The organism is Streptomyces sp. ISL-99 (assembly GCF_018614005.1).
Taxonomy (GTDB): domain Bacteria; phylum Actinomycetota; class Actinomycetes; order Streptomycetales; family Streptomycetaceae; genus Streptomyces; species Streptomyces flavidovirens.
Map to the genome: position 1 here is coordinate 228577 of NZ_JAGGPC010000038.1, position 57370 is coordinate 285946.

Genomic DNA, 57370 nt, shown 5'->3' on the forward strand with positions numbered 1-57370 from the left:
CGTCTCCAGCGCCGGCGCGGCACCCGAGGATTGGCCCCACAGCAGGATCCCGGTCAGGCCGAGGCGGGTGATCTCGGCGCTCACCTCCTCCACCACGTGCGCCAGTGAAGCGAAGGTTCTGCCCTCGGCGCTCACGTCGTGGCTCGGCGGCTCGACGGCGTACACCGCCGGTCCGATGCCCCGCAGGGCCCTGGCCATCGGCTCGAAGCTCACCGCGCCGCCGCCGGCGGGCGGGAAGCAGATGAGGGCGCCGGTCCGAGCACCGTCCGGTTCCGACAGGGGCTGCAGCAGTCCGGCGGACTGCTCGGGTACGCCGTCGAGCAGCCGGGCCAGGTCGGCGAGCACCGGGTGACGTGCGACGTCCTTGACGGACACCGCGCGGTCCAGGGCGACCGCCAGCTTCACCGCCGACAACGATGTGCCGCCCCGGTCGAAGAAGTGGTCCAGCCGCCCGATCCGGTGCTGCGGGATGCCGAGCACCTCCGCCCAGGCGGCCGCCAGCCGCTGTTCGGCCGGCGTCATCGGCGCGCCACGCTCCTCGCCTGCCGCGCCGAGTTCGCCGGCCAGCGCGGTCAGCGTCTTCCGGTCGGTCTTGCCGTTGGCGGTCACCGGCAGACTTTCCCGCCAGTGGACGGCCGACGGGACCATGTACTCGGGCAGCGACGCGCCCAGCCGGTCCAGCAGGACGCCGACATCGAGCGGCCGCGGGCCGGTGCAGAAGGCGACCAGGTGCGCGCTCCGGTCGGGCCGCTCGGCGACGACCACCGCGCCGTCGCGGACACCGGGCACCCGCAGCAGCGTGTTCTCGACCTCGCCGATCTCGATCCGGAAGCCACGGATCTTGACCTGGCTGTCCCGGCGGCCGAGGAAGTCCAGCTTGCCACCGGGCAGCCAGCGGCCGTAGTCGCCGCCTCGGTAGAGGCGCCGCCCGGCGCTGTGCGGATCGGTCATGAAGGCCTGGCGGGTGCGCTCGGGGTCGTTGACGTACCCGCGGCCGACACAGACGCCGGAGAAGGCGATCACGCCGGGGGCCCCGAGCGGCACCGGTGCCAGCTGCTCGTCGACGACGTGGACACGCACGTTGTTGACGCACCGGCCGAGCGGCACCCGCTCGGTGTCCGGAACGCGGTCCATGACCTCGTGGTTGGTGTCGTCCGAGGTCTCCGTCAGCCCGTAGGCGTTGACCAGCCGGATGCCCGGCGCGGCCGCGAACCAGCGCTGTACGAGCTCCTTCTTCAGTGCCTCGCCGGTGGCCGACACGTACCGCAGGTCCGGCAGCTCACGGGGGTGCTGCTCCAGGCGGGACACCACGACGTCGAGGTAGGACGGCACGACCTGCAGCACCGTCACCCGACCGTCGACGATCCTGTCCACGAACCGCTGGACGTCCAGGATCACCTCCTGCTCGACCAGCAGGGTCCGCCCTCCCACCACAAGCGCGGAGAGCAGCTGCCACAGCGATATGTCGAAGCACTGGGGTGCGGTCTGGGCCACCACCTGCCCCTCGCCGATCTCCAGGTCGTCGATCTTGGCGTAGAGGTGGTTGAGCATGCCCGCGTGTTCACACATCGCACCCTTGGGCTCGCCGGTGGAGCCGGAGGTGAAGTAGATGTACGCCGCCTGGTCCGGTGCCACACGGACGCCGAGATCGGCGCCGGTGCGGTCCTCGGCGTAAGCCTCGTGTACGTGGAGCTTTCGCACTCCGGGTGACGAGCCGGGGGACGGAGTGCCGGGGGAGGTCGAAGCGAGGGCCTGGTCGAGCGTGGCGGTGCTGCCGCGTTCGGTCAGCACGAGCCCGCACCCGGCGCGGGACAGGGTGGCCGCGATGCGCTCGGCGGGGAAGTGCGGCTCGATGGGCAGGTACACCCCGCCGGCCTTGAAGACGGCGAGAACGGCGGCCATCCAGTCCAGGTTGCGCTCGGTCACCACGGCGACGACACCTTCGCGCCGCAGGCCCCGGGCCAGCAGGGCCCGTCCGAGCCGGTTGGCTCGTTCGTTGAGCTCCCGGTACGTCCACTGCCGGTCGCCGTGCACGGCCGCGACGGCCTCGGGGTGGGCCCGTACCCGCTCCTCGAACAGCTCGTGGACCCTGCGGTCCGGCAGGTCCCGGTGCGGCCCGGCCAGTCCTTCGGTCTGGAACCGGAGTTCCCCGGCGGAGAGCAGGCTCTGCCGCCGGTGCTCCGCGTCCGGGTCGGCGGCGATCAGCGCGAGCGCGGTGAGGTGGTAGCCGGCGATCCTGCCGGCGGCGTCCGCGTCCAGCGCGTCGGAGCGGTACCGCAACCGCAGCGAGAGACTCCCGTCGTCCCGCGACACGCCCAGCCCGAAGACGACATGTCCGGGGAGGTCGCCGTCGCCGCCGGCCGGGTCGAACGCCGCCTCGGTCGACGGCCCGGCCAGGTGCAGTTCGTGCCTGAGCTTGTCGACCGGGAAGTCCTTGTGCGCCAGCAGTTCCGACTCGGACCGGCGGGTTCGCACCAGCAGTTCCCGCCACGATTCCGATGCGGCCGTCAGCCGGCAGGGCAGCGGCGGGCCGCCCCCGGCGGCGACGTAGCCCGTGCTGACCTCCAGGTCGCCGGACAGCGCCGCGAGCACCTTGGTGTGCGCGGCGAGCACCACCGAGGTCAACGGCATCGCCAGGTCCTCGGCGAGCCGGTGCAGCACTGCCACGACGTCGTCCGGGACGGCCGCCTTGTACGTGGCGATCCCCGGCGCCGGGTCCGGCGCCCAGCGGGGGAGCGCGGTGGATCCACCGGCGGTGAGCACACCGCTCCAGAACTTCCGGCCGGCTTCGGTCCGCATGCCCGTTCTCCCTCCGCTCACCGTCGCCGCGTCGCGGGATCGTTGTGGCCGTCGCGCGACGCGGCGGCGGGATTTCCGCCCCACCGGGCGTGCCGCGGCATGTCCTCGCCCTTCATCAGGAAGGAGTCGGCGGCGAGCACCGCGCCGTCGCCCATGGTTACGCCGTAGTGGACGAGGGCACCGACACCGATGGTGCAACCGGTGCCGATCGCGCTGTGGTCGGACTTGAAGGTGCCGTCCTCCTGCGAATGGCACTGGATTTTGCTCCCGGCATTGAGGGTGCAGTCGCTTCCGATGGTGGTGAGCGTCCGCTCCGTCACATAGCAGCCGTCGTCGAACACCCTGCTGCCGAGCCGGACTCCGAGCGACCGCCAGACCATGTTCTTGAAGGGAGTGCCGTTGAATACGTTCAGGTAGTGGTCGGGCACCTTCCACAGGCGTTCGTGCCACCAGAAATACGGGTCGTAGATCGAGCACAACCGGGGCTTCAGCGGGCGGAATCCGGTGAAGGAGCGCTCCAGCAGGACGAAATAGGCCGCGGTGGACAGGAGACCGAGGACCAGCGACACGGCTATCGCCAGCTGTCCGACTACGCCGTGCAGGTCGACGGCGGCGAGGCCGAGCACCGTGAGGAAGAAGAAATGAAACCACCGCACGACGAGGCAGCAGCCCATGGTGCGGATGTTGTAGCGGTTCTTCGCGGCGAGGTTCCGGCGCAGGTTTTCTCCGGTCCGCAGATGGTCGAACCGGGAATCGCGTTCCACCGAGCGGGGAATTTCGAAACACGGGGAGCCGAGCAGCCCGACGCCTTCCCGTACTTCGCCATCAAGAGGGATCATCACCTTCGTCCCGAGCAGACAGTTGTCGCCGGTCTTCCCGCCCGAGGGATAGGCGATGTGGTTTCCCAGGAAGTTGTGCGGCCCGATCGACGCCCGGGACACACGGAATGACGTGCTGGAAAATTCCGCGTTCATGAGGGAAAGCCCGTCGGCGACCATCGTTCCGCTGCCCACGGAGGCCAGATACGGGGTCTCGTGCTGTACGTCCGAGCCGAAGTTCGACCCGGTCTGCTCCACCCGCGACAGGTCGTATCCGAGACCGCGCAGATAGTCGACGATGTAGGAGCTGTCACCGCAGAGCCAGAGGAAGAACTTCACGTTCGTCAGGCGCGCGATCGCCCTGTGCGCCGAGTAGTGGAGACCGTACAGCGGGTAGATCCTGTCGGGCCTCATCACCAGGTTCAGCAGGCGCGGAACGGTGAGCAGCGTGGCGAGACCGACGACGACGAAGCCGAAGAACAGCACGAGGGACACGATCAGCGCGTCGAGGTAGAGCTTCGACGACGTGAAGCCCACGGTGCCGGGGGCCAGCGCGTCGCCCAGCGCCGGGACCTCGGTCAGCAGCATGTACATGCCCCCCACGGTCAGTGGCACATACAGCAGGAACAGCTGGAGCAGGGTGAGCACGCCGTACCAGGCGCGGCGCAGTGTGCCGCAGTGCGCCGGAGCGACCCTCACGTAGTCGACTTCGGTGCGCTGGGCGGGCGATCCGTGCCAGCGCTCACCGTCCGGGACCCGCTGGCCGCTGTACAGCGCCGACGTATGGCCCAGCTGGGCGCCGTCCCCCATCGACGTGCCGATGTCGAGGACGGTCTTCTCGCCGACGAACACGTCCCGGCCCAGGGTGACCCGGCCGGTCTCGATACGTCCGGCGTGCGCCCGGTAGCACAGGAAGTGCGAGTCCTTGCGGATCACCGTACCGGTGCCGATTCTGAGCAGGTCGGTGCAGACCGGAACGGTGCGGGAGAGGACCGTGACGCGCTTGCCGATCCGGGCGCCGAGTGCCCGCAGGTACAGCACGTACAGGGGATTGCCGACGAAGAAGACCATCGGGTTGGCGTGGAGCAGAACCTTGACGGTCCAGAAGCGCAGATACGTCAGCCCCCATACCGGGAATTCACGGGCCCTCCACCGGCCGATCAGAATCCATTTGGCGACGACCGGGAAGGTGCACAGGCCCACGAATCCGGCACCGCCGAAGACAAGCGAACGCAGGTAGATGTCGGCGAGCCCCGAGCCGTCGGAGACCCACACGTACCCCCGGCCGGTGACGACTGCCGCCAGGAACGAATAGCCGAGGAACAGCAGCAACTGGGCCGTTCCGCAGAGGACATAACGCGGCGTGCCGGCCGGTTCCACTTCCTGGGTCTGCACCGGAATCGACGGCTCAGCAGGAGCGGGGGCGGTTTCCTCAAGTGCCACCGCAAGACTTCGGATCGTCGGATTGCGGTAAATGTCCTTCATCGAGACCGACGGGAGGTCCGCGCGTTTCCTGACCTTCGCGCAGAAGTGAGCCATGACGAGGGAATTAGCACCCAGGTCGTCGAAGAAGTGGCTGTCGGCCGACACCCGCTCGACGCAGACGACCTCGGCCAGTACTGCGGCAAAGTTCTTTTCGGTGTCGGTCACCGGGCCGGCGTATCCGCGCTCGACGAATGCGGATTCATCCGGCGCGGGCGGCAGAACCTCGACAGATTCTTCTTCCATGCGAACCCCTGAAGAGAATTCCTCCGGTCGCGAATCGTCCTCACCCAGTCTCCGTCGTCCACCGCCTGGTTGCCACTCGACCGGGACCCGATCGCCGGTCAAACTCGTTTGAACACGGAGAGTTGACGAGTGGTCAGAAAAGAGTTACGCCGTCAGGGGCCGGTCCGCCGGGGAGACCGGGGCCGGGAGCACCGTGGAGCCGGTCAGGTAACGGTCGGTGGCCGCGGCGGCGGCTCGTCCCTCCGCGATGGCCCACACCACCAGCGACTGGCCGCGTCCCGCGTCGCCCGCGATGAACACGCCCTCCGCCCCGCTGCGCCCGGTCTGCCTCCGCTGTTCCGCCGACACGGCGGCGAAGGCGGTGTCCCGGGCGAAGTTCCCCCGGCCGTCCAGTGTGAGCCCGAGCTGCTCCATCAGACCGCTGTCCCGCTCGGGGCCGCAGAAGCCGAGGGCGAGCAGCACCAGCTCGGCCGGGATCGTCCGCTCGGTGCCCGGCAGCGGGCTCCTGGACGCCGGCTCCACCTCCGTCAGGTGCACAGCGCGTACGTGGCCCGCCGGTTCCCCCTCGAAGCGGAATGTGGCGCAGGAGAAGACCCTCGGATCCGTGCCGTGGCGTTCCCGGGCCTCGTGATGGGCGTGGGAGATCCGGTAGACCTTCGGGTACACGGGCCACGGCTCGGTCTCCGCCCGGGTGTCGCCCGGCACGGCATTGATGTCCAGCTGCGTCACGGAGGCCGCACCCTGGCGCAGCGCGGTGCCCAGGCAGTCCGATCCGGTGTCTCCGCCGCCGACGATCACCACGTGCTTGCCCTCTGCGGTGAGGGGCGGCGAGGGACGGTCGCCCTCCCTGGTGCGGTTGGACTCGGTCAGGTAGTCCATCGCTTGGTGGATGCCGTTCAGTTCGCGGCCGGGAACAGGCAGTTCCCGCCGTTCCGTGGCGCCGACGGCCACGACCACCGCGTCGTGGCGCCTCCGCAGCGCGGTGGCGTCCAGGGCGCTGCCGACCCACACCCCGGTGCGGAACTTCGTGCCCTCGGCCCGCATCTGCTCGATCCGGCGGTCCAGGTGCCGCTTCTCCATCTTGAACTCGGGAATGCCGTAGCGCAGCAGCCCGCCGATGCGGTCGGCGCGCTCGTACACGGCGACGGTGTGACCGGCCCGGGTGAGCTGCTGGGCCGCCGCCAGCCCGGCCGGCCCCGACCCGATGACGGCGACGGTCTTCCCGCTCAGCCGCTGCGGCGGCTGCGGTGGCACGTACTCCCGCTCCCAGGCGTGGTCGGCGATGGCCTGTTCGACGTTCTTGATCGTGACCGGATCGGCGTTGACGGCCAGTACACAGGCGTCCTCGCACGGTGCCGGGCACAGCCGCCCGGTGAACTCGGGGAAGTTGTTGGTCGCGTGCAGCCGCTCGGCCGCGGCGCGCCAGTCGCCGCGCGCCGCGTACGCGTTCCACTCGGGGATGAGATTTCCCAGCGGGCAGCCGCTGTGGCAGAACGGTATGCCGCAGTCCATGCAGCGCGCTGCCTGCTCGGACACGAGAGGAAGCAGCGGCTGTCCCGCGTGGACCTCGTTCCAGTCGCTCAGCCGTTCCTCGACGGGGCGTGCCCCGCTGGGCCTGCGGGGTGTCCTGAGGAAGCCGTAGGGATCTGTCATACGCGCCGCCTCCAGCGCCCGTCCGCAGTGCATTACGGCACTTTCACTACACTACGCCCCTTTTGCGCATATTTCACTCGGAGGGCGCTGTGCGCCGGCCGCTCCCGTCGCGAAGGTGGCGCCGCTCGGCCGAACACGCCCTGGCGTCCGAGCGGTTGTGTCCTGAGCACACCATCTGCGCATGTCGCAGCAGCTACCGTTGGGGCCTGATAGCGGATGCGGTACACGGTGCACGCGTGGCACAGAGGGCCGCGACTTCGGGAGGACGGGGGTGGAAACGCAATGCTGGATCCCATGTCGCTGGCGGCCATTACGGCCGTGTTGGGCGCGGTCGGGTCGGGGATGGCGAACGAGGCGGGGAAGCGCGCCTGGGAGTCCGCGGGCGGGCTGGTGCGGCGGATCGCCGGACGAGACGTGGCCGCACCCACCAGCGGCGTGGAAAGAGAGGCCGTGGCACGTGTGGTCTTCGAGGGGGTACACCGTGACCCTCAGCTGGCCCTGAGGTGGGAGGCGTTCACACAGGGCATGCCATCGACGCGTGGCGCCGCTGGGCGTCCCCAGCTTCCGCCCTCGGTACGGTTCTTCACCGACAGGCGGGAGGCGATGAAGCTCCTCGACGAGGAGGCGTCGCGCCCCGCCGACGGCCGGCCCCGGGTGGCACTCCTGCACGGCGCCGAGGCCATGGGCACCAGCACCCTCGCTGTGCACTGGGGAAACAAAGAGGCACAGCGCTATCCGGACGGTCAGCTCTACGTCGACCTGCACGGCGGGTCCAGCCGCACCGCGCTCGACGCCTTCTCGGCGTTGCGCCGTCTGCTGCGGCAGCTCGGTGTGCCCGAGGAAGAGATTCCGCCTTCGGCCGAGGGGCGGATCGAGCATTTCCGGCGCCTAGTCTCCGGCCGGCAACTGCTGGTCGTTGTCGACCATGCCCATTCAGCCGCTCAGCTCCGACCACTCATCACCGCGGCACCCGGCCTGTTCACCCTCGTGGTCTCCCGCCACCCACTGCCCGGCCTTGACGCGCTGCGCATCCCTGTCGGCCCCCTGGCGGACAAGGACGCGAGAAGACTGCTGACCGAGATCGCCGGCAAGCCGGCGGTCGCCGCGGCGCGTGCCGTGCTGCCGCCGCTCCTCGCCCGGTGCGGTGGCTCGCCCTACGCTCTGCGGGCTGCCGCGCTCCGGCTCTCTCAGCCGCTGCCGGCGCCCCACGTGCGGGAGGAATCCGCGATGCACGAGGACGAGCCTGTCCGTACCGCCGTCGAGGACGCCTATCGCTCGCTGGACGCGGATGTGGCCCGCGTGTACCGACTGGTGAGCCTGCGTGCGTGGCCCGCCATCACCCCTGCCGCGGCAGCGCACGCCGCGCAGACCGACGAACGAGACGCCGCCCGCATCCTCGCTGAACTCGCCGACCGGCAGCTGCTGGAGCACACGGACGACGGCCGCTTCCGCTACCGCCCAGCCGTACGGCGGCACGCCGAGCAGGCTGCTGTACGCGACGACGGCATCCCGGCATGCGCGGGCGCCGTGTCCCGGGTCGTCGACGGGTACCGGCATCTCGCCCTGAGCGCGGCCCGGGGCGCCCTGCCGGAAAGCTGGCGCGTCCCGTCACTCCCCGTACAGCCGGACCCGAGGGATTACACCGACCGTGGACAAGCGCTGTCGGTTCTCGCCGCCGAGTCGGGCAACATCGTCGAGGCGATGCGAGCGGCCGAGGAGTTCGGAAACCATGACACCGTCATGGCCCTCGGCCAGGCTCTCTGGCCGCTGCAGCTCAAAGCAGGCCACCACGACGAGCTGCTGCCCGCGCTGCGGCTCGCGTCCAGCACAGCTGCCGCGCACCATCTGGGCTCCCGCGCCGCGGGAGCGCTGAAGGCGCAACTCGCCCACACCCTGACGGAGTTGCAGCGCTACGAAGAGGCGGAGGCGCTGGCGGTAGCGGCCGCCGCGGACGAGCGCGCGGCCGGCCACCTCCGAGGCCATGCCTCATCGGTCGAGTTCCTCGGGCTGCTGCGGCTGCGACAGTGGCGCTTCGCCGAGGCGTACGCCTGCTTCGACGAAGCGGGAGAGATCTACGACGGGATCGGCCCCGACGACGAAGGCGCGGCCGACCTCCCGCGCGCCCGCGCCCTGCTCGAACGCCACCGCGGCCGGGCACTGCGGGGCTTGGGAAGGCACCAGGCGGCGCGCGAGCACCTGGAGGGCGCTCTGCAGTTCTTCCGGGAACGCGGGGAGGCGTACAACACGGCACGTGTGCTCACCGACCTCGCTGAGACCCGTCTCGACGCACCGGACCACGCCGCCGCCCTGCCGCTCGTCGAGGAGGCGATCGCGAAACTCGCGGGTGAACGGGCTGAGTACCACCTCGCCTACCTGAGGGCCATGCGCGAGCGGTGCCTCAGCCGGTCGCAGGGGTGACAGCGACGGGATGACTGACGGTGCCGGTCCGGACGATCAGCCCCCGGGCGACGAGCGTGTCCAGTGGGTTGCCTGCGGCCAGCCACGCATGCAGCGCGGAGGCGCAGGCCGCGGGATCGACGTCCGCCGATGGCTGGGAAGCCAGCCGCAGGACGCGGCCGTCGCGCAAACGGACGGTGCAGGCGCCGGGCCCGGTGATGTAGGCGGCGAGGGCGCAGTCCGGGTGCAGTTCCAGTACCTCGGCCGTCCACTGCGCGGGCGAGCCGAGGCGCGGGTCCTCAGGGGCGCCGTACCGGAGGATGACATCGGCGAGGTCGAGAGCGTCCACATCGCGAGTGTCCTCATGGACAGCCGTATGCACCTCGCCGTCGCCTGCCGGCTCGTACGCCGCACCGGCATAGCGCTCCACCACGACCTCTCGGGCCCCCGGCAACCGCGTCAGAACACGCAAGGGTGCCGTACGGGAGACAGGCTCGTACGGGGGGAGTGGCAGCGGGTCCAGGAGCGCGGGCCAGGACGGTTCGGGAATACCCATCAGGTCGTAGAAGAGCTGACGCAACCTGGGAGCGGACTCGCCGGGCAGCGAGCTGGTGAACTCCCGGGGCCCCGGCACCGGACCGCGCTGCGCGCCCAGTGACTCCAACTGAGGCAGCAGCGGGGCGCACGGGTCCAGACGCGGCGCCCTGCGGACGAAATCGGCCGCCGGTGACAGCGGGTCGAGCCCGGACAAAGGAGCGGCACCCAGCAGTACGGGAGTGCCGAGGGCCGCCGCGTAGTAAGTGACGGCCCCGTGATCGCCGATCACCGCATCAGCCGCGATCAGCGTCTGTCGCCAGCCTTCCAGCGGATCGATCAGCACCAGTCCGCCGCGCCGGGCCCGGTCGAGCCAGGCACGAATCTGACCGGGACCGTGCCCATGCCAGGTGTTGGGGTGCAGGACGGCGGCGAGGCGGTATTCGTCCGCCGGGAGTTCGGCGGTCAGGCGTGGCAGCAAAGATGGCAGAACGTCATCACCGCCGCCGTCGCCGAAGAGCGATTCCGGGTTCCAGGTGGAGTTCAGTACGACGAGCCGCTGGCCGCGCCGCACGCCCAGCGCCCTGCGGAACCTCTCCCGGTACGGACGAGCCGCAAGCATCCGGTCGAAGCAGGGATCCCCGGCGATTACGGCCGTAGGGGCGGCTTCAGGGCATGCGGCCCGCAGGCGATCGAGCTGCTCGGGATGGGAGAGAACCAGGGCGTCCGCGAGGGGAAGGCCGGTTTCGTCCGACAGGAGCCACTCCGGGGACAGCCCGAAGACCGGCACCGGGGCTTCCGGCTTCCGGCTTCCGGCTTCCGGCTTCCGGCTTCCGGCTTCCGGCTTCCGGCTTCCGGCTTCCGGCTTCCGGCTTCCGGCTTCCGGCTTCGCCAGCCTCTTAGTATACCCAACACCATGCGAAATGACGAGCAACGTCCCTTTGAGGGCCTGGAGTTGACCGCCAAAGCTGGCCGAGATCGCGAGGTCGACCGGCGTGTCGCGCGCCTGTTCCCAGGGCAGCAGTGGCACCCCTGTGTCAGCGAGGAGTCGGTCGACTCCTGAGCGGAACGCGGAGGATTCCGGGCACGTGGCCAGGAGCTGTACGCGCAAGTCGTCATGGAACAGCGGGAGAACGTCCAGCAGCCGCGTGATCGAGGTGACGTTGTGCGCCACGAGCAGCACCTTTTGGCACTGCCCCCGCGTCGCCCACCGAACGGCGTCCTTCCCGACCGGAACGCGTATCCACTCGGTTCGTCCCTGGTTCATTCCGCGTCCCTCGGTGCTCGCGCCTTACCGATCCTCAGTGTGGCTGGCCAAGTGGCCGCCGAAGCTTAACGCGGTGAGACAGTGACGGGGCGCTCTTGAATATGATTATCATCTGCTACGATTTTTGCTGCGTACGACACCGGCGCGACGGAGATGGAAAAGTCCTTGCACACCCCTAAGGCCCTGCCTGTCATCTCCCTTACGGTCGCGTCCGCGCTGTTTCTCACGGGCTGCTTCGCGCCCGGCGCCCCCGACGGCTCCGCTCCTGGTGACAAGCGCATCAGGGTGGCGATGATGCAGCCGCCCCGCTCTGGGCTCTCCCCGCTCAGTGACGACGCGTTCAAGCTGTCCCGCTGGAGCACCGCCGAGACCCTCGTCACGCTGGACGCCAACGGCGACCCGAAGCCCGCCCTGGCCGAGAAGTGGCGCAAGACCGGCGCGAAGTCCTGGGCCTTCACCGTCCGCGACGGCGTCACCTTCCACGACGGCACCCAGCTCACCGCCGAGGACGTCGTACGGTCGCTCACCAAGGCCTCCCGCGCTGCGCCCAAGCCGCGCATTCTCGACGGCGTGGACCTGACGGTCACCTCCCGGGGAGACACCGTCACCGTCACCACCGCCGTCACGGACCCGCTGGTTCCGCAACGGCTCTCCTCACCGCAGTTGTCGATCCTGGCGGCCAAGGCGTACCGGGGCCGGACGGTGAACCCGGTCGGGGCGGGCACGGGCGCGTTCGTCCTGAAGAAGGTGAACGGGACCAGCTCGGCGGCGCTCGACCGCAACGAGAACTACTGGGGCGGCAGGGCCAGGGCGGCGGGCATCGACGTGAGGTTCGTGCCGGACGGCACCGCGCGGGCCGCCGCCCTGCGCAGCGGAGAGGCCGACATCGTCGAGTCGGTGCCGGTCTCCCAGGCGTCGCTGCTGGACGAGGACCGGATCACCGAAGTACCCATGCCACGCACCAACACCCTGTACCTGAACACCAGGCGCGGAGTGTTCACCGACCCGTCGCTGCGCGCCGCCGCCCGTACGGCGCTCGACCCGAAGTCCCTCGTCGACGGCGTCTACGAAGGACGGGCAGACGTGGCCGAGGGCCTGCTCGGTCCCGCCGTCCCCTGGGCGAAGGAGCGCGCCGGCCGCACCGGGGCCGCGAAGGCCGCGGACCCGAAGGGCAAGGCCGTCGTCATCGGTACCTTCACCGACCGGGCGGAGCTGCCCGAGGTCGCCGCCGCGCTCCAGCAGCAGCTCCAGAAGGCCGGTTTCACGGTGAAGCTGGAAATACGCGAGTACGCCAACATCGAATCCGACGCCCTCGCCGGGAAGTTCGACGCCTTCATCCTGTCCCGCGCCACGGTTCTGGACTCCGGCGATCCGGCCGCGTACATGTACAGCGACTTCGCGAGCGACGGCTCCTTCAACGTCTCCCAGCTCCGCGACAAGAAGGTCGACGGGGCGCTCAAGAAGGCCACCGCGACAGCTTCCGGACCGGCGCGCCGCAAGGCGGTCCTGGCTGCGGAGACGGCGATCCTGAACACCGACGCCGCGATCCCGAGGCTTCACGAGCGGGTGGTCCAGGGCGACGCCGCGAACGTCGTGGACTCGGCGAAGGACCCCCGCGAGCGTCTGCTCGTCACGGTCGACACGTACGTCAAGTGAAGACCACCACGGCCCGCACGCACGCGGTGCGCACGGTCGCCGCCCGTACCACGGCGCTCGCAGCCGTGGTCGCCTCCATCGGGCTGCTGCCCTGGCTGTCCGGCAAGGACCCGGCGCTCAGCGTGCTGCGCGCCCGGTCCGCCGAACAGGAGGCCACCGAGGAGGCGCTGACCGCGATCCGTGACGACCTCGGCCTCGGCTCCGGCCCGGTGGCCCTGCTCGGCAGGTGGGCCGACGGCGTGGTCCGCGGAGACCTTGGCGTCTCGTGGGTGTCCGGCACCGACGTACTGCCGTCCGTGATCTCCGGACTGGGGGTGTCGCTGGGGCTGATGGGAGCCTCCCTGGCCGTGGCGCTGCTGGTCGCGGCCGCCCTGAGCACGGCAACGCTGGTCCGCGGGGCACGGGGCACGCTGCGCGGCGGAGCGGCCACCGGCGGAGCGCCCGCGGCGATGCTGGCGTCCGTGCCCGAGTTCCTGCTGGCGACGGTACTGCTGATCGCGCTCGGCGTGTGGCTGGGCTGGCTGCCCACCTCCGGCTGGCAGGGCCCGTCCTCCTTGGTGCTGCCCGCGCTGGCCATGGGAGTTCCCGCCGGCGGTCTGCTCGGCCGGCTCGTCGACGACGCCCTGCCCGCCGTGTTCGGCGAGCGATGGGTCGGCCTGTGGCGGACCTCGGGGGTCACCTCACGGCGCATCGCGTTCGCGGCACTGCGCCGGGCCGTGCCGGCGATCGTGCCGCAGTTCGGCCTCGTAGCCGTCGGCCTGACCGGCGGCGCGGTCGCCGTGGAGACCGTCTTCGCGGTGCCCGGCATCGGCCGGGCGGCGCTGGGCGCCGCCAAGGCCCAGGACCTGCCCATGATCCAGGGGGCGGTACTGGCCCTGCTCGTACTCGGCCTCACCGCGGGCGCCCTCGCCCATCTCGTACGCGTACGGCTGCTCGGCCCCGGGCTGCGGGACGCCGCCCTCGCTCTGCCGGCCCCGCCGCGGATGCGTGCGGGCAAGGTGGCGCGGGCCGTGCCCGTGGTTCTCGCGGGCGCCCAGCCGCCCGCCCCGGAATGGGGCCTGCTCCTCGACGAGTCACGGGCGTACGTCGAGCGCGCTCCCTGGGCCGCCCTCGCTCCGGCGGCCGCCCTCGCCCTGCTGGCCGGCTTCGCCGTGTCGCTGTCCGCCTGGGCCGGCGCCGGCCCGCGCGGCGCGGCCTCGCCCGCGAGGGCGGCCTCATGACCGGCCGGCCCGAGCTCCTCACCGTGCGCGACCTGCGCGTGGCGTTCCCGGCCGGTGGCCGGGAAGTGGCCGCGGTGCGCGGGGTGTCGTTCGACGTACGCGAGGGCGAGATGCTGGCCGTGGTCGGCGAATCCGGCGCCGGGAAGTCACTGACCGGCGCCGCCGTCCTCGGCATGGCACCGCAAGCGGCGCGCATCACCGGCAGCGTCCGCCTGCGGAACCAGGAACTGCTGGGCGCGCCCCGGTCGGTGTACGCCGGGCTCTGGGGACGCCGTATCGCTCTCGTACCGCAGGACGCCCTCTCCGTACTCAGCCCCGTACACACCGTCGGCGACCAACTCGCCGCCGCCGTAAGGTCGGTGACCGGTCTCGGCCGCCGGCAGGCGCGCGCCGCCGCGGTGGCGGCGCTGGACCGGGTGGGCATCGCCGACGCGGATCGGCGGGCGAACGCGTACCCGCACGAGTTCTCCGGCGGCATGCGCCAACGCGCGGTCATCGCGATGGCGACGGTCAACGAACCGGAACTCGTTGTCGCCGACGAGCCGACCACCGCGCTCGACCCGGTGATACGCGAACAGATCCTCGGCGTACTGGCGACGCTGCGCGAAACGACCGGCACGGCGGTGGTTCTGATCACGCACGACCTGGCGACCGTGGCCGGTTACGCCGACCGGATCCTGGTGATGTACGCCGGCCGGCACGTCGAGTCCGGCATGGCGCGGCGGGTGCTGACGCGGCCGCGTGCCCCGTACACCGCCGCACTGCTCGCCTCCCTGCCGCCCGGCGAACCGGTCACGGACCGGCGCCTGCCGTCCATCGGCGGCGCGTCACCGGCGCCCGCGGAACTCGCCGGACTCACCGGCTGTGCCTTCGCGCCCCGCTGCCCGCTGGCGCAGGAGCAGTGCCGTACACACGAACCGGAACCGGTGGTGACCGACGAAGTGGGGCACCTCGTGTCGTGCCATCGCTGGAACGACGTGCCCGCCCAAGCGCGGGACCTGTTTCCCCGAACCGGTGGTGCCGCATGAGTGACGCCCTGCTGACCGTACGCGGCCTCACGGTCCGCTACCCGCGACGCACGCGGCGGGCCGCGCCGGTGCTTGCGGTCGACGACGTCTCGTTCGACGTGTTCCCCGGAGAGACCCTGGCGCTGATCGGCGCGTCGGGCTCGGGCAAGTCGAGCACGGCGGCCGCCGTACTGATGCTGCGCCGGCCGGACGGCGGCGAGGTCTGGTTCGACGGACGCGAGCTGACCGCGCTGGACGAGACCGCGCTGCGGCCGCTGCGTCCGGCGATCCAGCCCGTTTTCCAGGACCCGTACGGTTCCCTGAGCCCGCGGCTGCGGGTACGGGGCGCGGTGGCCGAACCCTTGCGCGTCCAGGGGCGGTGGGATCCCGTGTCCGGCCCGCGACGGGTGACCGAACTGCTGGAAACGGTGGGCCTTGACCCCCGGCTCGGAGACCGGCTGCCGCACGAGCTGTCGGGCGGGCAGTGCCAACGGGTCGGCATCGCACGGGCGTTGGCCTGCGAGCCGCGGCTGCTGGTGCTGGACGAGCCGGTGTCGGCGCTGGACCCCTCCGTACGGGCCGGGATCCTGAACCTGCTCGTCGACCTGCAGGAACGCCACGGGCTGGCGTACCTGTTCATCTGCCACGACCTGGACCTCGTACGGCACTTCGCCCATCGGGTGGCGGTCATGCACGGTGGCCGGATCGTGGAGACCGCGCCCGCTCGGACGCTGTACGCCCGCCCTGTGCAGGCCCGCACCCGCGAACTGCTCGCCGCCGGTACCGCCCGGCCGGGCGCCACCTCGCCTGCCCGACCCGGAGGAACGACATGAGCACATCCGCGCGGGCCTCCGGCCCCCTGACCGTCGGTACGCTGAGCGCCGAACCCGGGAGCAAGTCGCGCGGGCCGGTCCTGGCCGACCTCGGCGCGATCACCGTGAACATCCCGGTGACCCTGATCAACGGCGTTCGTCGCGGGCCCCGGATCGTGATCACCGCGGGCATACACGGCGGTGAGTTCACCGGAGTCGACGCCGCCACTCGGCTCTCGGCACTGCTGAGGCCCGACGAGGTGAGCGGTCAGGTCATCGTCTGCCCGGTCGCCAACCCTCCGGCCGTGTACGACGGACGCCTCGGTGTCTCCCCGCTCGACGGCGTGAACATCAACCGCGTCTTCCCCGGCAACGCGGAGGGCGGCCCCACCGAGCGGCTGGCGGCCTGGCTCTTCGCCGGCCTCATCGGGGGCGCGGACGCCTACATCGATCTGCACTCCGGCGGCATCGACGAGACCCTGCACGACTTCATCGGCTACCGGCTCACCGGCGAACCCGGACTGGACGAGAAAACCCGCCACATGGCCCACGCCCTCGGCATCCGGGACGTAGTCCTCGGCCTGAACGCCGAAGGAGGCAACAGCCACGCGGCCGCTGCCCGCCACGGCATCCCCGCCCTCCTCGTCGAGACCGGCGACCGGGGTGAGCGCGACCCGGCCGCCGCCGACCGCCTGGTCGACGCTCTGTGCGGACTGCTCGGTGAACTCCGCGTGCTGGACCGGGCAAGCCGCGAACCGTTGCCGGTACGCGAATGGGTCTGGGCCGGAGCCGTCACCGCGGAGACCACCGGCCTGTGGTATCCGAACATCGCTGCCGGGGACGATGTGACGATCGGTCAGGTCATCGGCCGGATCACCGACCCGGCCACCGGCCGAGAGCACCAGGTCGTCGCGTCGGCGACCGGCCGCGTCTTCTACGGCATGCACGGCCTGACCGTGGCACCCGGCGCGGAACTGGCCGCCATCGCCGCACCGAGGGATCCGGGACGCTGACCTCTGCTTGCCCCCGTCAACGCTCAGCGTGAGCGGTGGCCGAAGAGCCGGTCTCGGAAACCCGGTCATCAGCGGGAAGTTGATACCCCGGTGCGTACGGCTCACTGCCACAGACGCGGCACGCACCGCTGGGCCGGCAGTCCGAGCCCCCCGACGGTCTGGCGCGCGGTGCGCTCCAGGCCGTGGTGGATCTGGGCGGTGCCTGGGGGCTCGGGTGTGTTTCCGTCAGAACCCTGCTGAGGTTGCGGCGCCGCCGCAGTTCGGCGACATCGGCGCGTGGCATCCGGCCGACCGGCGACGGGACAACAGTCCACAGCACGGTGCATGCCGAAACGCCGGCAAGGGTGAGCCACAGCATGGTGTCTGCCATGAGAATTCCTGTTCCCGCCACCGATCATGGCGGCAATCGAAGACCAGCACTTCCGTAAGTTCTATCCCTGAAGGCGACAGTCCGCATAACGCTCGGGCATATTCCGGGTTACGTCGATCTCTTCGATTACAGCCGTGAGGACCCACGGAAGAGATAAGCGGACTAACGGTGGCCGTCCGTGACGGTGTCACAGTCGAAACGCTGACCTCGCCGGGCCGCGCCGCGTCCCCGACGGGGAGCCTGTCCCGGGACGCTATTGCTCCTCATGTATGACGATCTTCAGTTCAGCAGTCCGGGGCGCCACACGCCAAGACTCAGGCGCCACCTTCGGCGCGAAGTGCGCAGGTGGAAGCCGGGAGGCTTATAGCTCATGTCCCTGCAGAACTGATAAACCACTTGAAGGAAGTCATCCATATGCGACAAGGTCGCCACCCGTTTGCCGCGCATCCTGCTTAATCGGCAGACAGTTGGATGGACTATGACGAAGTCAAACCACTCCGAAACGCGCGTGCACCGCTTGATCAGTTCCATGAGCGATACGACCGCCCCTGCCGTACGGGTCGGCGATATGACTGTTTCTGTCGTGCGGATGGGGCCGTGGGTGTTCACGCCGGCCTCTGCCCGCCTGGCCCGGGAAGCGAACGCCACCTTGCACGACAAGGACCGGTGCGTCGATCTACAGTACTCGTCCTCCATTGTTGAAGATTTCCTGACGGCGATGGCAAGCATCGAGGATGACTTCGCCGCCCTGTCCACCTCTGCCCTGTCTGAGCGGCACGACAATGAGCGGACGGGGCAGAGCTTTCATGCATGAGACGCGGCGCGGCCGCCACAGCCGGGTCGACCCGCCCTCCCCTCCAAGCTCTGAGGCCGCCTGGACCCAGCCTGTTACCGGCACTTCGTACGCCGGTGCCGGCGATCATCTCTTCTCCTCGATCGACCCGTGGGACCCGGCAGAGGAACTCGCCCACCTTCTGCAAGAGGCCATCGCCGCCGAGGCGAGCACCGTAACCCTGGCTGATACCGGTGCGCCTTCGGACACCGAAACCGACGACGCCCAGCTCGTGGGTCTTGGCGACTTACCGCTTGCGGGCCTGACGGAGATCACGGCGGAACTACCGCCCGTGCGCCCCGCGTCGCCGGGCCGTCGCCGGCCCCGCTCGCGCAAGCGCCCGGCCACCGGCGCGCTGCAAAGGACGAGTTTCGCCCTGGCCGCGCTCGCCGCCGTCGTCGTCTCCATGGTCTGCGTCTTCGGCGGCATGGTCACCTACGACCCGCTGCGCCACCTCGCCCGGTATCGCACCACAGCAGGCGCGGTCAACTGGTGGCCGCTGCTCGTGTACGGGCCGTGGATGGTCGCATCCCTGTCCATCCTGCGTGCCGCCCTCCACCAACGCCGAGCGGCACACTCCTGGGGAGTCGTACTGCTCTTCTCCACTGTCTCCATGGTTCTTTGCGTAGCGCAGGCGCCCCGCACCCCGGTCGACGCGGCAGCAGCCGCACTGCCCTCCCTCGCCGCCCTTGCCTGCTTCCAGCAACTCGTCCGCCAGATCACCCTCACCCGGCCACCCCGCCAGACCGCGCCCCGCCACAGGAGCCCCGCCTCCCCACTCCAGCGCCCCGCGAGTCAGAGCGGGAAGCCGACGTAACCGGAGTCACGGGCACGGTCCCTTGGTGCTGCTCAGGGGCTGGAGGGGCCGACGAGCGCTGCGGCGAGGCTGAGGACGGTGGCGAAGAGGGCCACAGTCAGCACCAGGAGCCGCAGGGACGACATCACGCGCTCCCACCGGTCCGCTCCGTGAGGGGAATCCTCAGGCAAGGGAGCATTCTCCGGCCAGTTCTGTTCCACGGGCTGCGCCGTACACACATCGTTGTCTTGACAGTTCATTCCCTGCCAACGCGGCTGCGCCGACCCTGGTGACGGCACCACAGGAACCGTCATCGGATCGACGCAGCCGATGAGCACGTGTCTCGGGCGTACCCGTCACTGCGGGCCGAGATCAGACCGCCGGGGCCGGGAAGGTCGGGTACTCCACCCCGGAGACGTGCTGGACGACGCGGATGACCTGGCAGGAGTAGCCGAACTCGTTGTCGTACCACAGGTAGAGGATCGCGTTGTCACCGTCCACCTTGGTGGCGCCGGCGTCGACGATCGAGGCGTGGCGCGAGCCGATGAAGTCGTTCGAGACCGCGTCGGGGGCCGTGGTGAAGTCGATCTGGCGCTTGAGCGGCGAGGTCAGCGACACGTTGCGGAGGTAGTCGAGGACCTCCTCGCGGTTGGTCTCGCGGCCGAGGCGCAGGCTGAGGATCGCGATCGAGACGTCCGGCACCGGTACGCGGATCGAGCTGCCGGTGATCGGCGCCTTGAGGTCGGGCAGCGCCTTGGCGACGGCGGAGGCGGCACCGGTCTCGGTGATGACCATGTTGAGCGGCGCCGAGCGGCCGCGACGGTCGGCCTTGTGGTAGTTGTCCAGCAGGTTCTGGTCGTTGGTGAACGAGTGGACGGTCTCCACGTGGCCGCGCAGGACGCCGTACTCGTCCGCCATCGCCTTCAGCGGCGGGACGATCGCGTTGGTGGTGCAGGACGCGCAGGACAGGATCTGCTCGTCCGGCTTGATCGTGTCGTGGTTGACACCGTGGACGATGTTGGGCACATCGCCCTTGCCCGGCGCGGTCAGGACGACCTTGTCGATGCCGGGGCGCAGGTGCGTCGACAGGCCCTCGCGGTCGCGCCACTTGCCGGTGTTGTCGATGAGGATGGCGTCCTTGATGCCGTACGCCGTGTAGTCCACCTCGGACGGGTCGCCGGCGTAGATCACCTTGATCTCGTTGCCGTTGGCGATGATCGTGCTGTTCGCCTCGTCGACGGTGATCGTGCCCTGGAACTGGCCGTGGATGGAGTCACGGCGCAGCAGCGAGGCGCGCTTGACGATGTCCTGATCGCCGCCCCGGCGGACGACGATGGCACGCAGCCGCAGACCGTTGCCGGAACCTGCCTTCTCGATGAGCAGGCGGGCGACGAGGCGGCCGATGCGGCCGAAGCCGTAGAGGACGACGTCGCGCGGCTCGCGGCGCTCGATCTTGTTGGCACCCGTGGCGCCGGCGACGGCCTCGGCGGTGAACTCCTCCACCGTGAGACCGCGGTCGTCGCTCTTGTACGTCGCGGCGAGCATGCCGATGTCGATCTGGGAAGGGCCGAGATCGAGCGTGGTCAGAGCCTGCAGGAACGGCAGCGTCTCGGTGACCGAGAGTTCCTCACCGGCGATCTGCCGGGCGAATCGGTGGGTCTTGAGAATGCTGACCACCGACTTGTTCACCAAGGAGCGGCTGTGAAGGAGGACGGTGATGTCCTTCTTCCGGTGCAGCTTCCCGATGATGGGGATCATCGACTCCGCGATCTCCTCGCGGGTCTTCCAGTTGGTGAACGAGTCGTCGTTGACAGTCACAGGTTTATCTTTCGAGCTAGGCGGCGCTCATATGCTAACCCCACGTTGGTTTGATCATTCAAGCGGTGCCCATCCGGGTGATGATGTCCTGGTTTGCGATAGAGTGACCCGTCTGACCCCTTGTGCGGTGTGCGCCACGAGAGCTGATGGGAAGACTCTTGCCGGAGTCGACGGCGGAGAATGCGGTGCGCTGGCAATATCTGCTGGTCCGATTTATTTATTGGCCGAAGGAGAGGGCTGCGCTCACTCGATCCGGTTTCCTGGGCGAGCGTGGGCGTACCACTCGCGCGTAAATACCGTTGTAACGACATGGACAGCACATTCACCGCCGAGGGGCATTTCGCGGGTCACGTCATTCAGTCTCGGTCGTACGCCGAACTCGCCGGTGCCTACTGGATGGATTCACCGATCTACTCCACGCGCGCCGCTGATCGGCAGGCCGGTGGGCGGAGGACTCCTGGACCGCGCGAGGCGCAAGGGGAGACGCTCACGGTTGTTCACTCTCCAGGAGCGGCGAGTCTCCCGACCGCCTGATGGAGCGCCAGTTCCAGTGCGGTCGGAAGGTGAAGCGCGCCGCTGCCGTCGGGAGGGACGAGCCATCGCAGGGAACCCGCGGCCCGGCAGGGCGGGGGAACCGAGACCCAGGCACCTTCGCCGGCGTAGCGGATACCTCGCCCGATCCAGGAGGTCATCGGATCCGGGGGGAGGAAGAACCCGACCCGGTGGGCGGCGAAGTCCGCGAGTGTGGGGCCGGGTTTCGGCAGGGGGATGCGCAGGAGAGCGTCGAGGGCGAGCAGGCCGAGTTCTTCCGGCACGCTGAGCACGTCCCAGAATCGTCCCGCGGGCAGCAACACGGTGCCACTTTCTCCGTGCGCCCATTCCTGCTTGCACGCCTGGGGGTCCGTCGCGGACGCGGCGAGCCACTCAAGAGCTTGTTCGGGAGGCGTATTTCTCATGTCTCTCCTCTTCGACAATTCCCCTGGCCACGTCCGAGTCATATTCATAGAGATTTCTGGCTGATGGAAGGGGTGGCGGGAGGTGGCGTTTCCCAGCGGCCCACTTGCATTGGCTGTTGCCTCCGGCACAGCCCGGCTTCCGGGGCCTGAGCGCCGGGCGTACGGTGGCCTCGTGACCACTGTTGACGACGCGCCGCGGCCACAGTCGCTCATGCTGACGTTCCTGGGCGACCAGGTGCTGGACCGCGATGTCTGCGTGTACTCGGGGAGCGTCATCGACCTCTTCGGGCGCGCCGGCGTCGGGGAACAGGCGACGCGTTCGACGCTGACCCGCATGGTGGGGCACGGCCTGCTGCGGCGGCAGCGTGAGGGGCGTCGTATGTAGAGGAGTTCGTACGCCGCTGGCGGCCGGAGGACCGGGCGGTGCCGGGCGGCGACGACCCGCTGGTACTGAGGCTGCGCCTGTCGACGGAGTGGCTGCGGATCGTCCGGCGCGACCCGCGGCTTCCCGTAAAACATCTGGCGGACGACTGGCCCGCCGAGCGGGCCGAGAAGACGTTCCGCGCGGTCCACGACCGCCTTACTCCGGGCGCACGGGAGGCGGCGGAGCGTCTTCTCGACCTGGTACCGGTCCGGCCAGAGACCGCGGGTCAGGCGTAGAAGCGGGAGAGGCTCCGCACCACGGCGGCCGGTTTGCCGCCGCCCTCGATCTCAAGGGTGCCGTCCACGGCGATCTGTGCACCGCCCGGCACGTCTTCGACCGAGGCCAGCTTCGCGACCAGCCGGATACGGGAGCCGACCTTCACCGGTGCGGGGAAACGGACCTTGTCCAGCCCGTAGTTGACCTTTGTCGTGACGCCCTGCACGTCCAGCAGTTCGGTGAAGAGCGGGATGAAGAGGGGCAGGGTGAGGTAGCCGTGCGCGATGGGCGCGCCGAAGGGACCCTCTGTAGCCTTCTCGACATCCGTGTGGATCTACTGGTGATCGCCTGTGGCGTCGGCGAAGGTGTTGATCCGCTCCTGGGTGACTTCGATCCAGGCACTGGTGCCGAGGTCGCTGCCGGCGAGCTTCTTCAGTTCGTCCAGGCCGTTGACGGTGACGCTCATGTGTCGTGTTCTCCGTGGGGTCGTGGGTTCGTGGGTTCGTGGGTTTTCAGAAGGTGCGTCGCGTGCCGTGCAGGTCGCGGACGCAGGGTTTCAGGAGCTTTCCCGAGGCGGTGCGCGGCAGTTCGTCCGTGACCACTACCGACTTCGGGATCTTGTACTTCGCGACGCGCCCGGCGAGCGACGCGAGGATCTCGTCCGGATCCGGCCGCGTGCCCTCCCGTACGACGACGACCGCGCGGGGGGCGCCCGTGCTGCTCATCACGCTGCGCGTCGTACAAGGCATCGCGATCGGCGGCGAGTGGGGCGGCGCCACACTGATGGTCGTCGAACACGTCGAGCACGCAGAGCGGACCCGGGGCACCACCCACCGACGCCGCGGCCTGTGGTCGAGCTTCACCCAACTCGGCGCCCCCCTCGGCTCGGTGACCTCCGCCGGAGTGGTCACCCTCGTCTCCATGCTGCCGGACGACGAATTCAGCAGCTGGGTCTGGCGGGTGCCGTTCCTGCTCAGCCTGCTCCTGCTCGCCGTCGACCTGTTCGTCCGGCTCAAGGTGGCGGAGAGCCCGCTCTTCACCGCGGCCAAGCAGGCACCGCGGCCACCGGCCCGACGGCCCCCGCTCGCCGAGGTCCTGCGACGCCCGCGGCCCCTGCTGCTCGCCTGCTGCGTCGGCATCGGCGCGTTCACAGCACAGGCGCTGCTGACCGGTTTCATGATCTCGTACGCGGTGGACCACGGCTACACCCGTCCGCAGGTGCTCATCGCGGTGACCGTCGCCTCCTGCGCGGCGCTGGTCGTGCTGCCCGTGGCATCGACGCTGTCCGACCGGGTCGGCCGCCGCCCGGTGGTACTCGCCGGGGCCGTCGCCTCGGCCGCGCTCGCCTTCCCGTACTGGCGCTCGTCGACTCCGGCTCTCCCGGACTGCTGATCCTGGCCCTCGTGCTCGGGCAGGTCGTGGCACAGTCCACGATGTACGGCCCGCTGGGGGCCCTGCTCACCGAGATGTTCGGCACCCACGTCCGCTACACCGGCGCCTCGATCGGCTATCAGATGGCGACCCTGGTCGGCGCCGGTTTCTCCCCGGTGATCGCGAGCAGTCTGCTGGCCGCGTACGACGGCAGCAGCACCCCGCTTTCCCTGCTGCTGTGCGGAAGCGCGGCCATCACCGCGCTCACCGTGTGGCGGCTGCGCGAGACCCACGCCGACGCGCTCGACTCCCCGGCCCACCGACTCGACACCCCCGCTCCGGAAGGAATCCGTTCATGAGCCCCCGAGTCCGCGCCCTTACGGCGGCCGCTGTGCTGGCCGTCGCCAACCTGCCCGCACAGCCCGCCACCGCCACCGCCGCCGATGACGACGTACACATCGAAGGGCGGCTGGCCTCCGGTGCCACGTACCTGATGGACGTACCGGCGAGCTGGAACGGGACCGTGCTGCTGTTCAGTCACGGGTACCGTCCGCCCGGCAGCCCCAACCCCGCTCAGAACGCCCCGAGTCCGGACACCCGGACGCGGCTGCTCGACGAGGGATACGCGCTCATCGGCTCCTCCTACGCCACAACCGGCTGGGCCGTCACGGACGCGGTCCCCGACCAGCTGGCCACGCTGCGGCTGTTCACCGAGAAGTTCGGTACGGCCGGGCGGACCATCGCCTGGGGCCAGTCGTACGGAGGTCTCGTCACGACCAGGATCGCCGAGCGCCACCCGGACCGGATCGACGGCTCGCTGTCGATGTGCGGTCTCGTACAAGGCGGCGTGGCCAACTGGAACAGCACCCTCGACCCGGTCTTCGCTCTCCGGACCCTGCTGGCACCGGACTCGGGCATCGAACTCACCGGATTCAAGGACCCGGCGGCCGCGCAGACAGCCGCGAACGCCCTCGCGGCGAAGGCCGCCGACGCCCAGCGGACACCCAAAGGCCGCGCCCGCATCGCGCTCGCCGCCGCGCTCCACAACGTCCCGGGACACAACGACACCTCGCAGCCGAAGCCGGGGCCGGCCGACTGGGACGCCCAACAGGCCAACCAGTACCAGGCGGTCGCCGGTCTGCTGCGGACCGCGGCCTTCACCTGGCGGCAGGAGGCCGAGAGCCGCTCGGGCGGCAACCCGTCGTGGAACACCGCAACCGACTACACGGCCATGCTCCGCCGGTCCTCCGTGTACAGGGAGGTGACCGAGCTGTACAGGGAAGCGGGACTCTCCTTGCGCGACGACCTCGCGGCCCTGAATCGCGCCCCCCGTGTCGGCGCCGAGCCGCAGGCCGTCCGCCGGATGAGCCGTACCAGCGCGTTCACCGGAAAGCTGACCGACCCACAGCTCAACATCCACACCACCGGTGACGCGCTCATCCCCGTGCAGTCCGAGAGCGCCTACCGCCGGGCGGCCACCGCCGCCGGCTCCTCCGCGCTGCTGCGCCAGGCGTACGTCGACGGGCCCGGGCACTGCACCTTCACCCCGGGTGAGGTCCTCGCCGCCGTACACACGCTGGAGCAGCGCCTCAGGACCGGCCGTTGGAACACCTCACCGGGTGCGCTCAACGCCCTCGCGCGGAAGCTGAATCCGTCGGCCGAGGCCCGGTACACCGACTACCGACCCGCGACCTACCCCCGCCCGTACGATCTGGCACACCCGGACGACGCGACAGCGCGCTGATCATCCGCCGGGTTCAGCCCGGCGGCGTACTCGCGGCATGACGCAGGTGATTCCGCCGATGCCACCGCCCCGGGCGTACGGCGACAGTGGCACCCGCCAGCGAATACGGCGGTGCCCGCCCCCCACGTACGACCGGCCCAGTCCTCGGCGACGAGTGCGGTGCCGGGCCCGGCGCAGCGGCTCCGCCACGACCGAGAGGACGACTCAGTCGTGCAGCAGTACACCAGCGAGAACAGCGGCGGCGCTCACAGCGCCCCGGCTCACCACCGACACGGAAAGGGCCGCTTCCGGTCGCTCATGGCCGGCTTGGCGGCGCTCCTTGCCGTCGGCGGGCTCAGCACCGTCGCGACCCCCGCCGCCCAAGCGGCGGACAATCCGTACGAACGCGGCCCCGCCCCCACCACAGCGACCATCGAAGCGCCCACCGGCCCCTACGCGGTCTCGCAGACCGCCGTCTCCTCCCTGAGCGTCACCGGTTTCGGCGGCGGGACCGTCTACTACCCGACCTCGACCAGCGACGGCACGTTCGGCGCCGTGGCGGTCTCTCCCGGATTCACCGCGAGCCAGTCGTCCATCGCCTGGCTCGGTCCGCGGCTCGCCTCCCAGGGCTTCGTGGTCTTCACCATCGACACCCTCTCCAGGTACGACCAGCCCGACAGCAGGGGCCGCCAACTGCTCGCCGCGCTCGACTACTTGACCGAGCGCAGCACCGTACGCGGCCGGATCGACAGCAGCAGACTGGGCGTGATGGGCCACTCGATGGGCGGCGGCGGCTCGCTGGAAGCGGCCAAGAGCCGGCCGTCCCTCCAGGCCGCCATCCCGCTCACCGGGTGGAACACCGACAAGACCTGGCCGGAGATACAGACCCCGACCCTGGTCGTGGGGGCCGACGGCGACACGGTCGCGCCGGTCGCCTCGCACTCCGAGCCCTTCTACGAGAGCCTGCCGTCCTCGCTCGACAAGGCGTACCTGGAACTCAACAACGCGACGCACTACACGCCGAACTCCTCCAACACCACCATCGCCAAGTACAGCATTTCCTGGCTCAAGCGGTTCATCGACAATGACACCCGCTACGAGCAGTTCCTCTGCCCGCTGCCCCGCCCGAGCCTGACCATCGAGGAGTACCGCGGCAACTGCCCGCACGCTTCCTGACATTCCCCCGCAGTCCGGCGCCGGTGCCGGTCGCGTGCCCCGCGGCCGGCACCGGCACGTCCTTTGTCCGTACCGTGTGCGCCGGCACAGACTTGGCCCGCCGACGCTGGGCGCGCGCCCAGCGCCGACCCGTCCGGTCTTCCGTTTGCCCAGGTGAGACGAGTGTCCGGACCTCCCGCGCGCCAACGGGCACCAGGCTTCCGTCACTGCTTACGCGGAAGTAACGTGACAGGCGTGACCGGAAAACGACCGTGAGCAGTCCTCTCCGGCTATACGGCCGGCGTTCTGAACTGGAAGCCGTGGCAGCCCTGTCGGACCGGCTGCGGTCCGGCCGCGGCGGCGCGCTGCTGTTCGCCGCGGAGCCCGGATTCGGCCGCACCGCGCTGCTGGGCCGCGCCGCCGGTGACTTCGAGGCCGGTCCCGTCCTGCACACCAGAGCCGTACCGGCCGAGAGCGGACTGCCCTACAGCGGAGTGCACGCGCTGCTGTGTGCCGCCGGCGATCTGCTCAGCGCCGCACCCGCCGGCATCCTGCGCTCCGGCCTCGCACCGGGCGGCCTGCTGGAGTTACTGCGCGGACTCGCCGCCGGGCGGCCGCTGCTCGTCTGCGTCGACGACGCCCACCTGTGGGACGACCGGTCGCGCGCCGCCCTCGGATTCGCGGCCCGGCGCCCGGACGCCCTGCGCGCGGTCGGGCTGCTGCTGTCCGCGGCCGGACACCGGTCGTACGATCCCGACTTCGCGGGCGTGCCCGTCGTCCACCTCGGCCCGCTCCCCGACAGCGCCGCGCGTGACCTGCTGGACGAGCTGGCGGGGGAGGGGACGGACCCCGCGGTACGGGAGGCACTGCTGTACGAGGCCGGGGGCAACCCCGCCCTGCTGGAGGCACTCGTCGGCCGCCTGTCACCGGACCAGCTCTCCGGGCACGCGCCGCTGCCCCGGCCGCTCGCCGACGGTGACGCCCTGCTGCGTACGGTGGGTGGCAGGCTGGCGGACCTGCCACCGGACACCACGTTCCTGCTGCTGCTGGCAGCCGCCGCACAGGAGCAGACCCCCGAAGCCGGGGGAGCGGACGCGGACCTGGTCCTGCGCGCCGCCCGGAACGCCGGTATCGACCCGGCGGCGCTGGACACGGCGGAGGCGGCAGGGGTGGCGCGTACGGACGGGGACCTGATCCGCTTCGAGAGCCCGCTGCTGCGACGCGCCGTTCACGCCGGCGCCCCTGCGGCCCGCCGTCGCGCCGCCCACCAACTGCTCGCGAACGCCCTCGCGGGGGACCGGCACCGCTTCCCGCGGCTGCTGCACCGCGCCCTGGCCGCCGACGGCCCCGCCCCCCGCCTCGCCGCCGAACTGGCCGCGGCCGCCGCCACCGCGGACCCGTGGATTCCCCGTCTGCAGCGCTCCCTGGCCCTCGCCCGAGCCGCCGAACTCACCACGGCCGACGACAGCGTCCGCATGTCACGCATGACGGCCGCGGCGGAGCAGGCCCGGCTGGCCGGCCACCCGCACCGGGCGCGCGAGCTGCTGGCCGCCGCTCGTGAGGGGACGGCCCATGACGCCGTACGCGGCCGGGCCGAACTCGTCACCGGCGCCTTGGCGCTGGGCGACGGCCCGGCCGGGGACGCCTACGGGGCGCTGCTGGTGGCGGCGGGCCTGCTCGGCCCGTACGAGCCCCAACGCGCTTTCGAAGCCCGGCTCGGTGCCATGGAAGCGGCCTGGGCCGCCGGTGACGTGCCGGCCTGTGTGGCCGCGCTCGGCGGCGGCAAGGACCCGGCGCCGGCCAGGTCCGCGACGTACGCCACCCCCCACGTCCCACCCGCCGCGCGTGAGGAAGGGGCGAGCCACGACTACCGGGCCGGAATGCTGGCCGCCCTGGAGGCCAGGCCCGACGAGGCCCGGGGGCCGCTGCGTCGCGTACTGGACCGGGCCGTGAGCGACGACGATCCGGTGCGGCTGCTGCGCGCCGGGGCCGCCGCGCTCGTCCTCGGTGACATCCGGGCGGCGTGCCGTGTCAACGCGCGGGGTCTGGCCATCGGCCGGGCCCAGGGGCTCGTCGCCCTCGTGCCCCAGCTCCTGGAGCACCTGGCCTACGCTGAGTTACGGGCCGGCCGGCACGCCCGCGCCGGAGCGCACGCCCGCGAGGGACTGCGCGCCGCCCACCGCGCCGGCCAGCGCAATGCCGCCGCCCACCAGCACGCGATCCTCGCGCTGGTCGCATCGGTCGAGAGCGACGCCGCGGCCGTGGCCGGACATGTCGCGGCGGCCATGGCGATCGCCGGCCCGCACGGACTCGTCCAGGCCGCCACCCTGGCCGAATGGGCCTCGGCCCGAGCTGATCTGGGGCGCGGCCGCGCTGTCGAAGCCGCGGCCCGGCTCGGCCCGTTGGTACGGGCGGGACCGCGCCGGGGGCATTTCGCCGTCCGCATGCTGGCCGTTCCCTGCTTCGTCGAGGCCACCGCGCTCACCGGGCGACCCGACGACGCACGTGCGGCCGTCGCGGAGTTCGCCGCCTGGGCGGCCCACGGCGGCGACCCGCAGGCGCCCGCGCTGCTCGCCCGCTGCCGTGCGCTGCTCGCGGGCCCTGAGGAGGCCGACGCCCTGTATGCCCACGCCCTGGCCAGACATGAGCTGGCCGACGGCGACTTCGAGTGGGCCCGCACCCAGCTGCTGTACGGGAAGTGGCTGCGGCGCCGGCGTCGTCCGCGTGAGGCGAGAGGCCGCCTGAGGGACGCGCTGGTCGCCTTCGAGCGCTCCGAAGCCCGTACGTGGGTCGACCAGACGCGAGCGGAGCTGCGGGCAACCGGCGACATGGCCGGCGGTGAACCGGCCGGAACGCTGTCCTGCCTGACGCCACAGCAGCTTCGGATCGCCCACTGCGTCGCCGAGGGTGCGACCAACCGTGAAGTGGCGCTGCGCCTGTCCGTCAGCCCCCGGACCGTCGACCATCACCTGCGCAATGTCTTCGCGCTGCTGGGTGTGCGCTCCCGTGTGGAGCTGTCCCGGCTGGTGGACCGTACCGACGGTAACTGACGCACGCTCGCGGGGACGGCCACACGGGGCGTATCGGTTGAACTCCGATATGGCCTCCGGTCTGCAACGGCCTTCGCCGCAATTACCACGCACTGATCGCGGAGGCAACCACTCCATTTCCCGGCGTGGCTGGTTATGATCTGCATCCCCACGTCTCACCCCCTGCCGGTCCGGCCCGTCCCCACGTCCCGCTCCCCGTCTCCCGCCGGCCCGGCTGCTGGTCCTTCTCTCCGCTCTACCTCCGTCCCCGAGGACTGATGTCTCCCATAGAACCCGAAGGCCCACGCGTTACGTCGAGATTTCGTCGTCGGCGAACCGTCCGCCTGCGCACCCTGCTCATCTGTCTGGCGGTAGTCCCCACCGTCGCGATGAGTGCCCAAGTCGTCGTGACGGCCGACCGGTCGCTGAACAAGTCGGCGCACCTGCGCTCCGATGTGGCGGCCGGTGAGCGGATCGGCGTACCCGCGTACCAGCTCATGGTCGCGTTGCAGGCCGAGCGGACGATGACGGCCGCGCGGTGGGCGGGCTCCGCGGTGCCCGACGGCGAACTGCACCGGCGGCGCGCGGCCACGGACCGGGCCGCGGACGAGTTCCGCCGGGCGGCGGACGGAGCTCTGGCGGCGACCGGGTACGTCGCGGAGCTGAAGCACAGCCTCGCGGATCTGGCCGCGTTCCGCGAGCGCGCGGACGCCCGCAGCGGGGGCGCGGATCGGACGATCGGCTACTACTCCGACCTCGTCGACCGCATCATCCGGGTGTACCAGAACCAGTTCAGCCATGCGGAAGACGCCGAGCTCATCCAGGAGAGCGGCTTGGTCGTCACGGTGTTCACGGTGTCCGAGATGGTGGCACGCGAGACCACCATCCTCGCCACGGCCGGGCCGTCCAGGCGTCTGAGCCCTTCCGGGTTCGCCGAATTCGTCAACTCCGTCGGATCCCAGCGGTACCAGTACGACGAGTGGGTCGCGCCGTATCTGACGGCCGAGGACAAAGCGGCCTACGACCAGGTCTTCGCCTCGGACGGCTGGAAGACGAAGGTCCGCATCGAGGACGCGGTCATCTCCGACCACCAGAACACCGCGTCCGGCATCAAGCTACCCAAGGAGGCCGACGCCTGGCGGGCCGCGTATGACGAGTTCGCGGCGCGCGTTGCCGCGCTCGACGCGAAACAGGGGCGAGCACTACTCGTGCACGCCGACGCCAAGGCCACGCAGCTGGAGAACGAAGTCATCTGGCTGATCGTCGGAAACGGCGCAGTCGTCTTTGCCGTCGCGGGGGTCGTCGTGTTCACCACCCGCTCGGTGCTGCGCCGCCTGCGAGGTCTGCACGAGAGCACGGTGGCCATCGCTGAGGAGACGCTGCCCGACGTCGTGGCCCGGCTCCAGCGCGGGCAGCCCGTCGATGCCGACGCGCTGCCCAGCCCGACCGGGGCCCAGGACGAGGTCGGGCGAATCAACGACGCGTTCGCCCGGGTCGTCGCCGTATCCGTCGACGGGCACCGGCAGCTCTCGGACGAGCGGCACGGCTTCGGCATGTTCGCCGCGGGCATCGCCTCACGCACCGGGAACCTGGTCAGCCGCCAGCTGAGCCTCACCGAGGACCTTCAGGACACTTTCGGCCACAACGAAGCACTCCTTGCCCAGTTGATGCGATCCGACCAGTTGACGGTGGGTATGCGACGGCAGATCGAGAACCTGCTCATCCTGGCCGGCGGCGAGATCCCGGACCCGCACACCGAGCCCATGCGTGTCGCCGACCTGCTGCGCGAGGCCGCCGCGGAGGTCGAGGACTTCCGGCGGATCGACCGGCAGGCCCTGGACGAGATCAGCGTGGAACCGCGGGTGATCAGCCAGATCAGCCACCTGCTGGCGGAGCTGCTGGACAACGCCACCCGGTTCTCCCCGCCGAAGTCGAAGGTCGTCATCCGGGCCGAGCTGGTGGCTGACGGCCTTTCGGTCGAGATCGAGGACCGCGGCCCACGGGTGACGCCCGCGAGCTACGAAGAGATGAACCGGCGGCTGCACTCCGCTCCGCCGTACGCCGTCCTGGCACAGAACGCGCACCGGCTCGGCCTCTTCGTGGTCGGCCACCTCGCCGATCAGCTCCCGGCCACGGTCACGCTGCGCCGCTCGGTGTACGGCGGGACATCGGCGGTGGTGATCATCCCCGGGGAGCTGCTCGTACCGACGGAGCGGGAACCGGCACGCAAGCCCGAACCGGTCGTACGGGCGAACCCGGAGCCGGCCGTGCGGGCGAAGCCCGAGCCGGCCCCGCGGGCGAAGTCGGAGCTGCTGAACCGACGCCCGCCCGCCGCGGAGCGGTCGCCTGACAGCGCGCGCCCGCTCCGGGCCGTGGCACCGGCCGGCACCCCCCGCCCGGCGCTCCCCGAGCGCGTCCCGCACACCCACATCGCCGAGCAACTCCGCGACCCGCGCCGACCAGCAGAAGCAGCGGCCGGTCAGGAGGCGACGACACCCGAAGAGGTGGCCGACGCCTGGGCCGACTACGAACAAGGGACCCAGAAAGTGGAAGCAGAGCTCCGACAGGACCAGCCATGACGACGACATCGAACGACATGATCTACAGCATTCTCGACAACAACCTCAGCAGGATCGCCGGCATCCAGGGCGCCGTGCTCCTGTCCAACGACGGGATCAGTCTCAGCGCGTACCTGCTGGAACGGGACCAGGCGGAGCGCATAGCCGCGGCGTCCTCCGGGATCGCGGCCACGATGAAGGCGATATCCAGGGAAATCAACGGCGGCCAGGTCATCCGCCAGCTGGTCGAGATGGACGACAGTTATCTCTGCATCGTCGGGTGCGGGGAGGGCAGCACGCTCATCGTCGTCACCTCCCGCAAGGCACGCCTCGGCGAGCTGGGCGGTGAGGCCGTACGGACCGCCCAGGCCCTCGGCGAGTGGCTGGGCACACCCGAGCGCACCCAGGCGCTCCCGTCGTAATGCCGGACGATCCGCAACACCGGGACCGCCGCCGGACGCGGCTGTACGCCCTGACCGACGGGCGTACAGCCACTCCGCACACCGTCCTCACCATGGACACCATGATCACGGCGGCGGTCGCCGCGGACGGCCACGGCGGCCTACCCACCGAGTGGCAGGCCATCCTCGCCATGTGCCCGGCTCCGAACGGGCGGGCGGTCGCCGAGATCGCGGCCCGGATGCACATGCGGCTCACCCCGATGACGGTCCTCCTCGGCGAACTCGTGGACCGCGGGCTGATCCACCACCGGCCGCCCCTGGAGGGTGCCGAGACCAGCAATGTCCACCTGCTCATGAGAATCAGGGACAGCCTTGCCCACCTATGACACACCTGCCCCGCAAGCGGCGCCAGTCAAGATCCTCATCGCCGGCGGCTTCGGCGTCGGCAAGACGACCCTGGTCGAAACGGTCTCCGAGATCGAGCCGCTGCGTACGGAGGAGCGGCTGACGGCCGCGGGCGTCGGCGTCGACGACCTCGACGGCATCGAGTCCAAGACGCTGACCACCGTGGCGATGGACTTCGGGCGTATCACCCTCACCGACGCCGGAGTCGTCCTCTACCTGTTCGGCACACCGGGCCAGGAGCGCTTCTGGTTCATGTGGGACGACCTGCTCAACGGCGCTTTCGGCGCGGTCGTACTGGTCGACACCCGGCGCCTGGACCGCAGTTTCCCGGCCGTCGATTTCTTCGAGAGCCGCGGGCTTCCCTTCGTGGTCGGCGCGAACTGCTTCCACGGCGAGCAGCCGTACACCGCTGAGGAGATCGGGGCCGCGCTGCATCTGCGTGACCCGAACACGCCCATCCTCATGCTCGACGCCCGCTCCCGTGACGACGTACGCGACGCCCTGCTCGCGCTCCTCGACCTGCTTATCGCCAAGGCCGGGACGGCCGCGGCGGTCTAGAACCCGCTCTTCCCCCGGTGGTCGCGCGGGCCTCCCTTCCCGCTTGGCCTTCTCGGCGTGCGTCCGGCCGGAGTCGGACGGAGTATGAAGCCGATGAGCGGAGTAGCTGTGACCAAGGGACACCCGACGCCGGGCACGAACGACGCCCTCGTCGTGCTGAAAGGCGTCAACAAGCACTTCGGCGCGCTGCACGTGCTCCAGGACATCAACCTGACCATCTCCCGTGGCGAGGTCGTCGTCGTCATCGGGCCGTCCGGGTCGGGCAAGTCCACGCTGTGCCGCGCCATCAACCGGCTGGAGGCCATCGACTCCGGTGAGATCGCCATCGACGGCAGGCCGCTGCCGGCCGAGGGCCGGGAGCTGGCCGCGCTGCGGGCCGACGTGGGCATGGTCTTCCAGTCCTTCAATCTCTTCGCCCACATGACCGTGCTCCAGAACGTGATGCTGGGCCAGATCAAGGTCCGTAAGAAGGACAAGAAGGAAGCCGAGGACCGGGCGCGCTCGCTCCTCGAACGGGTGGGCGTGACCACCCAGGCGGACAAATACCCCGCGCAGCTCTCCGGCGGTCAGCAGCAGCGCGTGGCGATCGCCCGCGCGCTGGCCATGGAACCGAAGGTCATGCTCTTCGACGAGCCGACCTCGGCGCTCGACCCCGAGATGATCAACGAGGTGCTGGAGGTGATGCAGCAGCTCGCCCGTGACGGCATGACGATGGTCGTCGTCACCCACGAGATGGGCTTCGCCCGTTCGGCCGCCAACCGTGTGGTCTTCATGGCGGACGGCAGGATCGTGGAAGAGACGACGCCCGACCAGTTCTTCACCAACCCGCGCAGCGACCGGGCCAAGGACTTCCTGTCGAAGATCCTTCACCACTGAGGCCTCAGCGGGCTCCCGCAAACCCTCCCCACAAACTCCCCCCACATCAATCCCCAGGGATGATCACCATGAAGATGCTCAAGGTCACTGCCGCGGCGGCCACCGCGCTCGCACTGTCTCTGACCGCCGCGGGCTGTGGTTCCGACGACGGCGACGAGAGCGGTTCGGGCAGTGGCGGCAACAAGATCACCGTCGGCATCAAGTTCGACCAGCCGGGCCTGGGCCTGCAGACCCCGGACGGCAAGTACACGGGTTTCGACGTCGACGTGGCCACCTACATCGCCAAGGAGCTCGGCCACGAGCCGGGCGACATCGAGTGGAAGGAAGCCAAGAGCGCCGACCGCGAGACGCTCCTGGAGCGTGGCGATGTCGACTTCATCGCGGCCACCTACTCGATCAACGAGGAGCGGCAGAAGAAGGTTGACTTCGCCGGTCCCTACCTCCTGGCCCACCAGGACATCCTCGTACGCGCGGACGACAACACCATCAAGAAGCCCGAGGACCTGAACAACAAGAAGCTCTGCTCGGTCACCGGGTCCACCTCCGCGCAGAACGTGAAGACGAAGCTCGCGCCGAGAGCCCAGCTGCAGGAGTACGGCGGCTATTCGGAGTGCCTGACCGGCCTGGAGAACAAGGTCATCGACGCCGTGACGACCGACGACTCGATCCTCGCTGGTTACGCCTCCCAGAAGGAGCACCAGGGCAAGTTCAAGCTGGGCGGCTTCAAGCTGAGCAACGAGAACTACGGCATCGGCGTACAGAAGGGCAGCGACCTCAAGGAAAGGATCAACACCGCCCTGGAGAGGATGGTGTCGGACGGCTCCTGGGAGGAGTACGTCAAGAAGAACTTCGGCCCGGCCAACTACAAGAACGAGCCCGCTCCGGAGATCGGCAACATCGTCCGCTGAAGCGGATCACTGACCGGCGCGCCGCACCACGCTGTGGCGCGCCACGCCCTTGACCCCTGCGGAAGTGCGGGAGATCGTGTTCGACTTTCTTGAAGGTTACGATCTGCTGGGAGCCTTCTGGGTGACGGTCCAGCTCACCGTCTACTCGGCCATCGGCTCCCTCATCTGGGGAACGCTCCTGGCCGCCATGCGGGCCAGCCCGGTCCCCCTGATGCGCGGCTTCGGCGCCGGCTACGTCAACGTGGTGCGGAACATCCCGCTGACGGTGATCATCGTCTTCACCTCGCTGGGCCTCTTCCAGACGCTCGGCGTCAGTCTCGGCGCCGACGACTTCAAGACCATCAACTTCAGGCTCGCCGTGCTCGGCATGATCGCCTACACCTCCGCGTTCGTCTGCGAGGCGCTGCGCTCCGGCATCAACACGGTGCCCGTCGGCCAGTCGGAGGCGGCGCGCGCCATCGGCCTGAGCTTCCCCCAGGTGCTGTCGCTCATCGTCCTTCCGCAGGCCTTCCGTTCCGTGGTGGGCCCGCTCGCGAACGTACTGATCGCCCTGACCAAGAACACCACGGTGGCTGCCGCGATCGGTGTCGCCGAGGCCGCGACGCTGATGCGGGAAATGATCGAGAACGAGGCGCAGCTCATTCTCATCTCGGCGATCTTCGCGCTCGGATTCATCTGTCTCACCCTCCCGACCGGGCTCTTCCTCGGCTGGGTGAGCAAGAAGGTGGCGGTGAGGCGATGACCTCCGTTCTGTACGACGTACCGGGGCCCCGCGCCAAGCGGCGCAATGTCCTGTTCACGGTCGTGTTCCTGGTCGCGCTCGCCGCGCTGGTCTGGTGGGTGGGGCTGAGCCTCGCCGAGAAGAAACAGCTGGAGTGGGTCAAGTGGGAGCCGTTCTTCACCGACTCCCGGGCGTGGACGACGTACATCCTGCCGGGTCTTGAGAACACGCTCATCGGCGCCGCCCTCGCCATGGTCATCGCGCTGCCCCTCGGAGCGCTCTTCGGTATCGCCCGGCTCTCCGACTACTGGTGGGTGCGGGGCGTGGCCGGAACGGTCGTGGAGTTCTTCCGCGCCATCCCGGTGCTGATCCTGATGCTCTTCGCCAACGCGGCGTACGCCGAGTTCACCGACGTCAGTCCCGAAAACCGGCCGTTGTACGCCGTGGTCACCGGCCTCGTCCTCTACAACGCCTCGGTACTCGCCGAGGTGGTGCGGGCCGGAATCCTGTCCCTGCCGGCCGGGCAGACCGACGCCGCCAAGGCGATCGGCATGCGCAAGGGCCAGATGATGCGGTACGTCCTGCTGCCGCAGTCGGTCACCGCGATGCTGCCCGCGCTCGTCAGCCAGCTCGTGGTCATCGTGAAGGACACCGCGCTCGGCGGGGCGCTGCTCGGCTTCTCCGAACTGCTGGCATCGGTCCGCCCGATGAGCGCGAACTACGGCGCGAACACCATCGCCAGCTTCACCGTGGTCGCCGTGATCTTCGTCCTGCTGAACTTCGCGCTCACCACGTTCGCGAGTTGGCTGGAGGGCAGACTGCGGCGCGGCAAGAAATCCACCGGCGCGGTGGTCGGCGCCGACGCGGTCGCGGAGCTCGCGACGCCGGGCGAGCACGTCGTACCCCACGGGCCGGACAAATCGCAGGGCTGAACGCACGGTGGGCGGGCTGCGCCGCCCGGCGGCGCGGGAGGATCCGGCAGGCGATATGGTGCGGCCCGGAAGGTGGCTGACCAGGACTGACGCGAGGAAGGGGGTGGGGTTCCGTCATGGCCATACCCATGAGCGCTGTGGATCTTTTCGACCAGGGGTACGTGCTCGACCCCTTTCCGGTCTGGGACGGTCTTCGGGAGAACGCGCCGGTGCACTACGAACCGGACACCGGACTGTGGCTGGTGAGCCGGTACGACGACGTACGGGCGATCCTGCTCGACACGGACACCTTCCTGCCGGACAACGCGATGGACGCCATCGGCCGCTTCTCGGTGCCGACCCTGCGCGTCCTCGCCAGGGCCAGGTTCGCCCTGCCGCCCACCCTCGCCAGCAACGGCGGCGAGAGCCACGCCGGATACCGGCGCATCATGACCGGGCTGCTCGGCGCCCGGGCCGTCACCGCGGCTGTGCCGATGATCGAGCAGGTGACCGGCGAGTGCCTGGCCCAGCTGGAGGAACGGCTCGACGCCGACGGTGTGTGCGACCTCGCCACCACGCTCGCCCGCGACGTTCCGTTGCGGGTGCTGCTGCGGATCCTCGGCCTCGAACAGGCCGCTGACGTCGGCATCGACACCCTGGCGCGGTGGAGCGACGCCTCGCTGGAGCTGTTCTGGGGGCGGCCGGACGCCGGCCGGCAACGCGAGCTGGCAGGGGAAGCGGCCGACTTCTACTCCTGGCTCAGGGACCTCGTGACCGAGCCCGGCCCCGCGGCGGACACCCTGCTCGGCGCACTGGCGGCGCACCGGCTGCCGGACGGCGAGCCGCTGGGCGTGGCCGAGTCCGCCGCGGTGCTCTACTTCATGCTCATCGCCGGTCAGGCGACCACCAGGCAGATGATGAGCATCATGTACCGGCGCGCACTCGGCGAACCCGCCCTGTGGCGGCGCTTCGCCGAGGAGCCGGGCAGCGTCGAGCCCTGGACCGAGGAGATGCTGCGGCGGGAGCCCCCGATCACCACATGGCGCAGGGTCACCGGCCGGCCGGTCACCGTCCGCGGCGTGGACATCCCGGCGGGGGCGCCGCTGCTGCTGATGCTGGCCTCCACCGGCTCGGACCCCGACGTGTTCGAGAACCCCGAGGAGCTGTGTCCCCACCGGTCGAACCGTCGCAGGCATCTGTCCTTCGGCGTGGGCCGGCACCGGTGCTCCGGCGCCGAACTGGCCAGGACGGAGGCCGGCGTGATGCTGCGGATGACCGCGGCCCGGCTGCCCGGGCTGCGGCTCGCGGACACCTCCCCGGCTCCGGAGATGCTGGGGCTGCTGTCCTTCCGGGCGCCGTTGAGCGTGCTGGTGGAACGCGCCGCGCCGCACCCCGGCGAAGGGTGAGACGCGGCGGCTTCGCCGGTCAGGCCGCGGACGGCACCTCCTGCCGCACAGTGATCGCGTTGAGGCGGATCGTGTAGCGCGTGGTGTCCGCGACGGTCAGGGACCGGACGTCCTCCGAGCCCAGCGCGACGGTCACATTGGCGCAGAAGGCGATGGCGTAGACGGAGTCCCCGGTCTCCTCGTCCTGGAGCGCGAACAGCAGGTTGTAGTAGTAGCTCGTACGGTCCGCCTCCTCCCGGTAGAAGGAGAGATGCGTGCCCTCCTGCCGGCCCAGGTCCACAAAGGCTTCGGTGAGCGCCTGCTCGGCCTTGTCCCAGAAGACGCGGTTGGCGCACGGGAGCGGAAGAGCCTGGCGTACAGCCTCCTTCAGGGAGAGGACCATGACGCTGACGGGGGCGGTTTCCTGCAGACCCCAGCCACGGATGATCTTTACGGTCGAGCAGCCGGGGATGCCGCTCGCCGCCCGACTGATCTCACCGAAGTCGAAGTCCACGGTCGCCGGGGCGATCGCGTGCTGGAACCCCGCCTCGATGCTCCGTGCCCGGTCCATGAAAGACGACCCCACCTCGAAGACCGTCTTGAAAGTCGTCTTCTCGGTGGCGATCCGGTCAGCCATTGCTGCTCCTGGTGTGTCGGAAATGATCGCGCCCGGTCGGCAAGTATGCCGTTCGCCCTCCCGCCCGCCGCACGGGGCACGGTCCGTCCCGGCATCCGTCACAACGGTTCGCCGGGCAACCAGGACAGATCGTCCAGATCCGGCTCGGGCGCGGGCTGCTGACCGTCGGTCAGGGACTGTTCGATCCACATGACCTTGCCGGTCGGCGTGTATCTCGTTCCCCACCGTCCGGCGAACTGGGAGACCAGGAACAGACCGCGCCCGCCCTCGTCCGTCGTGGCCGCACGTCGCAGGTGCGGGGCGGTGCTGCTGCCGTCGGACACCTCGCAGATCAGACCGCGTTCGTACATCAGCCGCACATGGATCGGCTCGGAGCCGTAACGGATCGCGTTGGTGATCAGCTCGCTCAGCATGAGCTCCGTCGAGAACCCGATCTCCCCGAGCCCCCACGTCTCCAGCTGACGGCCGCACGCGGCGCGGACCGGAGCGACGGCCGCGGGATCGGAGGGGACGTCCCAGTCGGCGACCCGGGCGGGGTCCAGCAGATGGGTACGGGCCACCAGCAGCGCGATGTCGTCGCTGCGGTGCGGGGGCAGCATCGCACTGAACACGGCCTGGCAGGTCTCCTCGGGCGACGGATTCGCCGGGTCCTCCAGCGTGTGGCGCAGGAGGCGCAGACCGGTGTCGATGTCGCGGTCGCGGTGCTCGATGAGGCCGTCGGTGTAGAGGACGAGCCGACTGCCCTCGGGCAGCCGCACTTCGGCGGTCTCGAAAGGCAGGCCGTGGAGACCCAGGGGCGGGAAGACCGGCATCTCCAGAAAGTCCACTGTGCCGTCCGGGTGCGCCAGCGCGGGGGCGAAGTGTCCCGCCGTGGCCATGGTGCACAGGCCGGAGACCGGATCGTAGATGGCGTACAGGCAGGTGGCGCCCGCGATGCCGTCACCGCCGTCGTCCCCTTCCTCCTCGTCGATGCGGGAGACCAGCTCGTCCAGATGGCCCAGCAGCTCGTCCGGCGACAGGTCGAGAGCGGAGAAGTTGTGGACCGCGGTGCGCAGCCGGCCCATGGTGGCGGCGGCGTGCAGGCCGTGGCCGACGACGTCGCCGACGACCAGAGCGACCCGCGCCCCCGGCAGGGTGATGACGTCGAACCAGTCGCCGCCCACCCCGGCCTGCGCGGGCAGATAGCGGTACGCGACATCCAGGGCGTCCTGCTCGGGCAGGACGCGGGGCAGCAGACTGCGCTGGAGGGTCACGGCCATGGCGTGTTCGCGGGTGAAGCGACGGGCGTTGTCGATGGCGACCGCGGCGCGGGCGGCGAGCTCCTCGGCGAAGGCCAGGTCTTCCTCCCCGAAACGTTCGGTGGACTCCGAGCGCCAGAAGTTGGCCATGCCGAGCACGACACCACGTGCCTGCAACGGCACCGACACCAGGGAGCGGATGCCGTACTCAAGGGCGCGGTCGGCCCCTACGGGGTCCTGGGACCGCCAGCCGTGGGCGACCGTCAGGTCGGCCTCCAGCACCGCATGGCCGCTGGCGAGAGCCGCCGCCATCGGCGTCGTGGGGACGACGAATCTGATCAGGTCGCCCACCGGCTGGAAGGGGCGGTCCTCGCTGCCGCCGCTCACGGCGGCGCGGCGCATCTCGGTGTGGGCGCCCGTCGGCTCCTCACCGCGCAGGACGGGGTCCAGCAGCTCCACCGTGGCGAAGTCCGCGAACCGGGGGACCGCGACCTCGGACAGCTCCTCGGCGGTACGCACCACGTCCAGCGTGGTCCCGATCCGCACTCCGGCCTCGTACAGCAGCTTCAGGCGCTCGCGGGCCACCTCGGCCGCGCCGGACAGCGCGAGCAGCTCGGTGGTGTCGCGGAGTGTCGCGGCAGTGCCGGGGGGACCGCCGTACGGGGCGGTGGGCCGTGTGTTGACGGCCAGCAGCCGGTCACCGGCCAGGTGGACCTCGTCGGTCACGGCGCGGCCCGAGGCCAGCAGCTGCGCGATGGGGGCGTCGAGGCCCAGGCCGGTGACGTGCCGTCCCTCCGCGCCGGCGGGCAGTTCGAGGAGCCTGCGTGCCTCGTCGTTGACCAGGGTCAGCCGGCCGTCGTCCGCGATGATGAGCACGCCTTCCCGGACAGCGTGCAAAACCGCGTCGTGGTGCTCGTACATTCGGGTCATCTCGGTGGGGCCGAGCCCGTGCGTCTGCCGCCGCAGCCTCCTGCTCACCAGCACGGAGCTGCCCGTGGCGAGGATCAGCGCGCCGGCGGCGGAGGCGAGGAGCATCGGCAGATGGCGGTTGACCGCGTCCCCGACGTTCTCGACCGTGACACCGGCGGTGACCAGGCCGACGACGGAGCCGTCGGCGTCGGTGACGGGGACGACGGCCCGGGCCGCGTCGTTCGGGGCGCCCTTGAAGATCTCCGTGAAGGCTGTCCCGGCCGTGGCGCGTTCCACGCCCTCGGCGCGCCTGCCGATCAGCGCCGGATCGGTGTCGGCGTGCCGGGTGCCGTCCGGTGCCATCACCGCCATGAAATCCACTCCCGCCCCGTGCTGGGCCGCGTTGACGTGGGCGCGCAGCGCGGCGGTGGGATCGGGGGACCGCAGGGCCTCGACGGTGCCCGGGGCGTCCGCGAAGGCCTCAGCGGCGGCGAGCGAGCGGTTACGGGCGTCGCGCTCGCTGTCCTGGCGTGTCTGGAACGCGAGCGCGACCACCGCGGCGGTGATCAGCAGCACCGCGACCACGATCTGGAGGAAGAGCACCTGGCCGGCGGCGCTGCGCACCTTCAGCCGGGAACGCACTCCTGGCCGGGACGAGCGCGGTGGCCCGACACCCCTGGGTCGTCCGGGACGTCCGCTCATGCCCCATTTTTAGCATTACGCGGCTTTTTGGGGGCACCTGTGTCCCGTGTACGACGACCGGCCTGCCTGCTCCGGCGAGGCGCCCTCAGGGGCCCTGCTGGAGCAGACAGGCCGTGACTCGTCAATGCCGGTTTAGTACGGGCCGTTCACGTTGTCGATCGAGCCGTACCGGTCCGCGGCGTAATTGCACGCGGCGGTGATGTTGGCGACGGGGTCGTAGCTGTCCATCGACGTACCGGGCACGTGGTAGGCCGCGAAGGTCGGCTGGATGACCTGGAGGAGCCCCTTGGACGGCGTGCCGGCCACGGCGTTGGAGTCCCAGTTGTTGATGGCCATCGGGTTGCCCGAGGACTCCCGCATGATGTTGCGGTGGATGCCCTCGTACGTGCCGGGGATGCCGTGCTTGGCCATGATGGCCAGCGACTCCTTGATCCAGCCGTCCAGGTCGTTCGTGTACGTCGTCGTCTTGGCGACGGCGGCGCGGGTCTCGGAGCGGTCGGCCCGCTCGGACGCCGGGGTGGCCTTCGCCTTGGGCTTGGCCTTGGGCTCGGCCTTCGCGCCGATCGTCAGCTTGAGACCGGGGTGGATCAGCGACGGGTCGCCACCGATGACTTCCCGGTTGTCCTGGTACAGCTTCTTCCAGCTGCTCACGGAGTGCGCGTCCGCGATCTTGGAAAGCGAGTCACCGGCGACCACGGAATAGGTCGTGGGCCCGGCCTTCTTCGCGGCGGCCGGGGCGGCGGCGGCCGAGGTCGCGGCCTTCTCGGCGGCGGCGGGCTGTGCCGCGGCGGCCGTGGTCGCACCGATCAGCGGCAGAGCCAGTGCGGCGCCACCCGTACCCACGGCGATGAAGCCGCGAGTGAGCGATCTGACCTTGGTACGACGGTGCTTACCCTTTGAGCGCATGACGAATTCCTCTCCGTCGCCTGCGAGGTGAGCTGTCGGGTTCGGGCTGGAGATGCCCGGTCGCGCGGTCTGTGCGACTTCACCCCAAGCCGTTCCGGATTCGTTCCGGACCGGCGGCTTACCTGGGTCCCCCGCTCCTGCCGTACGTGAGTGTGAGTGGGTGCGGATTCCGGACGGCGGCAGGATTCGGCGGTCCACCCGGATTGACGGTGACGTTAAGCGAGAGGGGCGTGGAAGAACAAGCCCCGCATTCCGCAGCGCAATCGTGTGGCGTATCAGAACGGGGAAACTCCCGTCACTGTCCGTGGGCGGCAAAGCCAACTTTCTTTCCATGGAAGGGAACTGACGCCGACGGAACTACCACATTCCGTTGCTGACGTGACTCGTATCACGGGAGGCGACCGCACAACGACCTTTCAGGCAAACCGCCCACACTGGTCATTCCTGGCCGGAAGTGCGCATCACGGGAACGCCACCAGCGCCGAGTGCGCGCACCGCCTCCGGAACTGCTCCTGCTGTGGGTTGACTTGAGCGCCGATCTCCCCGAACTTCCCCATGTGGAGGGGGTGTTGGCCCGCACTCGACGTGTAGAGAGAGTGGTGGCACGAGCGTGCCGGGCCTGCCGGGCGATGGTCCACGGCACAAGACAAACGGGGGCATATTGATACATCGCGGCTTGCGCGGGTACTCGCCACTCATGAACGAAACCAGGCCTCTGGCCGTCGTTACCGGTGCCTCCAGCGGAATCGGTTTCGAGCTGGCCAAGCAATTTGCCGAAAATGGATTCGACCTTGTGCTGTGCGCCGAAAACTCCGGTCTTGGAATTGCCGCGGACGAAGTGCGGGCCCATGGAGCCGACGTACACAGGGTGAAGGCCGATCTGGCCACAGCGGAAGGCGCCGAACGACTGCTCGGCGCCATTGTGGCGACCGGGCGACCCGTTGCCGCCGCCGCGCTCAACGCCGGCGTGGGGCAGGGTGGGGCCTTCCTCGACACGGACCTCGCCGACGAGGTGCGCGTCATCGACCTCAACATCACGTCCACCGTGCGGCTGGCGAAGGGCCTGCTGCCGGACATGGTCGCTCGTGACGAGGGCCGGCTCCTGTTCACTTCCTCCATCGACGCGACCGTGCCGGGCTCCTTCCAGGCCGTGTACAACGCCTCCAAGTCCTTCATCCAGTCGTTCGCACAGGCGTTGCAGAACGAACTCAAGGACACCGGGGTAACGGTCACCTCAGTCATGCCCGGCGCGACGGAGACGCACTTCTTCCACCGCGCCGGCATGGAGGACACCCAGGTCGGGCGGCAGAAGAAGGACGACCCCCAGGACGTGGCCCGGCAGGGCTTCGAGGCGTTGATGGCGGGCCGGAAGAAGATCGTGGCCGGTTCCGTGAAGACCAAGGCGCAGGGGCTCGTCAGCAAGATCGTCCCTGGCAGCGTCAAGGCGGCCGCGCACCGGAAAATGGCAGAACCCGGATCCGGTGAATCGAACTGAGCCCCAGGGCGCGTCGCTCTACGGAAGTGGCGTGCCGCCGGTGGCGTTGACAATCTCGGCCGTGATGTAGCTGGCCCGCGGGGAAGCGAGGAATACATACGCCGGGGCCATTTCGGCCGGCTGGGCGGGCCGGCCCAGAGGCGACTGCTTTCCGAACTCCGTGGTGTCCGGCATGGTCGCCGGAATCAGCGGCGTCCACACCGGGCCGGGAGCGACCGCGTTGACGCGAATTCCGCTGGACGCGACCATTTGCGCCAGCCCCTGAGTGAAGGCCACGATGGCCGATTTCGTCATGGCGTAATCGAGCAGATGCGGGCTGGGCTTGTACGCCTGAACGGAGGACGAGTTGATGATGCATCCTCCCTCGGGAATGTGGGGGAGAGCCATTTTCGACAGCCAGAACATGCCGTAGAGATTGGTCTTCATCACCCGGTCGAATTGTTCGGTCGTGATGGCGCCGATGCCGTCCGGCTGGGACATCTGATACGCGGCGTTGTTCACCAGAATGTCGATGCGGCCGAATTCCGCGACAGTGCGCTCAATGAGCGCACGGCACTGCTCCTCGTCCCGGATGTCACAGCTCACCGCGACGGCCTTGCGGCCTGCCTCTTCGACGAGTCGTGAGGTCTCCGCGGCCTCTTTCTCCTCCTCCGGCAGGTGAGTGAGCAGTACGTCGGCGCCCTCACGCGCGAAGGCCAGACACACCGCCCGGCCGATTCCCGAGTCGCCTCCGGTCACCACCGCGGCGAGGCCCTCCAAGAGCCCGCTTCCCCGATAGGAGTCCTCGCCGTGATCCGGCGGCGGGTCCATCGGGCCCGTCCAGCCGGGGTGCGCCTGTTCCTGGTCAGGGAGCTTTGGCTGGGGGTGCTTGGTGACGGGGTTCTCCACCTCGCGGCTCTCGTCCTTCATGCCGGCCTCCTGTTTGGTTCGGTTTGACCACACTTGCGTTCCCCCGAGCCGAGCACTCGAATCGCCCCCTGGCGCACTGGCCCCCTGTCCGTCCGGCCGGGCGCCGTACCGGCCGGACGGACAGGCCCGTTTCTAGGCCACCGCGCACGCGGTTCCATTGAGGCTGAACTGCGTCGGCTTGGCGAAGGTGCCCGAGTACGTCCCCTGGAAACCGAAGGACTGGCTGCCGTTGGCCGCGATCTGGGCGTTGGAGGCGGTGTTCGTCGCCGTCACCGTCCCGGACGACGGACTGATGACGGCGTTCCAGGCGTGGGTGACGCGCTGGCCGGCGGGAAGGCCGAAGGCCACCCTCCAGCCGTTGACGGGCGTCGCGCTCGCGTTGGTGACGGTCACATTGGCGGTGAAGCCGCCCGGCCAGGAGTTCGTGGCGTAGGTGACACGGCAGGCGGCCGGGGTTCCGGGATCACCCGGACCCGGACCGCCGCCGTCGCCGTTGACGGTGGAGGAGAAGGACTCCACCTTCAGGCCGGCCCCGTTCTCCCAGGGTTCGAACCCGGCCTGCACGCTCGTGACGTACCACGACTCCTGTGCCAGCCCGCGTGCCACGGCCTGGTCGACGAAGTCCATGACGTCGAAGCTCCAGCTCGCGATCGCCGAGGGCGCCACAAAGGAGATCACGTCATTGCTGCCGTTGTTGCCGGTCCAGATCTCCCAGCTGCGGCCGGCCACTGTGGCCGTGCCGGTCTTCGAGCCGATCGGATTGATGGGGCCCACCCGGTTGAACCAGATCATGATCTCGGTCTGGCTCACGCCGTCCGTCTTGGGCGTCGGGTCGAGCCAGATGTCGTAGGACGCGTTGTAGACGGCGTTGCTGACGTACCCGTAGGAGATGCTGCTCGGCGCGCTGCTGATCGAGTTCACCCGCATCGGCAGGCTGGTCCCGGGGGAGCAGTTCGTGTAGTGGCAGCCGTTGTAGGCGGAGGGGTACGACTTGGGCGCCCCGTTCGTCGGTACGGATCCGTCGGCGCGCGTGAGCTCGAAGCCGGTCGCGGTTGCGTTGACACACTGCGTGGCGCTGGTGCCCCAGCGGTTGTTCTGGACCACGTAGCGGCCCTGGATGGTGGTGGTACCGAACTGATCGCATATCAGGGTGTCGGCCTGTGCGGGCCCTGCCGTCGTCACGAGAGCGGCCAGTGACGCCAGGGCCACCAGCATCGTCATGAGGGCGGCGCGGACGGAGCGGACACAGCGGGGTAGCGGTCTCATGTGGCTCCTTCGGTGAGAAGCGTGCGGGTGGGGTGGGAGCGCTCCCAGTATTCCGAGAGACAAGCGCGGCGACAAGTGCCGTGAGCCGCAAGGGATTTGGGTGTGGGCTCTTGTGCGCGTAGCACCCTGTCGGCTGCTCGGCGAGAGGTCATCGAGCCGAATCGGTCCGCGCGGCTCCCGTGGTCCGACCGCCCTCCGGTGGCCGGCCGGCCAGGCAGGTGTTCGGCCTGAGCCGCGAGGGTGCGCACCAGGGGCCGGACAGCTGTCGCGCTCCGGTCGTGGTGGGACGTGTGCGGGCGGTCGGATTTCTTGGCCGGTTCACGTCACGCACCAGCGATTGACGAGGGTGCGTCAACTCCGCAGAGTGAAAGCGAGGGAGGGTTGGCGTCCATTTGGGAGCGCTCCCGAAACACTTCCCCGAGCGGCGTCCGGCGAAGCGCTGATGAGGCTTGACCGGCCGGGCCCCTCGCCCCCCACGCCTTCCCCGTACATGCCCCGCTCCTCTCCGTCCGTCCTGTCCGCACACGAGGAAATCCCCATGCGCAGACCCGCGTTACAACTGACCCTGGCCGGCCTGGCCGCCCTCGACTGGTGCTCGCCACCGTCGCCGTCCAGTTGACGACCTCCCGGACGGCCACCGCCGCCGCCGGCCAGACCACCGCCGTCAACGGCGGCCCCGACAGCTTCACCCAGCAGCTGCCGACCGGCGGAGCATCGCAGTACACCACCCCGCTCGAGCGCTGTCACACCAGCCCCAGTTACCCCTTGTCCGGCACCAAGCCGATCCTCAACGAGCCGCTGACCGCGGCCTTCACCTCGAACGTCCCGCTCTCCGTCAGCGCGCGGGCCGACAACACCACTGGTTACGGCCTCCGCGAGCTGGTCTTCACCAACCGCTCGGCCAAGCCGGTCCACCTCGACTGCGGTGTACTGATCTTCCGGGCTCCGTCCGGTTCGGACCAGCACCACTACGGCGCCTCCCAGACGTTCGGGCACCCGCAGCAGGACTTCGTCGAAGTCAAGCGGGGCGACGGCACGTCGTTCTACATCGTGCGCCTCGGATTCCACGACGTGCCGCTGCCCCAGCGCGGCATCGACCCCGGCCACACCTGGGTGTACAAGCTCGGCGGGCCGGACCAGGGCGCGGTGAGCCTGGAGACCACACGCGACTCCATCCGCTTCACCGCCGACCTGAACGTCTCCTCCAACACCGACCTGGTCAAGAAGTACGGCACCGTCCGCTACGCCAACTGACCACCCACGCCGCGAGGGGCGGGCGGCCGGACGCCCCCGGCCCTCGTGGCCCGTGCACGGGAGAACTCATATGCGCGCCCTCCGCGCCCGCCTGCTGAGACCGGCCTCGCTGATCGCGGCGCTGATCGCCGTGGCGCTGGTCGGCCGCGCCCAGGACACCGCCGGCGCCCCGGCCTCCACCGGAGGGGCGCCCGACGTAAAACCCCCGGCACGCAAGGCTGCCCTGGCCGCCGCGCGGAACCACCTCGGGCTGCTCTCGGGCGGTGACTGGGCCGCGGCCTGGGACGGCTGGAGCAGCCAAGCCCAGCGCCAGGTGCCACGGGACACCTATGTCCGTACGCACCGGATCTGCCACCCCCTGCTCGCGGTGCCGTTCGAGACGGTACGGGCGGTCCCGCTCAACCGGCGTACGGTCGAGATCGGCTGGCAGGGCGGTGGCGCCTCCGGCACCCTGCGCATGGTGTCCGAGCGAGGGGAGTGGCGAGTCGCACCGGCCCCGGCGCAACTGAACCCGTACAAGAACGGATCCGGCGCGGCGGTCACCGTGCTGCGCGGCCGTGGCGAATGCGACGCGCGTCAGGCAGAGGCGCGCCGCACCAGTTCGGTGCGTAGGATGACGTGACGACAGGCCGCACTGCGGTCGTCGATGTCCTCCAGCAGTACGCGTGCCATGGCGCGGCCCATCTCCTCCACCGGCTGCCGGACCGTGGTGAGCTGCGGATCGGTGTGCTGGGCGAGCGGGGAGTCGTCGAAACCCACCAGGGCCACATCCTCCGGCACCCGGCGGCCTGCCGCCCGCAGGGTGTGCAGGGCGCCCGCCGCCATGATGTCCGACGCGGCGAACACCGCGTCCAGCTCCGGATGGCGCTCCAGGAGCTCGGCCGTCGCCCGGCGCCCGCTCTCCTCGGTGAAGTCGCCCTGCGCGATCCACGACGCCTCCACCTCACCGAAGGCGTTCCGCATCGCGTCCTCGTAGCCGCGCAGCCGGCACTGCGCGACGTACATGTCCGGCGGGCCGGTCACCGTGGCGATGGCACGCCGCCCCGCGTCGACCAGGTAGCGGACCGCCGACCGGGCGCCGCCGACGTTGTCGGAGTCGACGTACGACACCGGCTCGTCGCTGGAGCGCCGGCCACTGAGGACGGTCGGCATTTCCAGTTCCGCGAGCAGGTCGGGGAGCGGATCGCTGCCGTGCACGGACACGAGCAGCACCCCGTCCACCCGGCCGGCGCGCGCGTACTGGACGAACCGCTGCCGTTCCTTCTCGCTGCGCACCAGCGTCAGCAGCAGCTGGATCTCGGTGTCGGCCAGTGCGGCGCCGACGGCGCGGACGATGTCGGAGAAGAACGGCTCCGCGAAGAACCGCCGCTCGGTCTCCGTGATCACCAGCGCCACCGCGCCGGTGCGGCTGCCGGCCAGGGCGCGGGCGGCCTGATTGGGAACGTAACCGAGCTCGGCGATCGCCCGCTCGACCGTCAGCCGGGTCGTGGCCCGCACGCCGGGCGCGTTGTTGATAACACGGGAGACCGTGCCCCGCCCGACACCCGCGAACGCGGCGACTTCCTCGAGCGTGGGCGGGGCCGTACGTCCTCTCGCCACCATCGCGCGCGACCTCCACACATGTCCGGTCCCCCCAGCGCCTGTTGGCACGAGGACAGGTCACATCGAATCACCGGAACGTCCCCCACCCCAACCCGTTGATCACATCGATCGGTGCGTCACCGCACCGGCGTGGCGCACTCAAGAGGATGATTTGACCGGAAAGTGCTGTCGAGCGGGCGAACGGTGATCTCTGGCATGCGCGTCCTGTGTACTGCGATTCTCTCCCCGTCCCACACGCGCGAGGCCCTCCGCTTCGCGCGCCTGCTGTCCGGCGCGGGTCATGAAGTGCACGTCGCCACCGAGGAGCACCTGCTCGGTTTCTTCCTGGACCAGGGCGTCGCCGCCACGGCGTGCCTGCCGAACCTGTTCGGCGAGGCGGTGACGGCCGGTGAGGAGACGCGGGACGCCGTGGGGCTCCTGCGGACCGGTACCGCGTCCCCGGACGCGGCGGCGCTCGTACTGGCGGGTCCGCACCTGCTCGGTCAGATCGAGGCACTGGACGCGGCGGCCCACGACTTCAAGCCGGATCTGCTGCTGCGTGACGCGATGGACCTCGGCGCCTGCCTCGTGGCCGAGGAACTGGGAATCCCGCAGGTGGCGATGGTGTCCGGTGCGAAGGGTTTCACCGACCCGGCGGCTCTGCTGCCGCACCTCAACCAGTGGCGTTCCACCGCCGGTCTGCCGCCGCAGGACGATCCGATGTCCCTGACGCCCCACGGGCACCTGGACTACCTGCCGCCCTCCTGCACCTTCGCTCCGCATCTGCCGCCCGCGCACGCGTACCGTCAGCCGGCCTTCGTTGATCCCCGCGCGAAACTCCCCAGCTGGATGGTCGGCCTTCCCATTGACCGGCCACTCGTGTACGCCGGTACCGGCTGCGCACTGCCGCTCTTCGCGCCCTCGCCGGACGGGCACCAGCCACTGGCCGGGCAGCCGGACCCGGCGACCGTACTGCGGTCCATGACCGAGGCACTGTCACGGCTCGACTGCACGGCCGTGGTGTCCACCAGCGGGGTGACCGTCGCCGGTCTCGATCCCGCGCCCCATGTGCATGTCGTCGACCACGTACCGCAACCGCTTCTGCTGGAAGCGGCCGACCTGTTCCTCACCCACGGCGGATACACCGGCGTGCTGGAGTCGATCAGCACCGCGACCCCCATGGCGGTGCTGCCCCAGACGGCCGACCAGCCCATGAACGCCCGGCGCGTCACGGAGCTGGGCATCGGCAGCGAGATCACCGATCCCACCCCGTCCGGCATCGCGGCGACCTGCCGCCGCCTGCTCGACGACGGCTCGGTCCTGCGGCGAGTGAAGCAGGCCCGCCTGGCCTGTCTGGCTCTGCCGACCGTCGAAACAGCCGTGGATGACTTGGAAAGCCTGGTCAATCACCACGCGGCACCACAATGAAAGGCGCGTGTGGTACCCACGGGTGACTGACGTCGACACCGGCACCAACGATCTGGAGGAGTGGGCAGATGACGCACGAACGAGCGGGACAGCAGGCCGGACCGGACGATCTCACCGATGTGGCCCGGCTGGTGACCGCGTACTACGCGCTGCACCCGGATCCGCGGGAACCGGGCCAGCGGGTCGCGTTCGGAACGTCCGGGCACCGTGGATCGTCGCTGGCCACCGCGTTCAACGAGGACCACATCGCCGCGACCAGCCAGGCGATCTGCGAGTACCGCGGCCAACAGGGCGTCGACGGCCCGCTCTTCCTCGGAGCCGACACCCACGCCCTGTCCGAGCCGGCCCGCGTCACGGCCGTCGAGGTCTTCGCCGCCAACGACGTGACCGTGCTCATCGACACGGCCGACGGCTACACCCCCACCCCGGCGGTGTCCCACGCCATCCTCGCCCACAACCGCGGCCGCACCTCGGGCCTCGCCGACGGTGTCGTCGTCACCCCCTCACACAATCCGCCCGCGGACGGCGGCTTCAAGTACAACCCGCCCAGCGGCGGCCCCGCCGGTTCGCAGGCGACCGGATGGATCCAGGACCGCGCCAACGCGATCATCGCGGACGGCCTGAAGGACGTACGGCGCCTGCCCTACGCCCGCGCCCTCGCCGTGCCCACCACCGGGCGGTACGACTTCCTGGACAAGTACGTCACCGACCTGCCGTCCGTCCTCGACCTGGACGCGGTACGCGCCGCGGGCGTGCGCATCGGCGCCGACCCCCTGGGCGGGGCGTCCGTCGCGTACTGGGGCCGCATCGCCGAGCAGCACCGCCTCGACCTGACCGTGATCAACCCGCGGACCGACCCCACCTGGCGCTTCATGACGCTGGACTGGGACGGCAAGATCCGCATGGACTGCTCGTCGCCGTACGCGATGGCCTCCCTGATCGAGGGGCGCAGCCGCTTCCAGATCGCCACGGGCAACGACGCCGACGCCGACCGGCACGGCATCGTCACCCCCGACGCAGGTCTGATGAACCCCAACCACTACCTCGCCGTCGCCATCTCCTACCTCTACGCCCACCGCGAGCAGTGGCCCGCCGACGCCGGTGTCGGCAAGACACTGGTGTCCTCCGGAATGATCGACCGGGTCGCCGCCGGTCTCGGCCGCGAGCTCGTCGAAGTACCGGTGGGCTTCAAGTGGTTCGTGGACGGGCTGGCCGGCGGCTCGCTCGGCTTCGGCGGGGAGGAATCGGCCGGGGCCTCCTTCCTGCGGCGCGACGGCTCGGTGTGGACCACCGACAAGGACGGCATCATCCTGGCCCTGCTCGCCTCCGAGATCCTCGCGGTCACCGGAAAGTCGCCCTCCGAGCACTACGCGGCGCTCACCGCCCGCTTCGGCGAGCCCGCCTACGCCCGCGTCGACGCCCCCGCGACCCGCGAGGAGAAGGCGGTACTGGCACGCCTCTCGCCCGAGCAGATCACCGCAGGCACCCTGGCCGGGGAGCCGGTCGCCGCCGTCCTGACCGAGGCGCCCGGCAACGGCGCTCCCATCGGCGGCATCAAGGTCACCACCGAGAACGCCTGGTTCGCCGCCCGCCCGTCGGGCACCGAGGACGTCTACAAGGTGTACGCCGAGTCCTTCCTCGGCCCGGACCACCTCTCCCGTGTCCAGGAGGAGGCCAAGGCCGTCGTATCGAAGGCTCTGGCGGGCTGACCGGCCCCTGTCGAGAGAGGTACGGTCTAGAGATATCTTGATGTCAAGCAATGTTGCAGACGTGGAGCGGAGCACCCGGTGACTGACTCGACCATCATCTACACACACACCGACGAGGCCCCGGCCCTGGCGACGTATTCGTTCTTGCCTGTGGTCGAGGCCTACGCCTCGACGGCCGGGGTCACGGTGGAGAGCCGCGACATCTCGCTCGCGGGGCGCATCATCGCCGTTTTCCCCGAGTACCTCCAGGAGAACCAGCGCATCGAGGACGCGCTCGCCGAGCTCGGTGAGCTGGCGAAGACGCCCGGCGCGAACATCATCAAGCTTCCGAACATCTCGGCCTCGATCCCGCAGCTGAAGGCCGCGATCGCCGAGCTCCAGCAGCAGGGCTACGCGCTGCCGGACTACCCGGACGACCCGAAGACCGACGCGGACAAGGACGTCCGCGCGCGCTACGACAAGGTCAAGGGCAGCGCCGTCAACCCCGTGCTGCGCGAGGGCAATTCCGACCGCCGCGCCCCCGCGTCGGTCAAGAACTACGCCAGGAAGCACCCGCACCGCATGGGCGCCTGGACGGCCGACTCGAAGACCAACGTCGCGCACATGGACAACGACGACTTCCGCTCCACCGAGAAGTCCGCCGCCATCTCCGACGCGGGCTCGCTGCGCATCGAGCTCGTCGGGGACGACGGCACCACCACCGTCCTGCGTGAGTCGGTGCCCGTCCTGGCGGGCGAGGTCGTCGACGCGGCCGTCATGCGCGTCGCGGCGCTGCGCGAGTTCTTCACCGCGCAGGTCGCCCGCGCCAAGGCCGAGGGCGTGCTGTTCTCCGTACACCTGAAGGCCACGATGATGAAGGTCTCCGACCCGATCATCTTCGGCCACGTGGTGCGCGCCTTCTTCCCGAAGACGTTCGCGAAGTACGGCGAGGTGCTCGCCGCCGCCGGTCTGTCGCCCAACGACGGCCTCGGCGGCATCCTCAAGGGCCTGGACTCGGTGCCCCACCTCGGCGCCGAGATCCGGGCGTCGTTCGAGGCCGAGCTCGCCGAGGGCCCGGCCCTCGCGATGGTCGACTCCGACAAGGGCATCACCAACCTGCACGTACCGAGCGACGTCATCGTCGACGCCTCCATGCCGGCGATGATCCGTACCTCCGGTCACATGTGGGGCCCGGACGGCCAGGAGGCCGACACCCTCGCGGTCCTCCCGGACAGCAGCTACGCCGGCATCTACCAGGTCGTCATCGACGACTGCCGCGCGAACGGCGCGTTCGACCCGTCCACGATGGGCTCGGTGCCGAACGTCGGCCTGATGGCCCAGAAGGCCGAGGAGTACGGCAGCCACGACAAGACCTTCGAGATCCCGGCCACGGGCACGGTCCGGGTCGTCGACGCGGCCGGCAACGCCGTACTGGAGCAGGCCGTCGGCGCCGGCGACATCTTCCGCATGTGCCAGACCAAGGACCTGCCGATCCAGGACTGGGTCAAGCTGGCCGTCACCCGCGCCCGCGCGACCGGCGTCCCGGCCGTCTTCTGGCTCGACGAGACCCGCGCGCACGACGCGCAGCTCATCGCCAAGGTCAGGACGTACCTCGCCGAGCACGACACCGAGGGCCTCCAGATCGAGATCATGTCGCCGGTCGAGGCGACCGCGTTCTCCCTGGAGCGCATCCGCCGCGGCGAGGACACCATCTCCGTCACGGGCAACGTGCTGCGTGACTACCTGACCGACCTGTTCCCGATCCTCGAGCTCGGCACGAGCGCGAAGATGCTGTCGGTCGTCCCGCTCATGAACGGCGGCGGCCTGTTCGAGACCGGTGCCGGCGGCTCCGCGCCCAAGCACGTGCAGCAGCTCGTCAAGGAGAACTACCTGCGCTGGGACAGCCTGGGTGAGTTCCTCGCGCTCGCGGTGAGCTTCGAGCACCTCGCGCAGACGACGGACAACGCGCGCGCCCAGGTGCTCGCCGACACCCTCGACCGCGCGACCGCGACCTTCCTGGAGGAGGACAAGTCGCCGAGCCGTCGCGTCGGCGGCATCGACAACCGCGGCAGCCACTTCTACCTGGCGCTGTACTGGGCCCAGGAGCTGGCGAAGCAGACCGAGGACGCCCAGCTCGCGGAGGCCTTCGCCGGGCTCGCCAAGACGCTGGCCGAGCAGGAGCAGACCATCGTCGACGAGCTGATCGCGGTGCAGGGATCGCCGGCCGACATCGGTGGCTACTACCGGCCCGACGCGGCCAAGGCCGAGGCCGTGATGCGCCCGTCGAAGACGTTCAACCAGGCCATCGCGTCGCTCGCCTGACGCGGCAGCTCCAGTCACACCCCGCTTTACGTTCCGCCCCGGCCCGCGTCACGCGGGCCGGGGCGGACCCGTTTCCACAGGCTTCAGGCGCGTGCGCCGCTCGGCTTCAACCGCAGGATACGGTCGGCGAGTTCCCGCTGGTAGAAGTCGATGAAGCCGTCCGGATCGGGTCCCGTGTTCTGCATGACCAGCCGGTCGAAGCCCGCGTCGACGAACTGCTGCGCCACCTCGACGTACCGGGCCGGGTCCGTGCCGCACGCGAACTTCTCCAGGATGTCCTCCTCGCGCACCGTCGTGGTCGCCGCCTCGAAGTTGACCGGGTTGGGCAGCTCGCTCATGACCTTCCACCCGGTCACAGCCCAGCGTGACGTCTCCAGGACGGCCTTCGCGGCGGCGTGCTCGTCGGGCGCCCAGGCCATCGGAACCTCCACGTAGTGCGGGCCGCTGCCGCCCGCGTCGCGGTACTGCCGGACGATCTCCGGCTTGTCCTCGGTGGCGAACAGACCGTCACCGAGCTCGGCGGCGATCCGCGTCGACGCCGGGCCGCTCGCGGCCACCGCGATCAGCGGCAGTTCCTCGGGGAGGTCGAACACCCGGGCGTCCTCCAGCCGCAGGTGCTTGCCGTCGTACGACTGGTAGCCGCCGCGCCACAGCAGCCGGATGATCTCCAGGGCCTCCCTGAGCATCTCGTGCCGTGTGCTGACGGCGTCGGGGAAGCCCACGCCGGTGACGTGTTCGTTTAGCCGCTCGCCGGAGCCGACGCCGAGCACGAAGCGGCCGTCCGACAGCAGGGCGAGGGTCGCCGCCGCCTGGGCGATGATCGCGGGGTGGTAGCGCACGGTCGGGCACGTCACGCCGGTCGCCAGCCCGATCCGCGAGGTCTTCGCCGCGATGCTGCCCAGCACCGTCCACGCGAACGGGGAGTGGCCCTGGTTGTCGAGCCAGGGATGGTAGTGATCGCTGATCTCGACGAAGTCGAAGCCGGCCTCCTCCGCCAGCACCGCCTGCCGCACCAGCTCCGCCGGGCCGAACGCCTCGGCGGCAAGCTTGTAACCGATCTGCATGTACTCCTCTTTCCTCGCGGTTCCTCGCGTTTCCTCGCGCACCAACCGTTCGTCCGCGCAGAGGTACCCCCTCTGCCAGTGGCGCGCTTCGCCTTTCACCCGCCCGGCCCCCAGGGGCGGCCCGCCCGCCCGGTGCGCGGCCGCTGGTCCGAGCACCGGGCCGGGCAATCGGATCACGCCGGTCCGGTGACGCCGTGGCGCGTTGGCCGCTGTCCGTGGGCGGGCGTAGGAAGTGTGAGGGAGCCGGCCCGGGGTGGCGAAGCCCCGGGCGGCTCCCTTCGCCACGAGGATGGGAAGACGACACGTGACAACTGCCAGAGAGATCATGACCCCCGGCACCGAGTGCATCGGAGCGGACGAGACGGTGCTGGTCGCCGCCCGGAAGATGACGGAGCTGGGCGTGGGCGCCCTGCCGATCTGCGGGACCGACAATAAGCTCAAGGGCATGCTGACCGACCGCGACATCGTCGTGAAGGTCCTGGGGGCCGGCAAGGACCCCGCCAGGACCACCGCGGGAGAACTCGCGCAGGGCGAGGCGGTGACGATCGGCGCCGACGACGACGCCGGCGAGATCCTGCGCACGATGACCTCGCACAAGGTCCGCCGGCTGCCCGTGATCGACGGCCACGACCTCGTCGGCATCGTGGCGCAGGCCGACGTGGCCCGGGCCCTGCCCGATCCGCAGGTGGGGGACTTGCTCGAAGCCCTGTCCACCGACTGACACGTACTGTCAAAAAGGTCCACTCGTCCTGGATTGGACTTGGTGGGCCTTCGATTGGCATCGCTACGGTTCGGGCATGCGTATCTACATCGTCGATGCCTTCACCGACCGTCCGTTCGCCGGGAACCCGGCGGGTGTGTGTCTCCTGCCCGCCGGGAAGTGGCCGGAAGACAGCTGGATGCAGCAGGTCGCGGCCGAACTGAACCACTCGGAGACCGCCTTCGCCCTCCCGCTGCCCGACGCCGCCGAGGCCGACTGGGCGATCCGCTGGTTCGCCCCGCTCGGCGAGACCAATCTGTGCGGCCATGCCACATTGGCCACCGCGCATGTGCTGCGCGCCGAGCGGGGACTCGTCGGTACCGTGCGCTTCAGCAGCCGGGAGAGCGGCGTCCTCCTCGCGCATGCCGACGACGAAGGCAGCATCACGCTGGACTTCCCGGCCGCTCCGGGCACCGAAGTGCCCGTACCGGAAGGACTGGCCGAGGCACTCGGGACCGAGCCGGAGGCCACCTTCCGTACCGGCGCGCTCGGTGATCTGCTGACGGTTCTGCCCGACGAGGCCGCCGTCCGCGCCGTGACGCCCGACCTGGACGCGGTAGCCGCCCTGACGCGCCAAGAAGGGCTGCGCGGCGTCATCATCACCGCCCCGGCCGGGGCAGACCCGGCGTACGACTTCGTCTCCCGCTTCTTCTCGCCGGCCGAGGGCATCCTTGAGGATCCCGTCACGGGCAGCGCCCACACCGCGCTCGCCCCGTACTGGTCGGGGCGGCTGGGCCGCGACGGGCTCACCGGCCTGCAGGCATCGGTGCGCGGTGGGCTGGTCCGCACCGCCGTGCACGGCGACCGCGTTCACCTCACCGGGAACGCCGTCACGGTGCTGGACGGCGCCCTGCACGCCTAGGCCGGACGCACGCCTAGAAGACTCATGAAGAT

Annotated in this window: 42 protein-coding genes, 4 pseudogenes and 1 riboswitch (1 of these 47 cut by a window edge); of the genes and pseudogenes, 30 read left to right on the plus strand and 16 right to left on the minus strand. The window is 70.1% G+C overall.

Going from position 1 to position 57370, the window contains the following annotated elements; all coding sequences use genetic code 11:
- From J7E91_RS23780 to J7E91_RS23790, 3 genes are all read right to left on the minus strand, one after another.
- Nucleotides 1-2799 carry the 5' portion of an amino acid adenylation domain-containing protein gene (locus J7E91_RS23780; protein ID WP_214908089.1) on the minus strand. 477 nt of this gene lie to the left of the window's left edge, so the window shows 2799 of its 3276 coding nt (coding positions 1-2799); its start codon is at nucleotides 2797-2799; its stop codon lies beyond the left edge, outside the window.
- A 17-nt stretch (nucleotides 2800-2816) separates the two neighbouring features.
- Entirely contained in the window at nucleotides 2817-5345 is a 2529-nt protein-coding gene (locus J7E91_RS23785; RefSeq protein ID WP_214908091.1) for a Pls/PosA family non-ribosomal peptide synthetase, read from the minus strand.
- A 144-nt stretch (nucleotides 5346-5489) separates the two neighbouring features.
- Nucleotides 5490-6998: a glutamate synthase subunit beta gene (locus J7E91_RS23790; protein ID WP_214908093.1), complete on the minus strand. Its 1509-nt coding sequence runs from the start codon at nucleotides 6996-6998 to the stop codon at nucleotides 5490-5492.
- Nucleotides 6999-7280: 282 nt separating this feature from the next.
- Here J7E91_RS23790 and J7E91_RS23795 point away from each other — a divergent pair, with 282 nt between their 5' ends.
- Nucleotides 7281-9416, plus strand: coding sequence for a tetratricopeptide repeat protein (locus J7E91_RS23795; protein WP_214908095.1), 2136 nt, complete (start codon nucleotides 7281-7283; stop codon nucleotides 9414-9416).
- On the opposite strand, the gene J7E91_RS23800 is transcribed toward J7E91_RS23795, so the two are convergent.
- The gene (locus J7E91_RS23800; protein ID WP_214908098.1) at nucleotides 9397-11196 is read right to left on the minus strand and encodes a hypothetical protein; all 1800 of its coding nucleotides are present in this window, start codon (nucleotides 11194-11196) and stop codon (nucleotides 9397-9399) included. The two genes, J7E91_RS23795 and J7E91_RS23800, sit on opposite strands and share 20 nt — an antisense overlap.
- 153 nt (nucleotides 11197-11349) lie before the next feature.
- On the opposite strand from J7E91_RS23800, the gene J7E91_RS23805 reads away from it, so the two are divergent.
- The 7 genes from J7E91_RS23805 to J7E91_RS23835 all read left to right on the plus strand — a co-directional run bounded on the left by J7E91_RS23805 (nucleotide 11350) and on the right by J7E91_RS23835 (nucleotide 18923).
- On the plus strand, nucleotides 11350-12852 hold the full coding sequence (locus tag J7E91_RS23805; RefSeq protein WP_214908099.1) for an ABC transporter substrate-binding protein: 1503 nt from the start codon (nucleotides 11350-11352) through the stop codon (nucleotides 12850-12852).
- Nucleotides 12849-14072 carry an ABC transporter permease gene (locus J7E91_RS23810; protein WP_374224771.1) on the plus strand — a complete coding sequence of 408 codons (1224 nt, stop codon included), beginning with the start codon at nucleotides 12849-12851 and terminating at the stop codon, nucleotides 14070-14072. The genes J7E91_RS23805 and J7E91_RS23810 overlap by 4 nt, the downstream gene beginning before the upstream one ends.
- On the plus strand, nucleotides 14069-15100 hold the full coding sequence (locus J7E91_RS23815) for an ABC transporter ATP-binding protein (protein ID WP_214908101.1): 1032 nt from the start codon (nucleotides 14069-14071) through the stop codon (nucleotides 15098-15100). Before J7E91_RS23810 ends, J7E91_RS23815 begins: the two co-directional genes overlap by 4 nt.
- Nucleotides 15097-15912: a dipeptide/oligopeptide/nickel ABC transporter ATP-binding protein gene (locus J7E91_RS23820; RefSeq protein WP_214908103.1), complete on the plus strand. Its 816-nt coding sequence runs from the start codon at nucleotides 15097-15099 to the stop codon at nucleotides 15910-15912. Before J7E91_RS23815 ends, J7E91_RS23820 begins: the two co-directional genes overlap by 4 nt.
- Complete coding sequence (locus J7E91_RS23825) at nucleotides 15909-16904, plus strand: succinylglutamate desuccinylase/aspartoacylase family protein (RefSeq protein WP_214908104.1); 996 nt, start codon at nucleotides 15909-15911, stop codon at nucleotides 16902-16904. The genes J7E91_RS23820 and J7E91_RS23825 overlap by 4 nt, the downstream gene beginning before the upstream one ends.
- 899 nt (nucleotides 16905-17803) lie before the next feature.
- On the plus strand, nucleotides 17804-18088 hold the full coding sequence (locus J7E91_RS23830) for a hypothetical protein (protein WP_214908106.1): 285 nt from the start codon (nucleotides 17804-17806) through the stop codon (nucleotides 18086-18088).
- The gene (locus tag J7E91_RS23835) at nucleotides 18081-18923 is read left to right on the plus strand and encodes a DUF2637 domain-containing protein (protein WP_214908108.1); all 843 of its coding nucleotides are present in this window, start codon (nucleotides 18081-18083) and stop codon (nucleotides 18921-18923) included. Before J7E91_RS23830 ends, J7E91_RS23835 begins: the two co-directional genes overlap by 8 nt.
- 32 nt (nucleotides 18924-18955) lie before the next feature.
- Here the strand turns inward: J7E91_RS23835 and J7E91_RS23840 are convergent, their stop codons facing one another.
- The 3 genes from J7E91_RS23840 to J7E91_RS23850 all read right to left on the minus strand — a co-directional run bounded on the left by J7E91_RS23840 (nucleotide 18956) and on the right by J7E91_RS23850 (nucleotide 21676).
- Nucleotides 18956-19093 (minus strand): hypothetical protein, encoded by a 138-nt coding sequence (locus J7E91_RS23840; protein ID WP_214908110.1) that lies wholly within the window; start codon nucleotides 19091-19093, stop codon nucleotides 18956-18958.
- 181 nt (nucleotides 19094-19274) lie between these two features.
- Nucleotides 19275-20720 (minus strand): glyceraldehyde-3-phosphate dehydrogenase, encoded by a 1446-nt coding sequence (locus J7E91_RS23845; protein ID WP_214908112.1) that lies wholly within the window; start codon nucleotides 20718-20720, stop codon nucleotides 19275-19277.
- 497 nt (nucleotides 20721-21217) lie between these two features.
- The gene (locus J7E91_RS23850; protein WP_214908114.1) at nucleotides 21218-21676 is read right to left on the minus strand and encodes a hypothetical protein; all 459 of its coding nucleotides are present in this window, start codon (nucleotides 21674-21676) and stop codon (nucleotides 21218-21220) included.
- A gap of 211 nt (nucleotides 21677-21887) precedes the next feature.
- Here J7E91_RS23850 and J7E91_RS23855 point away from each other — a divergent pair.
- Nucleotides 21888-22336 (plus strand): annotated as a pseudogene (locus J7E91_RS23855) (PaaX family transcriptional regulator C-terminal domain-containing protein).
- Here J7E91_RS23855 and J7E91_RS23860 read toward each other — a convergent pair.
- Together J7E91_RS23860 and J7E91_RS23865 are read right to left on the minus strand one after the other, a co-directional pair.
- Nucleotides 22327-22782: pseudogene (locus tag J7E91_RS23860) on the minus strand (MaoC family dehydratase). The pseudogenes J7E91_RS23855 and J7E91_RS23860 overlap by 10 nt on opposite strands.
- Before the next feature lie 46 nt (nucleotides 22783-22828).
- Nucleotides 22829-23023, minus strand: a pseudogene (locus tag J7E91_RS23865) (p-hydroxycinnamoyl-CoA synthetase); the annotation flags it as partial.
- A gap of 1 nt (nucleotide 23024) precedes the next feature.
- On the opposite strand from J7E91_RS23865, the pseudogene J7E91_RS23870 reads away from it, so the two are divergent.
- From J7E91_RS23870 to J7E91_RS23930, 13 genes and pseudogenes are all read left to right on the plus strand, one after another.
- Nucleotides 23025-24046 (plus strand): annotated as a pseudogene (locus J7E91_RS23870) (MFS transporter); the annotation flags it as partial.
- Nucleotides 24043-25431 (plus strand): S9 family peptidase, encoded by a 1389-nt coding sequence (locus tag J7E91_RS23875; RefSeq protein WP_214908116.1) that lies wholly within the window; start codon nucleotides 24043-24045, stop codon nucleotides 25429-25431. The pseudogene J7E91_RS23870 and the gene J7E91_RS23875, both read left to right, overlap by 4 nt.
- A gap of 297 nt (nucleotides 25432-25728) precedes the next feature.
- Complete coding sequence (locus J7E91_RS23880; RefSeq protein WP_214908201.1) at nucleotides 25729-26586, plus strand: dienelactone hydrolase family protein; 858 nt, start codon at nucleotides 25729-25731, stop codon at nucleotides 26584-26586.
- A 251-nt stretch (nucleotides 26587-26837) separates the two neighbouring features.
- Entirely contained in the window at nucleotides 26838-29615 is a 2778-nt protein-coding gene (locus tag J7E91_RS23885; RefSeq protein ID WP_214908118.1) for a LuxR family transcriptional regulator, read from the plus strand.
- Between the two features lie 368 nt (nucleotides 29616-29983).
- The gene (locus tag J7E91_RS23890) at nucleotides 29984-32173 is read left to right on the plus strand and encodes a nitrate- and nitrite sensing domain-containing protein (RefSeq protein ID WP_251016120.1); all 2190 of its coding nucleotides are present in this window, start codon (nucleotides 29984-29986) and stop codon (nucleotides 32171-32173) included.
- Complete coding sequence (locus tag J7E91_RS23895; protein WP_214908122.1) at nucleotides 32170-32574, plus strand: roadblock/LC7 domain-containing protein; 405 nt, start codon at nucleotides 32170-32172, stop codon at nucleotides 32572-32574. The genes J7E91_RS23890 and J7E91_RS23895 overlap by 4 nt, the downstream gene beginning before the upstream one ends.
- A complete protein-coding gene (locus tag J7E91_RS23900) occupies nucleotides 32574-32939 on the plus strand; it encodes a DUF742 domain-containing protein (RefSeq protein ID WP_214908123.1) in 366 nt (121 codons plus the stop codon). Before J7E91_RS23895 ends, J7E91_RS23900 begins: the two co-directional genes overlap by 1 nt.
- Nucleotides 32926-33516 (plus strand): ATP/GTP-binding protein, encoded by a 591-nt coding sequence (locus J7E91_RS23905; RefSeq protein WP_251016121.1) that lies wholly within the window; start codon nucleotides 32926-32928, stop codon nucleotides 33514-33516. Before J7E91_RS23900 ends, J7E91_RS23905 begins: the two co-directional genes overlap by 14 nt.
- Before the next feature lie 93 nt (nucleotides 33517-33609).
- Complete coding sequence (locus J7E91_RS23910) at nucleotides 33610-34392, plus strand: amino acid ABC transporter ATP-binding protein (RefSeq protein ID WP_214908125.1); 783 nt, start codon at nucleotides 33610-33612, stop codon at nucleotides 34390-34392.
- Between the two features lie 68 nt (nucleotides 34393-34460).
- Nucleotides 34461-35300, plus strand: coding sequence for a glutamate ABC transporter substrate-binding protein (locus J7E91_RS23915; RefSeq protein ID WP_214908127.1), 840 nt, complete (start codon nucleotides 34461-34463; stop codon nucleotides 35298-35300).
- Nucleotides 35301-35376: 76 nt separating this feature from the next.
- On the plus strand, nucleotides 35377-36042 hold the full coding sequence (locus J7E91_RS23920) for an amino acid ABC transporter permease (protein ID WP_214908129.1): 666 nt from the start codon (nucleotides 35377-35379) through the stop codon (nucleotides 36040-36042).
- Entirely contained in the window at nucleotides 36039-36953 is a 915-nt protein-coding gene (locus J7E91_RS23925; RefSeq protein ID WP_214908131.1) for an amino acid ABC transporter permease, read from the plus strand. Before J7E91_RS23920 ends, J7E91_RS23925 begins: the two co-directional genes overlap by 4 nt.
- 128 nt (nucleotides 36954-37081) lie before the next feature.
- Nucleotides 37082-38338 carry a cytochrome P450 gene (locus J7E91_RS23930; protein WP_251016123.1) on the plus strand — a complete coding sequence of 419 codons (1257 nt, stop codon included), beginning with the start codon at nucleotides 37082-37084 and terminating at the stop codon, nucleotides 38336-38338.
- Between the two features lie 19 nt (nucleotides 38339-38357).
- Here the strand turns inward: J7E91_RS23930 and J7E91_RS23935 are convergent, their stop codons facing one another.
- The 3 genes from J7E91_RS23935 to J7E91_RS23945 form a co-directional block, all read right to left on the minus strand.
- A complete protein-coding gene (locus tag J7E91_RS23935) occupies nucleotides 38358-38954 on the minus strand; it encodes a Type-2Aa cytolytic delta-endotoxin (RefSeq protein ID WP_214908133.1) in 597 nt (198 codons plus the stop codon).
- Between the two features lie 98 nt (nucleotides 38955-39052).
- Nucleotides 39053-41803, minus strand: a complete 2751-nt coding sequence (locus J7E91_RS23940) for a SpoIIE family protein phosphatase (protein WP_214908134.1) — start codon at nucleotides 41801-41803, stop codon at nucleotides 39053-39055.
- Nucleotides 41804-41935: 132 nt separating this feature from the next.
- Nucleotides 41936-42709: a LysM peptidoglycan-binding domain-containing protein gene (locus tag J7E91_RS23945; RefSeq protein ID WP_214908136.1), complete on the minus strand. Its 774-nt coding sequence runs from the start codon at nucleotides 42707-42709 to the stop codon at nucleotides 41936-41938.
- A 4-nt stretch (nucleotides 42710-42713) separates the two neighbouring features.
- Nucleotides 42714-42878, minus strand: a riboswitch (cyclic di-AMP (ydaO/yuaA leader).
- Nucleotides 42879-43406: 528 nt separating this feature from the next.
- Between J7E91_RS23945 and J7E91_RS23950 the strand changes: the two genes are divergently transcribed.
- Nucleotides 43407-44204, plus strand: coding sequence for an SDR family oxidoreductase (locus J7E91_RS23950; protein WP_214908206.1), 798 nt, complete (start codon nucleotides 43407-43409; stop codon nucleotides 44202-44204).
- Between the two features lie 18 nt (nucleotides 44205-44222).
- Here J7E91_RS23950 and J7E91_RS23955 read toward each other — a convergent pair whose 3' ends face one another.
- Together J7E91_RS23955 and J7E91_RS23960 are read right to left on the minus strand one after the other, a co-directional pair.
- Nucleotides 44223-45092 (minus strand): SDR family oxidoreductase, encoded by an 870-nt coding sequence (locus tag J7E91_RS23955; protein WP_374224772.1) that lies wholly within the window; start codon nucleotides 45090-45092, stop codon nucleotides 44223-44225.
- 153 nt (nucleotides 45093-45245) lie between these two features.
- Entirely contained in the window at nucleotides 45246-46379 is a 1134-nt protein-coding gene (locus J7E91_RS23960; RefSeq protein WP_214908140.1) for a cellulose binding domain-containing protein, read from the minus strand.
- A 591-nt stretch (nucleotides 46380-46970) separates the two neighbouring features.
- On the opposite strand from J7E91_RS23960, the gene J7E91_RS23965 reads away from it, so the two are divergent.
- Together J7E91_RS23965 and J7E91_RS23970 are read left to right on the plus strand one after the other, a co-directional pair.
- A complete protein-coding gene (locus tag J7E91_RS23965) occupies nucleotides 46971-47633 on the plus strand; it encodes a hypothetical protein (protein WP_214908142.1) in 663 nt (220 codons plus the stop codon).
- Between the two features lie 70 nt (nucleotides 47634-47703).
- A complete protein-coding gene (locus tag J7E91_RS23970; RefSeq protein WP_214908144.1) occupies nucleotides 47704-48255 on the plus strand; it encodes a hypothetical protein in 552 nt (183 codons plus the stop codon).
- Here the strand turns inward: J7E91_RS23970 and J7E91_RS23975 are convergent.
- Complete coding sequence (locus J7E91_RS23975) at nucleotides 48210-49235, minus strand: LacI family DNA-binding transcriptional regulator (RefSeq protein ID WP_214908146.1); 1026 nt, start codon at nucleotides 49233-49235, stop codon at nucleotides 48210-48212. The genes J7E91_RS23970 and J7E91_RS23975 overlap by 46 nt on opposite strands.
- A gap of 195 nt (nucleotides 49236-49430) precedes the next feature.
- Between J7E91_RS23975 and J7E91_RS23980 the strand changes: the two genes are divergently transcribed.
- From J7E91_RS23980 to J7E91_RS23990, 3 genes are all read left to right on the plus strand, one after another.
- Nucleotides 49431-50642 (plus strand): glycosyltransferase, encoded by a 1212-nt coding sequence (locus J7E91_RS23980; protein WP_214908148.1) that lies wholly within the window; start codon nucleotides 49431-49433, stop codon nucleotides 50640-50642.
- 68 nt (nucleotides 50643-50710) lie between these two features.
- Entirely contained in the window at nucleotides 50711-52351 is a 1641-nt protein-coding gene (pgm, locus tag J7E91_RS23985; protein WP_214908150.1) for a phosphoglucomutase (alpha-D-glucose-1,6-bisphosphate-dependent), read from the plus strand.
- 78 nt (nucleotides 52352-52429) lie between these two features.
- Nucleotides 52430-54652, plus strand: coding sequence for an NADP-dependent isocitrate dehydrogenase (locus tag J7E91_RS23990; protein WP_214908152.1), 2223 nt, complete (start codon nucleotides 52430-52432; stop codon nucleotides 54650-54652).
- A gap of 83 nt (nucleotides 54653-54735) precedes the next feature.
- On the opposite strand, the gene J7E91_RS23995 is transcribed toward J7E91_RS23990, so the two are convergent.
- Nucleotides 54736-55716, minus strand: a complete 981-nt coding sequence (locus J7E91_RS23995) for a TIGR03557 family F420-dependent LLM class oxidoreductase (protein ID WP_214908154.1) — start codon at nucleotides 55714-55716, stop codon at nucleotides 54736-54738.
- Between the two features lie 304 nt (nucleotides 55717-56020).
- On the opposite strand from J7E91_RS23995, the gene J7E91_RS24000 reads away from it, so the two are divergent.
- Together J7E91_RS24000 and J7E91_RS24005 are read left to right on the plus strand one after the other, a co-directional pair.
- A complete protein-coding gene (locus tag J7E91_RS24000) occupies nucleotides 56021-56437 on the plus strand; it encodes a CBS domain-containing protein (protein ID WP_214908156.1) in 417 nt (138 codons plus the stop codon).
- A gap of 76 nt (nucleotides 56438-56513) precedes the next feature.
- Entirely contained in the window at nucleotides 56514-57338 is an 825-nt protein-coding gene (locus J7E91_RS24005) for a PhzF family phenazine biosynthesis protein (RefSeq protein WP_214908158.1), read from the plus strand.
- The last annotated feature ends 32 nt before the right edge of the window (nucleotides 57339-57370 follow it).

Bases quoted from the DNA above. Each gene is read 5' to 3' on its own strand.
- J7E91_RS23785 (WP_214908091.1), bottom strand. From the start codon at position 5,345: ATGGAAGAAGAATCTGTCGAGGTTCTGCCGCCCGCGCCGGATGAATCC.
- J7E91_RS23790 (WP_214908093.1), bottom strand. From the start codon at position 6,998: ATGACAGATCCCTACGGCTTCCTCAGGACACCCCGCAGGCCCAGCGGG.
- J7E91_RS23795 (WP_214908095.1), top strand. From the start codon at position 7,281: ATGCTGGATCCCATGTCGCTGGCGGCCATTACGGCCGTGTTGGGCGCG.
- J7E91_RS23800 (WP_214908098.1), bottom strand. From the start codon at position 11,196: ATGAACCAGGGACGAACCGAGTGGATACGCGTTCCGGTCGGGAAGGAC.
- J7E91_RS23805 (WP_214908099.1), top strand. From the start codon at position 11,350: ATGGAAAAGTCCTTGCACACCCCTAAGGCCCTGCCTGTCATCTCCCTT.
- J7E91_RS23815 (WP_214908101.1), top strand. From the start codon at position 14,069: ATGACCGGCCGGCCCGAGCTCCTCACCGTGCGCGACCTGCGCGTGGCG.
- J7E91_RS23820 (WP_214908103.1), top strand. From the start codon at position 15,097: ATGAGTGACGCCCTGCTGACCGTACGCGGCCTCACGGTCCGCTACCCG.
- J7E91_RS23825 (WP_214908104.1), top strand. From the start codon at position 15,909: ATGAGCACATCCGCGCGGGCCTCCGGCCCCCTGACCGTCGGTACGCTG.
- J7E91_RS23830 (WP_214908106.1), top strand. From the start codon at position 17,804: ATGAGCGATACGACCGCCCCTGCCGTACGGGTCGGCGATATGACTGTT.
- J7E91_RS23835 (WP_214908108.1), top strand. From the start codon at position 18,081: ATGCATGAGACGCGGCGCGGCCGCCACAGCCGGGTCGACCCGCCCTCC.
- J7E91_RS23850 (WP_214908114.1), bottom strand. From the start codon at position 21,676: ATGAGAAATACGCCTCCCGAACAAGCTCTTGAGTGGCTCGCCGCGTCC.
- J7E91_RS23875 (WP_214908116.1), top strand. From the start codon at position 24,043: ATGAGCCCCCGAGTCCGCGCCCTTACGGCGGCCGCTGTGCTGGCCGTC.
- J7E91_RS23880 (WP_214908201.1), top strand. From the start codon at position 25,729: ATGGCCGGCTTGGCGGCGCTCCTTGCCGTCGGCGGGCTCAGCACCGTC.
- J7E91_RS23890 (WP_251016120.1), top strand. From the start codon at position 29,984: ATGAGTGCCCAAGTCGTCGTGACGGCCGACCGGTCGCTGAACAAGTCG.
- J7E91_RS23895 (WP_214908122.1), top strand. From the start codon at position 32,170: ATGACGACGACATCGAACGACATGATCTACAGCATTCTCGACAACAAC.
- J7E91_RS23900 (WP_214908123.1), top strand. From the start codon at position 32,574: ATGCCGGACGATCCGCAACACCGGGACCGCCGCCGGACGCGGCTGTAC.
- J7E91_RS23910 (WP_214908125.1), top strand. From the start codon at position 33,610: ATGAGCGGAGTAGCTGTGACCAAGGGACACCCGACGCCGGGCACGAAC.
- J7E91_RS23915 (WP_214908127.1), top strand. From the start codon at position 34,461: ATGAAGATGCTCAAGGTCACTGCCGCGGCGGCCACCGCGCTCGCACTG.
- J7E91_RS23925 (WP_214908131.1), top strand. From the start codon at position 36,039: ATGACCTCCGTTCTGTACGACGTACCGGGGCCCCGCGCCAAGCGGCGC.
- J7E91_RS23930 (WP_251016123.1), top strand. From the start codon at position 37,082: ATGAGCGCTGTGGATCTTTTCGACCAGGGGTACGTGCTCGACCCCTTT.
- J7E91_RS23935 (WP_214908133.1), bottom strand. From the start codon at position 38,954: ATGGCTGACCGGATCGCCACCGAGAAGACGACTTTCAAGACGGTCTTC.
- J7E91_RS23940 (WP_214908134.1), bottom strand. From the start codon at position 41,803: ATGAGCGGACGTCCCGGACGACCCAGGGGTGTCGGGCCACCGCGCTCG.
- J7E91_RS23945 (WP_214908136.1), bottom strand. From the start codon at position 42,709: ATGCGCTCAAAGGGTAAGCACCGTCGTACCAAGGTCAGATCGCTCACT.
- J7E91_RS23950 (WP_214908206.1), top strand. From the start codon at position 43,407: ATGAACGAAACCAGGCCTCTGGCCGTCGTTACCGGTGCCTCCAGCGGA.
- J7E91_RS23960 (WP_214908140.1), bottom strand. From the start codon at position 46,379: ATGAGACCGCTACCCCGCTGTGTCCGCTCCGTCCGCGCCGCCCTCATG.
- J7E91_RS23970 (WP_214908144.1), top strand. From the start codon at position 47,704: ATGCGCGCCCTCCGCGCCCGCCTGCTGAGACCGGCCTCGCTGATCGCG.
- J7E91_RS23975 (WP_214908146.1), bottom strand. From the start codon at position 49,235: ATGGTGGCGAGAGGACGTACGGCCCCGCCCACGCTCGAGGAAGTCGCC.
- J7E91_RS23980 (WP_214908148.1), top strand. From the start codon at position 49,431: ATGCGCGTCCTGTGTACTGCGATTCTCTCCCCGTCCCACACGCGCGAG.
- pgm (WP_214908150.1), top strand. From the start codon at position 50,711: ATGACGCACGAACGAGCGGGACAGCAGGCCGGACCGGACGATCTCACC.
- J7E91_RS23995 (WP_214908154.1), bottom strand. From the start codon at position 55,716: ATGCAGATCGGTTACAAGCTTGCCGCCGAGGCGTTCGGCCCGGCGGAG.
- J7E91_RS24005 (WP_214908158.1), top strand. From the start codon at position 56,514: ATGCGTATCTACATCGTCGATGCCTTCACCGACCGTCCGTTCGCCGGG.